Source organism: Prosthecobacter sp. SYSU 5D2 (genome assembly GCF_039655865.1).
In the GTDB taxonomy this organism is placed as follows: domain Bacteria; phylum Verrucomicrobiota; class Verrucomicrobiia; order Verrucomicrobiales; family Verrucomicrobiaceae; genus Prosthecobacter.
This window is the reverse complement of sequence record NZ_JBBYXL010000006.1, coordinates 287,524-344,641: the sequence shown is the minus strand read 5'-3', so window position 1 is coordinate 344,641 and position 57,118 is coordinate 287,524. Positions and strand designations below refer to the sequence as shown.

At 57.3% G+C, this 57,118-nt stretch carries 52 protein-coding genes and 1 tRNA gene (1 of these 53 cut by a window edge); 20 read left to right on the top strand and 33 right to left on the bottom strand.

All coding sequences use genetic code 11. From position 1 onward, the window contains the following. The 4 genes from WJU23_RS12455 to WJU23_RS12440 all read left to right on the top strand — a co-directional run. A protein-coding gene (locus WJU23_RS12455) for a tetratricopeptide repeat protein (RefSeq protein WP_346332902.1) crosses the window boundary here: on the top strand, positions 1-150 show its end. It extends 1,107 nt beyond the left edge of the window; the window shows 150 of its 1,257 coding nt (coding positions 1,108-1,257); its start codon lies off the left edge, out of view; it ends in the stop codon at positions 148-150. Positions 151-179: 29 nt separating this feature from the next. Further along, the gene (gene lptE / locus WJU23_RS12450; RefSeq protein ID WP_346332901.1) at positions 180-692 is read left to right on the top strand and encodes an LPS assembly lipoprotein LptE; all 513 of its coding nucleotides are present in this window, start codon (positions 180-182) and stop codon (positions 690-692) included. After that, a complete protein-coding gene (gene rsmI / locus WJU23_RS12445) occupies positions 692-1,486 on the top strand; it encodes a 16S rRNA (cytidine(1402)-2'-O)-methyltransferase (protein WP_346332900.1) in 795 nt (264 codons plus the stop codon). Before lptE ends, rsmI begins: the two co-directional genes overlap by 1 nt. A gap of 173 nt (positions 1,487-1,659) precedes the next feature. Beyond that, complete coding sequence (locus tag WJU23_RS12440) at positions 1,660-4,125, top strand: glycogen/starch/alpha-glucan phosphorylase (RefSeq protein ID WP_346332899.1); 2,466 nt, start codon at positions 1,660-1,662, stop codon at positions 4,123-4,125. Positions 4,126-4,187: 62 nt separating this feature from the next. Here WJU23_RS12440 and WJU23_RS12435 read toward each other — a convergent pair whose 3' ends face one another. Genes WJU23_RS12435 through WJU23_RS12400 form a run of 8 tightly spaced genes read right to left on the bottom strand, consistent with a single transcriptional unit; the run spans position 4,188 to position 11,007 of the window. After that, a complete protein-coding gene (locus WJU23_RS12435; RefSeq protein WP_346332898.1) occupies positions 4,188-4,931 on the bottom strand; it encodes a hypothetical protein in 744 nt (247 codons plus the stop codon). A 3-nt stretch (positions 4,932-4,934) separates the two neighbouring features. Next, the gene (locus WJU23_RS12430; protein ID WP_346332897.1) at positions 4,935-5,975 is read right to left on the bottom strand and encodes a cyclopropane-fatty-acyl-phospholipid synthase family protein; all 1,041 of its coding nucleotides are present in this window, start codon (positions 5,973-5,975) and stop codon (positions 4,935-4,937) included. Between the two features lie 41 nt (positions 5,976-6,016). Next, positions 6,017-6,790 (bottom strand): DUF1295 domain-containing protein, encoded by a 774-nt coding sequence (locus WJU23_RS12425; RefSeq protein WP_346332896.1) that lies wholly within the window; start codon positions 6,788-6,790, stop codon positions 6,017-6,019. After that, positions 6,787-7,281 (bottom strand): DUF2062 domain-containing protein, encoded by a 495-nt coding sequence (locus tag WJU23_RS12420; RefSeq protein ID WP_346332895.1) that lies wholly within the window; start codon positions 7,279-7,281, stop codon positions 6,787-6,789. Before WJU23_RS12420 ends, WJU23_RS12425 begins: the two co-directional genes overlap by 4 nt. Beyond that, positions 7,278-7,613, bottom strand: a complete 336-nt coding sequence (locus tag WJU23_RS12415; RefSeq protein ID WP_346332894.1) for a DUF1475 family protein — start codon at positions 7,611-7,613, stop codon at positions 7,278-7,280. Before WJU23_RS12415 ends, WJU23_RS12420 begins: the two co-directional genes overlap by 4 nt. Positions 7,614-7,643: 30 nt before the next feature. Next, positions 7,644-8,939, bottom strand: coding sequence for a cyclopropane-fatty-acyl-phospholipid synthase family protein (locus WJU23_RS12410; RefSeq protein WP_346332893.1), 1,296 nt, complete (start codon positions 8,937-8,939; stop codon positions 7,644-7,646). Further along, complete coding sequence (locus WJU23_RS12405) at positions 8,936-9,733, bottom strand: DUF1365 domain-containing protein (protein ID WP_346332892.1); 798 nt, start codon at positions 9,731-9,733, stop codon at positions 8,936-8,938. Before WJU23_RS12405 ends, WJU23_RS12410 begins: the two co-directional genes overlap by 4 nt. Beyond that, complete coding sequence (locus WJU23_RS12400; protein WP_346332891.1) at positions 9,730-11,007, bottom strand: FAD-dependent oxidoreductase; 1,278 nt, start codon at positions 11,005-11,007, stop codon at positions 9,730-9,732. Before WJU23_RS12400 ends, WJU23_RS12405 begins: the two co-directional genes overlap by 4 nt. Before the next feature lie 157 nt (positions 11,008-11,164). Here WJU23_RS12400 and WJU23_RS12395 point away from each other — a divergent pair, with 157 nt between their 5' ends. From WJU23_RS12395 to WJU23_RS12385, 3 genes are all read left to right on the top strand, one after another. Beyond that, positions 11,165-14,209 (top strand): PVC-type heme-binding CxxCH protein, encoded by a 3,045-nt coding sequence (locus tag WJU23_RS12395; protein WP_346332890.1) that lies wholly within the window; start codon positions 11,165-11,167, stop codon positions 14,207-14,209. A gap of 65 nt (positions 14,210-14,274) precedes the next feature. Beyond that, positions 14,275-15,246, top strand: a complete 972-nt coding sequence (gene hemB / locus WJU23_RS12390; RefSeq protein ID WP_346332889.1) for a porphobilinogen synthase — start codon at positions 14,275-14,277, stop codon at positions 15,244-15,246. Between the two features lie 4 nt (positions 15,247-15,250). Then, positions 15,251-15,982, top strand: coding sequence for a uracil-DNA glycosylase family protein (locus WJU23_RS12385; protein ID WP_346332888.1), 732 nt, complete (start codon positions 15,251-15,253; stop codon positions 15,980-15,982). 13 nt (positions 15,983-15,995) lie between these two features. On the opposite strand, the gene WJU23_RS12380 is transcribed toward WJU23_RS12385, so the two are convergent. Then, positions 15,996-16,718: a metallophosphoesterase gene (locus tag WJU23_RS12380; RefSeq protein WP_346332887.1), complete on the bottom strand. Its 723-nt coding sequence runs from the start codon at positions 16,716-16,718 to the stop codon at positions 15,996-15,998. Positions 16,719-16,755: 37 nt separating this feature from the next. Next, positions 16,756-19,002, bottom strand: coding sequence for a hypothetical protein (locus tag WJU23_RS12375; protein ID WP_346332886.1), 2,247 nt, complete (start codon positions 19,000-19,002; stop codon positions 16,756-16,758). Positions 19,003-19,161: 159 nt separating this feature from the next. Here WJU23_RS12375 and WJU23_RS12370 point away from each other — a divergent pair, with 159 nt between their 5' ends. The 4 genes from WJU23_RS12370 to WJU23_RS12355 all read left to right on the top strand — a co-directional run bounded on the left by WJU23_RS12370 (position 19,162) and on the right by WJU23_RS12355 (position 21,924). Then, positions 19,162-19,620 carry a transcription elongation factor GreAB gene (locus WJU23_RS12370; protein WP_346332885.1) on the top strand — a complete coding sequence of 153 codons (459 nt, stop codon included), beginning with the start codon at positions 19,162-19,164 and terminating at the stop codon, positions 19,618-19,620. A gap of 69 nt (positions 19,621-19,689) precedes the next feature. Continuing rightward, positions 19,690-20,445, top strand: a complete 756-nt coding sequence (locus tag WJU23_RS12365) for an ABC transporter permease (RefSeq protein ID WP_346332884.1) — start codon at positions 19,690-19,692, stop codon at positions 20,443-20,445. 82 nt (positions 20,446-20,527) lie between these two features. Further along, positions 20,528-21,055: a DUF5069 domain-containing protein gene (locus WJU23_RS12360; protein ID WP_346332883.1), complete on the top strand. Its 528-nt coding sequence runs from the start codon at positions 20,528-20,530 to the stop codon at positions 21,053-21,055. Between the two features lie 23 nt (positions 21,056-21,078). Next, positions 21,079-21,924 (top strand): sterol desaturase family protein, encoded by an 846-nt coding sequence (locus WJU23_RS12355; protein WP_346332882.1) that lies wholly within the window; start codon positions 21,079-21,081, stop codon positions 21,922-21,924. A 13-nt stretch (positions 21,925-21,937) separates the two neighbouring features. Here WJU23_RS12355 and WJU23_RS12350 read toward each other — a convergent pair whose 3' ends face one another. Then, complete coding sequence (locus WJU23_RS12350) at positions 21,938-22,126, bottom strand: hypothetical protein (protein ID WP_346332881.1); 189 nt, start codon at positions 22,124-22,126, stop codon at positions 21,938-21,940. A gap of 18 nt (positions 22,127-22,144) precedes the next feature. Further along, positions 22,145-23,278, bottom strand: coding sequence for a molybdopterin-synthase adenylyltransferase MoeB (gene moeB / locus WJU23_RS12345; RefSeq protein WP_346332880.1), 1,134 nt, complete (start codon positions 23,276-23,278; stop codon positions 22,145-22,147). Between the two features lie 187 nt (positions 23,279-23,465). Here moeB and WJU23_RS12340 point away from each other — a divergent pair, with 187 nt between their 5' ends. Then, positions 23,466-25,586: a S8 family serine peptidase gene (locus WJU23_RS12340; RefSeq protein ID WP_346332879.1), complete on the top strand. Its 2,121-nt coding sequence runs from the start codon at positions 23,466-23,468 to the stop codon at positions 25,584-25,586. A 20-nt stretch (positions 25,587-25,606) separates the two neighbouring features. On the opposite strand, the gene WJU23_RS12335 is transcribed toward WJU23_RS12340, so the two are convergent. The 4 genes from WJU23_RS12335 to WJU23_RS12320 all read right to left on the bottom strand — a co-directional run bounded on the left by WJU23_RS12335 (position 25,607) and on the right by WJU23_RS12320 (position 32,576). Next, positions 25,607-27,583 carry an amidophosphoribosyltransferase gene (locus WJU23_RS12335; protein ID WP_346332878.1) on the bottom strand — a complete coding sequence of 659 codons (1,977 nt, stop codon included), beginning with the start codon at positions 27,581-27,583 and terminating at the stop codon, positions 25,607-25,609. A 70-nt stretch (positions 27,584-27,653) separates the two neighbouring features. After that, the gene (locus WJU23_RS12330; protein WP_346332877.1) at positions 27,654-28,565 is read right to left on the bottom strand and encodes a DUF502 domain-containing protein; all 912 of its coding nucleotides are present in this window, start codon (positions 28,563-28,565) and stop codon (positions 27,654-27,656) included. A gap of 99 nt (positions 28,566-28,664) precedes the next feature. Further along, entirely contained in the window at positions 28,665-29,768 is a 1,104-nt protein-coding gene (gene sucB, locus WJU23_RS12325; RefSeq protein ID WP_346332876.1) for a dihydrolipoyllysine-residue succinyltransferase, read from the bottom strand. Positions 29,769-29,804: 36 nt separating this feature from the next. Beyond that, positions 29,805-32,576 carry a 2-oxoglutarate dehydrogenase E1 component gene (locus WJU23_RS12320; protein WP_346332875.1) on the bottom strand — a complete coding sequence of 924 codons (2,772 nt, stop codon included), beginning with the start codon at positions 32,574-32,576 and terminating at the stop codon, positions 29,805-29,807. A 183-nt stretch (positions 32,577-32,759) separates the two neighbouring features. Here WJU23_RS12320 and WJU23_RS12315 point away from each other — a divergent pair, with 183 nt between their 5' ends. Beyond that, positions 32,760-34,016, top strand: a complete 1,257-nt coding sequence (locus WJU23_RS12315; RefSeq protein ID WP_346332874.1) for a competence/damage-inducible protein A — start codon at positions 32,760-32,762, stop codon at positions 34,014-34,016. A gap of 24 nt (positions 34,017-34,040) precedes the next feature. On the opposite strand, the gene sugE is transcribed toward WJU23_RS12315, so the two are convergent. After that, positions 34,041-34,361, bottom strand: coding sequence for a quaternary ammonium compound efflux SMR transporter SugE (sugE, locus tag WJU23_RS12310; RefSeq protein WP_346332873.1), 321 nt, complete (start codon positions 34,359-34,361; stop codon positions 34,041-34,043). Positions 34,362-34,488: 127 nt separating this feature from the next. On the opposite strand from sugE, the gene WJU23_RS12305 reads away from it, so the two are divergent. Then, positions 34,489-35,454 carry a ThuA domain-containing protein gene (locus WJU23_RS12305; protein ID WP_346332872.1) on the top strand — a complete coding sequence of 322 codons (966 nt, stop codon included), beginning with the start codon at positions 34,489-34,491 and terminating at the stop codon, positions 35,452-35,454. An 84-nt stretch (positions 35,455-35,538) separates the two neighbouring features. On the opposite strand, the gene trxA is transcribed toward WJU23_RS12305, so the two are convergent. After that, on the bottom strand, positions 35,539-35,868 hold the full coding sequence (trxA, locus tag WJU23_RS12300) for a thioredoxin (protein ID WP_346332871.1): 330 nt from the start codon (positions 35,866-35,868) through the stop codon (positions 35,539-35,541). Positions 35,869-35,997: 129 nt separating this feature from the next. Here trxA and mazG point away from each other — a divergent pair, with 129 nt between their 5' ends. Both mazG and WJU23_RS12290 read left to right on the top strand, forming a co-directional pair. Continuing rightward, complete coding sequence (gene mazG, locus WJU23_RS12295) at positions 35,998-36,786, top strand: nucleoside triphosphate pyrophosphohydrolase (protein ID WP_346332870.1); 789 nt, start codon at positions 35,998-36,000, stop codon at positions 36,784-36,786. Positions 36,787-36,793: 7 nt separating this feature from the next. Continuing rightward, on the top strand, positions 36,794-37,570 hold the full coding sequence (locus WJU23_RS12290) for a YdcF family protein (protein WP_346332869.1): 777 nt from the start codon (positions 36,794-36,796) through the stop codon (positions 37,568-37,570). A gap of 6 nt (positions 37,571-37,576) precedes the next feature. Here WJU23_RS12290 and WJU23_RS12285 read toward each other — a convergent pair whose 3' ends face one another. From WJU23_RS12285 to WJU23_RS12250, 8 genes are all read right to left on the bottom strand, one after another. Next, on the bottom strand, positions 37,577-37,837 hold the full coding sequence (locus WJU23_RS12285; RefSeq protein WP_346332868.1) for a phosphopantetheine-binding protein: 261 nt from the start codon (positions 37,835-37,837) through the stop codon (positions 37,577-37,579). An 11-nt stretch (positions 37,838-37,848) separates the two neighbouring features. Continuing rightward, positions 37,849-39,087 carry a type III PLP-dependent enzyme gene (locus WJU23_RS12280; protein ID WP_346332867.1) on the bottom strand — a complete coding sequence of 413 codons (1,239 nt, stop codon included), beginning with the start codon at positions 39,085-39,087 and terminating at the stop codon, positions 37,849-37,851. A gap of 9 nt (positions 39,088-39,096) precedes the next feature. Beyond that, complete coding sequence (locus WJU23_RS12275; RefSeq protein ID WP_346332866.1) at positions 39,097-40,611, bottom strand: class I adenylate-forming enzyme family protein; 1,515 nt, start codon at positions 40,609-40,611, stop codon at positions 39,097-39,099. 135 nt (positions 40,612-40,746) lie between these two features. Beyond that, positions 40,747-40,821: transfer RNA gene (locus WJU23_RS12270), tRNA-Val, on the bottom strand. A 142-nt stretch (positions 40,822-40,963) separates the two neighbouring features. Further along, complete coding sequence (locus tag WJU23_RS12265) at positions 40,964-41,650, bottom strand: AMP-binding protein (RefSeq protein WP_346332963.1); 687 nt, start codon at positions 41,648-41,650, stop codon at positions 40,964-40,966. A 196-nt stretch (positions 41,651-41,846) separates the two neighbouring features. Continuing rightward, positions 41,847-42,584, bottom strand: coding sequence for an amino acid ABC transporter ATP-binding protein (locus WJU23_RS12260; protein ID WP_346332865.1), 738 nt, complete (start codon positions 42,582-42,584; stop codon positions 41,847-41,849). Beyond that, complete coding sequence (locus WJU23_RS12255; protein WP_346332864.1) at positions 42,574-43,308, bottom strand: amino acid ABC transporter permease; 735 nt, start codon at positions 43,306-43,308, stop codon at positions 42,574-42,576. The genes WJU23_RS12260 and WJU23_RS12255 overlap by 11 nt, the downstream gene beginning before the upstream one ends. Before the next feature lie 92 nt (positions 43,309-43,400). Next, positions 43,401-44,252, bottom strand: coding sequence for an N-acetylmuramoyl-L-alanine amidase (locus tag WJU23_RS12250; RefSeq protein WP_346332863.1), 852 nt, complete (start codon positions 44,250-44,252; stop codon positions 43,401-43,403). Between the two features lie 63 nt (positions 44,253-44,315). Between WJU23_RS12250 and WJU23_RS12245 the strand changes: the two genes are divergently transcribed. Both WJU23_RS12245 and purT read left to right on the top strand, forming a co-directional pair. After that, positions 44,316-45,635: a LysM peptidoglycan-binding domain-containing protein gene (locus WJU23_RS12245; RefSeq protein ID WP_346332862.1), complete on the top strand. Its 1,320-nt coding sequence runs from the start codon at positions 44,316-44,318 to the stop codon at positions 45,633-45,635. A 31-nt stretch (positions 45,636-45,666) separates the two neighbouring features. Next, entirely contained in the window at positions 45,667-46,848 is a 1,182-nt protein-coding gene (gene purT / locus WJU23_RS12240) for a formate-dependent phosphoribosylglycinamide formyltransferase (RefSeq protein WP_346332861.1), read from the top strand. A gap of 14 nt (positions 46,849-46,862) precedes the next feature. Here purT and WJU23_RS12235 read toward each other — a convergent pair whose 3' ends face one another. From WJU23_RS12235 to WJU23_RS12205, 7 genes are all read right to left on the bottom strand, one after another. Then, positions 46,863-49,598: a DUF4350 domain-containing protein gene (locus WJU23_RS12235; protein ID WP_346332860.1), complete on the bottom strand. Its 2,736-nt coding sequence runs from the start codon at positions 49,596-49,598 to the stop codon at positions 46,863-46,865. Further along, positions 49,588-50,562, bottom strand: coding sequence for a stage II sporulation protein M (locus tag WJU23_RS12230; RefSeq protein ID WP_346332859.1), 975 nt, complete (start codon positions 50,560-50,562; stop codon positions 49,588-49,590). Before WJU23_RS12230 ends, WJU23_RS12235 begins: the two co-directional genes overlap by 11 nt. A gap of 20 nt (positions 50,563-50,582) precedes the next feature. Then, on the bottom strand, positions 50,583-51,305 hold the full coding sequence (locus WJU23_RS12225) for an RDD family protein (protein WP_346332858.1): 723 nt from the start codon (positions 51,303-51,305) through the stop codon (positions 50,583-50,585). 304 nt (positions 51,306-51,609) lie between these two features. Continuing rightward, the gene (gene mutM, locus WJU23_RS12220) at positions 51,610-52,425 is read right to left on the bottom strand and encodes a bifunctional DNA-formamidopyrimidine glycosylase/DNA-(apurinic or apyrimidinic site) lyase (protein WP_346332857.1); all 816 of its coding nucleotides are present in this window, start codon (positions 52,423-52,425) and stop codon (positions 51,610-51,612) included. 37 nt (positions 52,426-52,462) lie between these two features. Then, positions 52,463-53,347, bottom strand: a complete 885-nt coding sequence (locus tag WJU23_RS12215) for a hypothetical protein (protein WP_346332856.1) — start codon at positions 53,345-53,347, stop codon at positions 52,463-52,465. 100 nt (positions 53,348-53,447) lie between these two features. Then, positions 53,448-53,891: a Fe-S cluster assembly sulfur transfer protein SufU gene (gene sufU / locus WJU23_RS12210; RefSeq protein WP_346332855.1), complete on the bottom strand. Its 444-nt coding sequence runs from the start codon at positions 53,889-53,891 to the stop codon at positions 53,448-53,450. After that, complete coding sequence (locus WJU23_RS12205; RefSeq protein WP_346332854.1) at positions 53,891-55,105, bottom strand: cysteine desulfurase; 1,215 nt, start codon at positions 55,103-55,105, stop codon at positions 53,891-53,893. The genes sufU and WJU23_RS12205 overlap by 1 nt, the downstream gene beginning before the upstream one ends. A gap of 268 nt (positions 55,106-55,373) precedes the next feature. Here WJU23_RS12205 and WJU23_RS12200 point away from each other — a divergent pair, with 268 nt between their 5' ends. Beyond that, positions 55,374-56,273 carry a HEAT repeat domain-containing protein gene (locus tag WJU23_RS12200; RefSeq protein ID WP_346332853.1) on the top strand — a complete coding sequence of 300 codons (900 nt, stop codon included), beginning with the start codon at positions 55,374-55,376 and terminating at the stop codon, positions 56,271-56,273. A 120-nt stretch (positions 56,274-56,393) separates the two neighbouring features. Beyond that, on the top strand, positions 56,394-57,116 hold the full coding sequence (locus tag WJU23_RS12195) for a hypothetical protein (protein WP_346332852.1): 723 nt from the start codon (positions 56,394-56,396) through the stop codon (positions 57,114-57,116). Positions 57,117-57,118: the final 2 nt, after the last annotated feature.

Sequence of the window (57,118 nt, the reverse complement as noted above, 5' to 3'; positions counted from 1 at the left end):
ACTCCAGGGGAAGCCCCTACCGGAGGCAGCCTGCTTCCGCCCATGACAGAAGAAAAACCGGCGCTTTTGCCCGTCCCTGCTGTTCCCGATGCACCCGGCATCCCGCCTCAGTTGCCCGTGCCGCCCAAGCCGGTCACACCTGCACCTTGATTGCCCAGCACCGACCATCTTTCTCCCGGATGAAAACTTTTTTTTTCGCCAGTCTCCTTGGTGTGGTTGTCAGTCTTACGAGCTGTGCAGGCTATCGTCTGGGCAGCCAGAAACCTGCACACCTGAGTCACGTCACCAAGCTGGCGGTGCCCACCTTTGAGAATCTGACCCTGGAGCCCCGTCTGGGCTCCTTGGTGACCAATGCCATCATCAAGCAGATTCAAAACAGCGGAGGTTATGAGATTGTCTCGGCTGAGAATGCCGAGGCCATTTTGGAAGGACGGGTGACCAACGTGGAGCGCTCCCAGTTCCGTGCGGATCGTCGCAACGTTTTGCGCACCTCGCAGCTCCTCATGACCTTGCGTGTGGATTACAACATCAAGGATTCCGGACGCAGTGTCATCATCCATCGCGGACGTGCCTCGGCAGATTCCTACACGATTCTGGATACCAACATTCAGAATTCGGAAGCGCAGGCTCTTGAGGACGCTGCCCAGCGTCTGTCTGTAAACGTTGCATCTGATATCACCGAAGGCTGGTGATGGAAGATTTTGCAGATCCGGGTGCCGGGGAAGCTGAACCTTCCTCAGCAGTGGAATTGCCTGAGGAAGAGGAGATCGTGGATCTCCTGCCCAGTTCCCTGCCGCCAGCACTTTACCTGGTTGGCACGCCAATTGGCAATCTCGCCGACATCACCCTGAGGGCCTTGCACCTTCTCAAAACCGTCAGCGCCATTGCCTGTGAGGACACCCGGCACTCTGGCCGGCTGCTTTCCCATCATGGCATCCGTTCCCGGCTCATCAGTCTCAATGAGCACAATGAAGCGCGTCGCATTCCGGAGCTGATTGCCCAGCTCCATCAGGGCAGTAGCATCGCCCTCATCTCAGATGCCGGCATGCCCACGGTCTCAGATCCCGGCCAGCGCCTGGTGCAGGCCGTGGTTGCCGCAGGGCTTCGTGTGGAGGGCATTCCAGGTCCAAGCGCCGTGCTCACCGCCCTGGCGGCATCGGGATTGCCTACCACTCCTTTTTACTTTGGCGGCTTCCTGCCTCACAAAAAAGGCCAGCGAAATACGGAACTGTCCAGCGCCCTGCAGAGAGATTGCACCACGGTGTATTTCGAAAGCCCTTATCGCATCGTCGATACGCTGGCGATGATTGCTGAGCAGTCTCCAGAGCACCGGGTCGTCGTTGCGCGGGAGTTGACGAAGAAGTTTGAGGAATTCCAGCGCGGTCCGGCCCGAAATGTGCTTTCTCACTACCAAACCAAGACACCCAAAGGTGAGATCACCCTGGTCATTGCACCACGTGAGCTGCCCAAATGGATCACTTGGTGACAACCGCCCAACCATGAAAAAATCAGCAAGCCGCCCCCTGAACGCTCCACGAATAATCAAGGGTCCCGCTCTTGTTTGGGTCCTGCTGAAACCGTGTTAGTTTGCCGCCACCGGTGCCTTCGCAGTTTCCCTCCCGTTTGATTATATTTCCCCTTTCAACCAGCCTCAATCTCATGACTCCAGCCCCTTGCGACCTCGGCAATTCCACAGACAGCCTTAAAAACTCCATCATCAACCACCTGCGCTTCACCTTGGGCGCCTATGTGGAGTCCGCCAGCCCCAATGACTGGTGGGTGGCCACCTGTCTGGCTGTGCGTGACCGTGTCATGGAGCACGCCACCAAATCCCGCACGCTCCACCGCCAGTCTGGCGTGCGCCGGGTGCACTACCTGTCCCTGGAGTATCTCATGGGCCGCCTGCTGGAGAACAATCTGCGCAATTCCGGCCTGTATGATGCCACCAAGCAGGCCCTGGCAGACATGGGAAAAGACCTGGACGTGCTGCTGGAGAGCGAGCCTGACATGGGGCTCGGCAATGGTGGTCTGGGCCGTCTTGCCGCCTGTTTCATGGACAGTCTAAGCACGGTGAACCTGCCCGCCATCGGCTACGGCATCCACTATGAGTTCGGGCTTTTCCGGCAGGAGTTCGTCAATGGCAAGCAGGTGGAGCATCCGGATGCATGGATGCGTGATGGCAGCCCCTGGAAAATTGCCCGCCCCAGCTATCGCCAGACCATCCAGCTCTACGGTCGCGTTGTGCAGAAGTTTGACGACCTTGGCCACCCCCGCAGTGAGTGGATCGAGACCAAGAGCCTCCTGGGTCTCCCATGGGACATCCCCATTGTCGGTTATGACAGTCACACCGTCAATGTGCTCCGCCTCTGGCAGGCACAGGCGGATGAAGACTTTAACTTTCAGGTCTTCAATGAAGGCAGTTATGTCGAAGCCCTCCGCGACAAGGCCATCGCTGAAACGGTTTCCAAAGTTCTCTACCCCAACGATTCCACGGAGAACGGCAAAGAGCTCCGCCTTGTTCAGCAGTATTTCTTCGTTGCCTGCTCCCTGGCTGATATCGTCCGTCGTTTCAAAGTTGGTTATACTTTGCCTTGGAGCGAGTTTCCCTCCAAGGCCGCCATCCAGCTCAATGATACCCATCCGGCTGTCGCCATTCCTGAACTAATGCGCATCCTGGTGGACCTGGAGGGACTGCCTTGGGATGAAGCCTGGGCCATCTGCCAGGAAACCTTCTCCTACACCAATCATACGCTTCTTCCTGAAGCCCTGGAAATGTGGTCAGTGGGCCTGTTCGAACGCGTCCTGCCCCGGCATCTTCAGATCATCTACCGCATCAACCACAAGTTCCTCGAAACCGAAGTCGAGAACAAGTGGCCGGGCGATGCGGAGAAAAAACGCACCCTCTCCCTCATCGAAGAGCGCGGTGCCAAATACGTCCGCATGGCCAATCTGTCCGTGCTCGGCAGCCATGCCACCAATGGCGTCGCCGCCCTTCATACAAGGCTGCTTTGCGAGCGTCTGTTTGCTGACTTTTACGCGCTATTCCCGGAGCGCTTTCTCAACCTCACCAACGGCATCACCTTCCGCCGCTGGCTGGACGTTTGCAATCCCCAGCTCTCCGCCCTCATCACCGAGACCATCGGCGAGAAATGGAAAAAAGACGCCATGCTTCTTCGTGAGCTGGACCCCTATGCAGACGATCCGGCCTTCCGCGCCCGCTTTGCCAAGATCAAGCGCGACCACAAGGTCGTCCTGGCCCGGATCATTCAGGAGGATTGCGGGGTCACTGTCAGCCCGGATGCGCTCTTTGATGTGCAGATCAAACGTCTCCACGAGTACAAGCGCCAGCACCTGAACCTGCTGAACATCGTCACCCTGTATCGTGAAATTCTGGAAAATCCTGACGCTGATTTCCATCCACGTGTCTTCATTTTCGGTGCCAAGGCCGCTCCAGGTTATTATCTGGCCAAAAACATCATCCACGCCATCAATGCCGTGGCGGCCAAGGTCAATAATGACCCGCGCGTGGGTGACAAGCTGAAGGTCGTTTTCCTTCCGAACTATCGCGTCTCCCTGGCGGAGAAAATCATCCCCGCCTCCGACCTCTCGGAGCAGATCTCCACCGCCGGCAAGGAAGCCTCCGGTACCGGTAACATGAAGCTGGCCCTCAATGGCTCCCTCACCATCGGCACGCTTGACGGAGCCAATGTCGAAATTGAAGAGGAGGTCGGCTCAGAAAACATCTTCATCTTCGGGCTCACCGTTGAACAAGTCACCGAGCTGCGCACGAAAGGCTACAATCCGTGGGATTATTATTGGGCTAACGAGAAGTTGCGCAATACGATTGACATGCTCAGCAGCGACTACTTCACCGGCAATGCCGAGGAGTTCCAACCTCTGCGCAACAGCCTGCTGGATCATGGTGACCCCTACCTCTGTCTGGCCGACTACCAGATGTATGTGGACGCACAGGCCAAGGTGGATGCCACTTACAAGGACCAGGACAAGTGGGTCAAAATGGCCATCTTGAACACAGCCCGGGTCGGCAAATTCAGCAGCGACCGTACCATCCTCGAATACGCCGATAAAGTCTGGAATCTCCCCCAGGTGGTGATCGAAGGGTAAAATAAAATCACACAGTGAACAGGCCGCACCTTTTGTGCGGCCTGTTCTATTAATGTGTGACCTTAGAGTGCATCCAATGCCGCCCTTCCGCGGCGTTTCGTTTCCGGATCATCCTTTTCCTGGTCAGGCATGGCCAGACCTTTGTTGATTGCCTGGCGGGCCTCTTCAGTTCGTCCCATCTGCGCAAAGGTCCGGCCTAGCTCGATGTGATGGATCAGCCGTCTGGGGTTCAGTGAAAGGGCTTTTTCAAAACACTTTACGGCTTCTTCATTCGAGGCGGCAGGCAGCTCTCCATAGACCAGCCTTGCAATGCCGCGCGTCAGGCTGCCCATGCCGGCCAGTGCCTGGTGCCACCGGCCCAGCAGATGCCAGGCGTAGTCATCCCTGGGGTTCAGCTTCACCGCTTTCTCCGCAGCTTCTTTGATTTTCCTGGAAACTTCAATCTTCTCCTTGTTGCCCAGGAGCGGGGTCATCTTGCCATAGACGATGGCGATGGAGAGATGCGGGTCGCTTGTTGCCGGTGCTGCCTTCACCGCCTTCTCAGCATAGGACAGGGCCATTTTTGCAGAGGCCATTTTGTCCGCACTGGATGAAAGTTCATCCATCCGGAAGACATACTGCCGGGCGATTTTCACCATCAGGGCCGCATCGCCCGGACGTCGTTTTTCCGCAGGCAGGTAGTGTTTCAGCGCCTCATCAGGCTGGAACTTTGCGTCGTAGGTATCCCCCTGGCGGATGAGGTCGTCCACGTTGCCGTAAACATTCAGCGCAAGGAGGAGTGAGCCTAACAAAAGGTATGTTTTCATGGGTCATTCAGGTTTGGCAAACCGGTAGTGGGAGACGATCCATTCTTCGCCGTCGCGGTATCCCCACAGCTCCGCGCAGGCCATATAAAAGATGCGCCAGTAGGCCCACCACTTCACGGCCTGGTCCTTGCCATAGGTGGCAGCAAACAGCTGCATGATCTCCTCCTTGTTGGCATCCATCTTCCCCAGCCAGGCCTCGGAGGTCTTGCTGTAATGCATGCCGCTGACGCACCAGTGCTGCTCGATTTTCAGATGATCCTGGAAATACAGCAGCAGATCATCGGAAGGCATCTGCCCGCCGGTAAAGAAGTATTTGGCCATCCAGTCATCGTCGCTGGTGACCTCATAATGGTAGGCATATTCGCGGTGCGTGAAGATGTGGACAAAGAGTTTGCCGCCAGGTTTCAGCCAGGTGGAAATCCGCCGCAGCAGCTCCTGGTAGTTCTTCATGTGCTCAAACATTTCCACGGACACACAACGGTCGAAGACGCCTTCTCCCACACCCTCAAAGTGGATCATGTTGGCCGTGATGACGGTCAGGTTTTTCAGGCCGCGCTTTTCCGCTTCCGAATCAATGAACTCCTTTTGGGTGCGTGAATTGGAGACGCTGGTGATTTGGGCGCCTGGATAATGCTCCGCCATCCAGAGGGACAGGGAACCCCACCCGCAGCCCAGTTCCAGGATGCGCTGCCCATTGGCCAGCTCAGCCCGCTCACAGGTCATCCTCAGCATGATGGCTTCAGATTCATCAAAGGTGGTTCCTGGCTCCGGCCAGTAGCCGCTGCTGTACTTCAGGTGCCTGCCCAGGCAGAGCTGGTAAAAGCGGGTTGGCACCTCATAGTGCTGCTCATTGGCCTCATCTGTAGCGATGGCCACAGGGCTGTTTTTCAGGCTTTCGATGTGCTTTATCAGCGCGGCCTTTTGCGCTTCCACGGTGGGCTGCTTGTGCTTGCGCAGCGTATTGGCCAGCCGCTGGCGGATGCCGAAGCGGATGGCCGCATCCGGCAGGATGTCTTTGGCGAGGAGATCGTTAAGGTTGAGCATAACAGAAAGTGTACAATTGTGTGTGGCGTCACCGCCTGGATTCAGCGTTTCGGAAACCAGGGGACAAAGGCGCTGGTCGTGCGCTGATACTCCCGGTAAACATCCCCGCGTTTCTCGATGGAAAGCTTCTCGGTCAGCGGAATGCCCGTCACATTCAGCAGGAAATGCAGCATGGCCAGCGGGGCCACGATGGCCGTCCAGCCCCACGGTGCCGGCAGAGCCATCAGAAACAGGCCCCACCAGAGCAAAGACTGGAAAAAGTAATTCGGATGCCGGCTGTAGCGCCACAGTCCTGCCTGGCAGATGGCATTCGGATCTCTGTTGGTCTTTTTGAATTTGGCCAGTTGTGCATCCGCCAGTCCTTCGCCAGTCAGGGCCAGCAACCAAAGAGCAAGTCCGGCATATTCCAAAGGATGAAACTCCATCGCTTCTTGCTGGGCAATGAGATGCACAGGCAGCATCAGCAGCCACACCAGTGCGCCTTGCATCAGGAAGAACCAAAGGAAGGCCCGCTCGCGGTTGACCTTCCATTTTTCTCTCAGCACTGCGTAGCGCACGTCCTCCTTGGGATGATGGCTTGCCACACGTTTCCACAGGTGCAGGCCCAGTCGCAGGCTCCAGGCCGCCACCAACACGCCGATGACCGCCCGTCTTGGCATCCAGCCATCATGGGCCAGCGCATACCATAGAGCCACCGGCGCAAACGCCAGGGACCAGGTCACATCCACAAAGCTGTAATTGTCCAGCCGGATGCTCAGCCGCCAGGTTAGCAGAAACAGAGCCAGTAGAATGAGTGCGGCGACGGTCAGAATCATGGCGTGGAAGGGCGTAACGAAATCCTGGCAGCCAGGTGCTCGATGAGCGGTCGGGTGCTGTAATAAATGACGGCCAGCAGCAGCGGGGCCACAAGGCACCAGACGGCGATGCCATACAGGGCCGTCATTCCATAATCCCTGAAAAACGGCCCAGGCTCGGCAAAGAATCTTTCAATCATGCTGGGGACGTGGATGCTCACATGAGGTGCATTGAACAGCCATTCCCCGGCCCGGTAAAAGCCCAGGATCAGCGCCCATTGCAGAGGATAGGCCAGGGTTTTGAAGGCCTGTAAAATGGGCTGGTTCAGCTTCAGCGGAATACCGGCCAGCAGGGTCAGCAGCGTATTGGATCCAATGATGGGGAAGATGCCCAGCGCAATGCCATAGGCGATGGCCTGTGCGATCTTTGAGGGGCTCGTTCCCTGCGTCAGTTGCTGGATGATGGGATCTATCACCCAACGGCGCCAGAGGCTGGACTTCTTCTCCTTCATGGGTTTCTCCTAAGCAGCACATCTTCAGCCCTGCTATTCAGCGGTACTTTGAAGAGCTGGATCAGCGCATACACCGCCATGGCGATATTCCCCAGCAACAGCACCGCGATGAACCATGCTCCACGGGCAATCCAGGACACCTCTTTATAAACGATCCAGCAATAAAACGTCAGGAAGCCCCAATACGCATCAAACAGCGTTGCGATCCACCAGGGATGGGTCCACGTCTCATACGGTATCTTCCACAAGGGGATCTGCTTGCTGGCCCAGGTGGTGACCGCCAGCATGGAAAGCAGCACGATGATGAAGAAGATGCGCAGGGTAAGAATCATGGTTTTCCACTGTTTTAGGATATCTGTTCATTACCAGGTGCGGTGAAGCAGGACATTGTTAGGCCGGGTATAGACCGCCTGCACCACACTGATGTTTCGGGTGGCAAAGGCCGCTTCACAGTATTGCAGGTAGTAGTTCCACTTGCGAATGAAGGTCTCGTCAAATCCCAGCGCTTTCACCTCATCCAGGCGCTCGTTGAACCGCTCGAACCAAAGACGGAGCGTTTTGGCATAACCGGCTCCAAGGTCCTCCAGGCCGTGGAGAAACAGGTCGCCGGTTTTGTTGATGGCCTCATTCACCCGGGCCATGCTAAGCAGCAGCGAGCCAGGGAAGATGTGTTTCTGGATCCAGTCCACCCCCTGAACAAGGTTTTTGTAGCGGCAGTCGGGAACGGTGATGACCTGAAAGGCCAGCAATCCTTCCGGCTTCAGGAGCTCATGACACTTGGCAAAGTATCCGTTCACATAGGCTTCGCCCACAGCCTCCAGCATTTCAATGGAAGCGATCTTGTCAAACTGCCCGGTCACCAGCCGGTAATCCTGAAGCCGGATTTCCACCAGATGGTCAAGACCTTCCTTCTTCACCCGTTCCGTGGCATATTTGTGCTGTTCTTGGGAGATCGTTACAGCGGTGACCCGGCAGCCATATTCCCGTGCGGCATGGGTGCAAAATCCACCCCACCCGCAGCCAATCTCCAGCACGTGGTCCGTTGCTTTGAGTTCCAGCTTTTGGCAGAGCGCCTCATACTTGGAAAATTGTGCCTCTTCCAAAGGCTGCCCGGGATGCTCAAACCGGGCGGCAGAATACGTCATCGTCCTGTCCAGCCACAGGGAATAAAAGTCATTCCCCAGGTCATAATGTTCGGCGATGTTCCGTCGGCTTGTCTTCAGGCTGTTCGGCCGCAGCAGGTGCAGGGCACGGTTGTAGAACTTGAGCAGGTTCATTCCCCGCAACCGGGTGGAGGAAGCCCGGCTGCCTTGGGTGGCGTGAATGTTCTGGATGAACCAGGTGATCACGCCTGCCACATCTTCCGCATCCCAGTCTCCATGCACGTAGGATTCTCCAAAGCCGATGTTTCCAAACAGCGCGCACTGGCGGAAGAACTCCAGGTTGTGCACCCGCATCTCCAGTGGGGGCATTCCATCAGCATTTCCCAGGCGATGTTCACGCCCGTCCGGCAGGGCCATTCGCAGCCCGCCGACGGGAAAGCTTCTCAGCGTGCTCATCACCAGCTTTTCATAAAAACCTGCCCGCCGGGAGGTGGCGGTTGCGCTGAGTGTGGCGACGACGTCGGTATCTTCGAGGCTGAGCGTAGTGGGGTTCATGGCTTGATGGGAGAGATGGAGCGATGAGGGCGGAAGACCCCTTTTTGCAGGTCCGGATCGGCGGCCTTTTTGTACACGTGCAGGCCTTTCATCCAAAGGCGGAGGGCATGCCAGTGGATGAGAAAGATCACGCGGAGCGTCAGCAGCGGATACTTCAAGGCGCAGACCAGCAAAGCCGCATCAGTCAGTTCACGGCGGCTGCCTGTCAGACTTGTCAGCATCACCCGTTCGTCACCTTCGCGATCATCCACATGAATCTCAAGGTGCTCAGACGGCAGCCGAAGTTTGAAATCGAAATTCAGCTCCAACCCGAAAAAGGGGGAGACATAAAAATGCTTGGGCGTGATCAGGCGGAACCGGTCTCCTTCCTGCGTCTTCAGCACATAAGGCTTCTGCTCATGGAAGGTGTTGGTCACTTCAGCCACCGCGCACACAGGTGCGCCGCTTGCATCATAGCAGTAGTAAAAGCAGACCGGATTGAAGATGTATCCGAGCACGCGTGGAAAGGTCAGCAGCCGCACCATGGCGATGTGTGACGTGTCCACACCTGCCTCATGGATGATCTGCAAGACATTCGCCTTGGTCTCCTGGCTGTCCCGCAGGATGTGATCCGCATCATGGAAGGAGAACAGCGCGCGACGATTGCGCTTAAACAGACGCAGTTTGCCGTCCAGGCCGTCCAGTTCATCCAGGTCCAGCCAGAGATAAAACAACCGATAGATGAAACGGTGCGTCTTCGGCTTCAGCCGGTGGTGCATCACCTCGCATTCATAGATGGCGGATTGCGTATTCACCAAGGCTCCTCCCCCAGCAGATCGCGACACAGGTTGACCGCAGACATGAAGCCGTCTTCATGAAAGCCGTAGCGGAACCAGGCTCCGCAATAATACGTCGTCTGGTCTTTGGAGATCCGGTTCAGCTCAGGCAGCCGCTTTTGAGCTGCCGTGGCCTTCACATCAAACAGAGGATGCTCATACGAAATTCGCCGGATCACTTTGGCGGGATCAATGGCATCCTCTCCGTTGATGCTGACAAAGTAGTTTGTTTTCTCAGAGACCCCTTGCAGCAAATTCATCCAGTAATGAGTGCTCGGCTGGATGATTCCGTTCTTGTCGAATTCGATGTGATAATTCCATGAAGCCCAGCATTTGCGTGTTTTGGGCATGAACCGGTCATCCGTATGCAGCGTCGCCACATTGGCCTGGTATTTGAAAAGCGGCAGCAGCTCCTGCTCCAGCGGCGTTGGATCAGCCAGCATTTTTAAGGAGGTGGGGGCATGGGTGGCCAGGATCACCTTGTCAAAGATTTCCGGCTCACGGCCACGAGCATAAACAACGGCGCAGCCATCCCTGCGCTCGATCCTCTCCACCGGTGTGTTCAGATGAATGCGGTCACGGAAAGGGGCCACGATCTTGCGCACATACTGGCGCGAGCCATCCACTACCGTCCACCAGGGATGCCGGGTCTCCATGCCGAGAAACCCATGGTTGAACCAAAAGTGCATCAATGTGCGCGCAGGGAATTCCAGCATCAGTTCCGGCGGAGTTGACCACACCGCGCTGCCCATGGGAATGATGTAGAGGTCCAGAAAATCCTGCCCGTATCCGCGGGCCTGCGCATACTCACGCAGTGTCATGTGCTCAAAGCGGGGATCGTTCATGGCGGCCACCGTCTCCTCATTGAAACGTTTGATCTTCAGCAGGAACTTCCAAAAGCGCGGGCTCAGCAGGTTGCTGCGCTGTCCGAAAATCGTATCCAGATTTTTGCCATTATATTCATAGCCCGTGGGCAGATGCCGCAGGCTGAATGACATGTCCGTCCGCTTGGTTTCGACGCCCAATTCTTTAAACAGACGGCAGAGCAGGGGATAGGTCTGGTGGTTGAAGACCATGAACCCTGTATCCACGGGAAGTTCCTTGCCGTCTTCCGTCACGGTGACCGTGTTGGTATGGCCTCCTATGTAATCTCCAGCTTCGTACAATGTTATGTCGAATTTTTTGTCTAATAAATACGCGCATCCCAGTCCGGAAATACCGGTTCCGATAATGCATAATTTAAATTTTGGCATGACTGTGGAAAATTTGTCGAAGCTGCTGAGTTCTTCGCCTGCCGCGTCTTTGCGGATTCATCTTGTTTCAGATCTCTGCCATAAAAGTACCTGTACCTGTCATCCGCAGGCGAGACCCGGTCCTCCTCAGCGCGTTGGTTTAATGCAGTCTCCCCACATGAAGCATCTCCTCCCATTCTTCCTTGCTCTCACTGGTTTCATATGGGCAGAGCCCCCTCCGGCAGGCGGCATCAAATCCAAGACCACTTATGCCGCCGCGTATGGACCAACCAATAATGAGGCCATGGTGGATCCCGCCAAGGAACTGCCGCGTTATCCGGCGGTGGAGCCGAAGGATGCCGTCCAGACCTGGCAGGTGAAAAAAGGCTTCAAGCTGGAACTCGTCGCCAATGAGCCTCTTGTGCGTGATCCCATCGCTGTCTGTTTTGACGAGCGAGGTCGCATGTTTGTGTGTGAGATGATTGATTACTCGGAGATGCGCGATGTCACCCCGCATCTGGGCCGCATTTCCATGTTGGAGGACAAGGATGGCGATGGCTTTTTTGAAACCAGCCAGGTTTTTGCCGACAATCTTCCCTGGCCCACCGGTCTCACTTGGGCCAATGGCGGTCTCTATGTCGGTGCCACGCCTGATATCTGGCGCTTTGAGGACAAGGATGATGACGGCAAAGCCGAAGTCCGTGAAAAGATCTATACGGGCTTTGGCACCGGTTTGAAAATGCTCAACGTGCAGGGCCTCATGAACAGCTTCCAATGGGGGCAGGACAACCGCGTGCATATTCTCGCAGGCGGCGGCAACCGGGGGAAGATCAAATGCCTTGTGCGGCCTGATCTGCCTGAGCAGGAGCTGGGCGGCAAGGACTTCTGGTTTGATCCGCTCACTCATGAATTCGGCCTGGAAGGCGGCGGTGCCCAGTATGGCATGAGCTATGACAACTACGGTCGCAAGTTCGGCTGCTCAAACTCCGACCACCTTCAATACTGGGTCTATGATGACAAATATGCCGCCCGCAATCCCTACTACTCCATGCCGTCGGCCCGCAAGAGCATCGCGGTGGATGGCGGCGCGGCGGAAGTCTTCCGCCTCAGTCCGGATGAGCCCTGGCGCATCATCCGCACACGGTGGCGCATCGCCGGCGTTGTGAAGGGAGCTGTGGAAGGCGGCGGCCGCGTCAGCGGTTACTTCACCGGAGCCACCGGCACCACCATCTATCGTGGCGATGCGTACGGCCCTGAGTTTCTGAACAACAGCTTCACCGGCGATGCCGGCGGCCAGCTGGTTCATCGCAAAATCATCCGTTATGCCGAGAACGGCATTGATCTGATCGGAGAGCGTCCATCGGACGAACATGGTATCGAATTTGCCGCCAGTCATGATACCTGGACCCGTGTCGTCAACTTCGCCAATGCCCCCGACGGCCATCTCTACATCTGCGACATGTATCGCGAGATCATCGAGCACCCCTGGTCCGTGCCGGATGAAATCAAAAAACATCTGGACCTGAACAGCGGCAATGACCGTGGCCGCATCTGGCGCATCGTCAAAAACACTGATGACAAACCCGTCGGTTATCGCACCCGTCCAGCGCTGGACAAAGCCTCCACCGAGGAACTCGTCCAGACCCTCGCCCACCCGAATGGCTGGCATCGCGATACCGCCACCCGGCTACTGTATGAAAGGAAACCCATGGCTTCCATGCTGCCTCTTCAGGCGATGATGGAAGGTGACACGGATCCCGTGGCCAAGCTACATGTCCTGCAGGCCCTTCAGTCGATTGGCCAGCTTAATGAAGCCGTGCTTCTTACAGCGCTTAAAGACAAGGACACGTTCGTGAAAGAGCGAGCACTAGCACTGTTGGACACAGTTTACCCGGATGTGCAATACCCCGCTGAGGTGATCAAGGTGATCACCGATCGTTCATTCAAATCTTCTTCGCCGAGGCTCGCTTATCAACTGGCACTCACCTTGGCAGGTCTGCCATCGGGTCATAAAGCCGTGAGTTCCCTGCGGCGGTCTTCCCGAGAAGTAAGGATGGTTGAAGCGATTGCCAGCGGTCGGCCTGAACACGCCTTTAGACTGCAAAAGGAAATGGAGCAAAACCCACAAAAAGTAGGCGATCCCCATGAACTCCAGCTCGCTTTGATCAACATCATCGGCGCACGCAATGAAAGCGCAGAAATTCAGGAGCTTCTTCAATTGTGGACGCTTGAACACCGTCAGCTTCAGTCAGACAAACTCGCCGCTCTGGGCACTGGTCTCCGCCGTGCGGGTACCACTCTGGCAAAGGTGGACAAGGAAGGAAAACTCAATGCAGTTTTTACCCAAGCCTCCTTGACCGCTCAAGACAGCATCGCCGATGAACGAGCCAGGCTTGAAGCGCTCAGCCTGCTTTCCCTGGCCACCAAAGACCAGGCCCTGGCGGCGGTGGAAGCCTGTTTGAAACCCGACCAGTCCGAAGCCATTCAGGCTGCCGCCGTGAAGTCATTGAAGGACCTGGGGACAAAGGATCTCGCCAAGACCTGCCTCACGGTCTGGCCCGGCCTGAAGCCCAAGGCCCGTGAAACCGCGCTGGCCGCCCTGATGGCACGCGATGACAGCGTGCTTGCTCTTCTGGAATCCATGGGGGCGGATACGCCCGTCCTGAAACCGGCAGATCTGAGTGCCTCCCAGGTCCAGGCTTTGGCCAAGCATAAAAACGACAAGGTGGCCGCCTTGGCCAAGACTGTCCTCGCCTCCGTCATCCCGCCGTCTCGCGAGGAAGTGGTGAAGAAATTCCAGCCCGCCCTCAGCCTGAAAGGCGATGCTGCCGCAGGCAATCTGGTCTTCATGGCGCGTTGTTTTGCCTGCCATGTCGCCAACGGGCAGGGGATCGAAGTCGGTCCGAACATGACCACCGTCAAAACCCGGGGCAAAGACGGCCTCCTCACTGCCATTCTGGAGCCGCACAAGGAAGTGGCCTCGCAATACATCGCCTACACGGTCAATACCAAGGACGGCCAGACTCTCAGCGGAATCATTGCCAAGGACGATGCCAGCAGCATGACCCTCAAAATGATGGGCGGGGCCGAGGTCACCGTGCAGCGCTCCAACATCCAGGGCAGCAATTCCATTGGCCAGAGCCTCATGCCAGAGGGGCTGGAGCAGGGGATGAGCGTCCAGGAGATGGCGGATCTGATCAGCTTCATCGAAGCTGCAAACTAGGCTGTGCATCGCGATCTGCGGCATAACACATTTGATCTCGCTTCAGCCCCCGCCATCATGGGGGCATGAACCTGCCCATCCGTCCACGTCGCAACCGCCAGTCTCCCGCCATCCGCGATCTGGTGCGGGAGACGGTGCTCACTCCTGGCAATCTCATCTACCCGCTGTTCATTCAGGAAGGGGATGAAAACACTCCCATCGCTGCGATGCCAGGATGCCAGCGCTGGTGCCTGGCGGATCTGGTGAAGGAAGCAGGTGAGGCCCACGCCCTGGGCATTCCCGGCGTGGTTCTTTTCCCCCGTATCCCTGATGATCTCAAGACGCCAAGCGCTGAAGAATGTTATAACGACGACGGCCTTGTACCGCGTGCCATCCGTGCCCTCAAAGCCGCTCATCCGACACTGATGGTCATCACAGATGTGGCCTTGGATCCTTACAACAGCGACGGCCACGACGGCCTTGTCGCGGCGGATGGCCAAATCCTCAATGATGAAACAGTGGACGTGCTCTGCCAGCAGGCCCGCTGTCATGCCCGGGCCGGGGCGGACATCGTGGCACCAAGTGACATGATGGACGGTCGCGTGGCTGCCCTGCGGGCTGCATTGGACTACGACGGCTTTACGCAGGTCTCCATCATGAGCTACACGGCCAAATATGCCAGCGCCTACTATGGCCCTTTCCGCGGTGCGCTGGATTCCGCCCCCAAGTCCGGGGATAAAAAGACCTATCAAATGGACCCTGCGAATACCATCGAAGCTCTTCGCGAAGCCGCCCTGGATGAGTCTGAAGGGGCGGATATCCTCATGGTCAAACCTGCCGGTCCTTATCTGGACATCATCACCCGTATCCGCGATGCCAGCACCCTGCCTATCGCTGCGTATCAGGTCAGCGGGGAGTATCTCATGATCAAAGCCGGTGCTGCCGCCGGGTGGCTGGATGAGGACAAAGTGGCCATGGAATCCCTCCTCGGCATCCGTCGTGCCGGGGCCAATATGATCCTCACGTATTTTGCCAAAAAAGTCGCTTCCGTTCTCTGATCCCATGTCCACCTCCGCCCGCCTCATCCAGGCCGCCCGCACCCTGAGTGACGGTCTGCACTCACTGACCTTTGCCCCGCCGACAGCGTATGTTTATTGCCCGCTCGATTACGCACGGGTGCCGCATGAGCTTTACCTCAGCCGCTATGGCGAAGGTCAAAAGAAGGTCGTTTTTGTCGGCATGAACCCAGGTCCTTTTGGCATGACGCAAACCGGTGTTCCCTTTGGCGAGATCGCCTCCGTGCGCGACTGGATGAAGATTGAAACGCCCGTCGGCCATCCTGAAAAGGAGCATCCCAAGCGTCGCGTAACAGGCTTTGCCTGCAAAAACTCCGAGGTCAGCGGCCGCCGCCTCTGGGGGCTCTTTGCCCAGCGGTTTGGCACGGCTGAAAATTTCTTCAAAGACCACTTTGTGGCCAATTACTGCCCCCTTGTTTTTATGGAGGAAGGTGGTCGCAACCGCACGCCGGACAAACTTCCGGCCAACGAGACCGAAGCCATGGAAAAGCTCTGCGATGCCCATCTCTGCGAGGTCCTCTCCACATTGGATCCGGAGTGGGTCATCGGTGTCGGAGCCTTTGCAGAAGTGCGTGCCCAGCGTGCCAAGGACAGCCTCGGCGGTCATTTTAACGTGGGCCGCATCCTTCACCCCAGCCCTGCCAGCCCGCTGGCCAACCGGGACTGGCCCGGTGAGGCGACACGTCAAATGGTGAAGCAGGGCGTCTGGGCGGCCTGAGCCGCGCTCGGATTCAGGCCAAAGGAGTGAGCTGAAGATTCGTCGCAGTCGGCGGATCTTGCAGATCCTCCAGTGTCAGCTTCCTGACCTTTCCCGCCTGGTTTGTTTGCACAATCTGACCCGTTGTCACGTCCAGGCAGGTTAGCCAGCCTTCTCCGCAGGCCCAGGTGTCAATGCAGATCGCGTGGGGGCGGAGCGCTGGTATGCCGCTCTTTTGAGCCGTGTGGCCGCACACCATCGTCTTGCCGGACACATGCGGATAGCTGTCATCAAACCGGGTCCAGAACAGCCAGTCATCGCTCTGCTCACTCAGCGGAAAGACCGAGTTGGCATTCGCATGCACAAAAAAATGATGCTCACTTTCCCAATGCCGGAGGCAACGCTGGCTGAGAAATTCCAGATGCTCCGGTGGCACGTGCTGCCAGGACATCGGCGTGCCCTCGGGCACATAGGAAAGCATCGTCTCCCTGCCTCCCACCCGCAGCCAGGATTCCACATCCACCTGTTCCGCCATCGCATCCAAAAACAGCACTTCATGATTTCCCGTCAGCGGTTTAAGCTGCGTCGTCTTTTCCAGCCCCAGCATGATTTCGATGACGCCTTTGGAGTCAGGACCACGATCCACATAATCACCCAGGGGGACCACAATGTCATCACTCCCTGGCTGCACCACGTCCAGCAGTGTGCGGAGAGCGATTGAACAGCCGTGGATGTCTCCGATAGCCAGGATTCGCATCAGTTCACCTTTGCGCGTTCCGGTGCATGCGTAAACATTATTTTACGGGCAAACGAGACTTGGGGGCCAGCGTCTGCTCTTCGTTCATTTTCGCGAATTCCTCCGGCATCAGCAGCTCGGTATCGCTTCCCAGGCTTAGCGGACCCAAAAAATGCTGTTCCGTCAGTTCGGCAGATTCCGCCAGCCAGGCATAAGCCTTGTGATACAAATGGAGGAAGCGGTCCACAAAAGGAGCAATCACATCCGAGGCATCAGAAGCCATTTTGGCGGACATGGCTTTTGTGTCCGCTGCCGCTCCGGGGTTCATGGAGATGTTCACAGGCTCCGGCAGTTTCCCTTGCAGCAGGTGTTCATTTAGCGGTATCCGGCGTTTGGATTGCGTAAAGGGATACATGGCTCCGTCCAATGTGGACAGGATCTGCTTGAGCAGGTTCGTCATCTTGGGGACCACGGTTTGCAGGGCATTGAAAGAGCTGGCTGTGTCATCCTGGCTGGCGAACCTGGCTCCCAGTGTTTGAAAGGCAAAAAACGTCGTCAGCAGCTCGCGGAAGCTGGGCAGTGCGCCAGCCATGGCCTCATAAATGGAAACCCAGGCTGGCAGATCCTGGCGGCGATCCAGAAGCACATCATTGAGCTGTTCTTTTTCCACCCACCAAAGGAGGCCCAGGGCTGCGGCGAAGCGGCTCTCCAGCTTGGCTTCGTAAGCTGCCAGGGCCGTCTCCATGTGTTCCATCAGCATTCTTTGCCGCGCTGCCTCACTGCGAAGGGACTGCGGAGTGGTGTCATCTGTGCCAAACTGGATGCGGGAAATGGTGTAACCTGCCAGGCTCATCAGGGCCGCGGATTCCAGATCCCGACGCCTTTGCCAGGCCAGGTTCCATTCGTGCAGCGCCAGCTTGAGCCGCCCTCCCCATTCGCGGATCTCAGTACGCACTCGCAGGATCTCATCCTGGAGTTGCAGCCTGCCCGGGGAAACCAGGGGGGTGTTTCCCAGCCCGCACATGGCCCGTTCAGGATGGGCCAGCCCGCCAAAATAGCGCCGGATGATCACCAGTGATTCATCCTCCCGCCGGTTTTGATGGATGACCTCCTCGTCCGCGACCAGGCGGGTTTCATGCAGACCGATGCCCAGTTCGTGCTGATAATAAAAACAGGTCACCTGGCGCGACAGATCCACAAAACTGCGGATCAGGGCTGCAGCGGGGGCATCAGCCGTCAGGTCCTGCACAATCACCGAAGCCGGTCCCTCATGTGGTCGGGCAGAGGAGTGTGGAGCTGTGCCGGATTTTCGTTCTTCCCGGGCCACATGACGTGCCAGCAAAAGAGAGAGATTTTCTGGCAGACGATGCTGGGTCATTCCCCGTTTGATTTCCGTTTTTGAGGCGTCCCAGGCTCCCTGGAGCATCGCCAGCTTTTGCTCCAGCCGTTTCCACTCGTCTTTACCAATGACATTCATGGCCGCGCGGTCGGCTCCTTGACCCAGCCGCACCAGTGCCGCCACGCTGATCAGCTTGGCAGCGATGACAAACAGTCCAAACGGCAGCTTGGCCAGCCCCATCCAGAGCCATGTGATCACTCTGACCGCACGCTGGCCGCCTGTTTCTTTCCTCCGGCGGGTGCACAGCTCCATTTCCCATGGATCCCTTTCATGCAGCGCCCGGTAGAACCAAGTGTTCAGCTCCCGCACCAGGTGGGAAAAGGTGGTTCCCAGGCCGCCTGCATTCATCGCCAGCTCCCGTACCAGCATCCCGGCCAGTTCACGGGCATTGGCCACAGCGACAATCGGCAGCCCGATGTGCAAGATCAGCTCTCCGCCTGCCACACCCAGCACCCCGTCTTTGACTGAAGAACGGATGCCTGTGGTGGTGTCCAGCCAGATTTCCTGTGGCGGGTCCAGCCGCAGATGCCAGCAGATCTCATCCACCATCTCAAACAGCCGGGGCTGGCTCGACGGGGTGATTTGCAGGGCCACATGAATGGATCGTGGCCTGGGCATCAGCGGCCTGAGCATGAAGGTCCAGGTCACCGCTCCGGCGCTGATATAACCGAGCGGAAGAATATCCTGCCAATGCCATTTTTCCGCCAGTGCCAGGGACGTCACCCATTCGAACCCCAGCCACCCCACATAAAAACCCATGAGCACCACCACAAACACATAAAAAAGCGGCAGCATCAGCGTCAGACTGCTCGTCGTCAGCAGCAGCAGAAAATGAATGGGCCCGCGCCAGGGTGTCAGGCGCACACGCTTTTTGGGCTTGGCAGCGGGTGATTCGGGAGGAGCCATTCGATGTTGAGATCATGAAAATAGCATGAAATTATGGAAATTAAATAAACTTGAGGTGAAAAATTTAAACTTGTTTATTGGGAAGTCCCAACGTCCCCTGCAAATCTCCAGGGATTGCCCCTTTTCTATTGGGCCCGCCCTTCCTATGAATCCCGGTTCATGAAAAAAACTGCTGTCCTTGCCGCCATCCTGAAAACCCTGGAAGAGGAACTGAAGATGCTGACACGCGGTGCCCGTGCCTCTTATGCTGCGGCGACAGATCCCGACAGCAAGGCGGAAAATAAGTATGACACCCGCACTCTGGAGGCCTCTTATGTGGCCAGGGGCCAGGCGCAGCGTGTGGCGGAGGTGCAGCAGGCCGTCCACCTTTATCAAAATTTGGCCCAGGACCCGAAAGCCCAGGATGAAGTGAGGCCCGGCTCCCTGGTGACTCTCAACGGTGAGAACCATTACTTTGTCGGGCCCGCTGCCGGTGGCACCGAGATCGTTGTGGATGGGCAGGAAATTCTCGTCATCACCCCCGCTTCACCTTTGGGTGCAAAGCTGATGGGCAAAAAGGTTGGCGAGACGGCCGGGCTTGGCCAGAGCCGCACTTTTCGTATCACGGCAATTGCTTGAACAAACCCGTTTCATGCAGGCAAGTGCGGGATTGATCATTTATAAAGCCTGCCTCATTTTCCTGCCCGGATGCCCGCCCGTGTCGTCACTTTCACCGTCATTCTTTTCCTGCACGCTCCCCTGGTCGTGCTGATGGTGAATTCATTCAATGATTCCAGGTTCGGCGGCGAATGGGAGGGCTTCACCTGGAAATGGTACCAGCGTCTTTGGGACGCGGACGAGGTCTGGGACTCTCTCTTCCTCACCTTAAAAATTGCCTGTCTTGCCAGTCTCGCGGCCATGGTCCTGGGCACGATGGCCGCCTGGGTACTGCATCAGTTCCGCTCCCGCTTGCAATCGGTGCATCACAGCCTCGTCACCCTGCCGCTGGCGCTGCCGGACCTCCTGATGGGCATGTCCCTGCTGGCCTTGTTTGTAGCCTTGGGAGTGGAGACCGGTTTTTTGACCATCTGGATCGCCCATGTGACTTTCTGCGTCAGTTACGTGACCCTGGTCGTCATGGGGCGGTTGCAAGACTTTGACATGACGCTTCTGGATGCAGCACGGGACCTGGGGGCCACGCGCTTGCAGACACTGCGGCGGGTGCTGCTTCCCATGCTACTCCCAGGCATCCTGGCCGGGGGCCTGCTGGCCTTCACGCTTTCCATGGATGATTACGTCATCACCTTTTTTGTCTCAGGCCCAGGAAACACGACGCTGCCCCTGCGGGTGGCCAGCATGATGAAAACCAGCCGAAACCTGCCTGTGATCAATGCCCTGAGCACTCTGATGATCCTGGCCACTTTTTTCCTGGCGGCTTTAAGCTTCAGATTGCAGCGCCGGTAGCAGTCGTGGCGGTGCGCCTGCAGCCATCTTCCAAACTTTTCGCGTGCCCTGAGGCCGGGTCGTGTTTATGCATGTGCCACTTATGAAGCATTACATCTGGGACTCGTATTTTGTGGAACTCTTCGACGCCTGCGTGGACGAATACGATGAGGGCAACAAGGACTTCGAAAGCTGGTTCAGCGACGAGGACCAGGATTTCCTCAAGGCCATCGGCTGCCGGGAAAGGGAGTTTTTCGACTTCGTTGAAGATAACGTCAGCTCCGGTGGCGAGGATCCCACTGCAATCACCGCGCTGCTCATCGCCGCCGTGCGCCGGGATTATTTCCTGACCATTCAAAAAGGCGTGCCAAGCACAAAGGTCATCGTCCCTTCGGAGCTTCCGGCAAAAACGGCGGACATGGATGGCTATGTCTGGCTGCCACGCATCATCGCCAAGGCTCGTGCCAAACTGAAGGGGGAAATGGACCCGGACACCATGTTCTGCTGCGGCGGAGACCGGGCTTTTTTATCCAAACATGACATCCATCCGGCCGATTTCCTGCGCGTGGTCTGGGCGGCGGATGGCGATGACCAAAAAATCCTCGACTACGTCAAATCCCGCAAGGCCTGATCCTGGCCGGCGCATGACCAGCCATGGAACTGTTTCGTGAACAACTGCTGTTGCTCATCACCGTGCCGGTGATCCTGGGGGCCATTCTCCTGGAGATCATCGTCACCCATTTCCATGGTATCCGGGCTTACACCCGGCGGGAGACGCTGACCAATTTTTACATGGCCGCCCTGAACGGCAGCCTGGATCTCCTGCTGCGGGCCGTTTTGGTGCTGCCGCTGCTGCTCTGGTTTTGGAACCGGCGGGTGATGGACCTGGAGCAGGGCTGGCTGTATTGGGCGGCCCTGTTCCTGCTGCAGGACCTGGCCTATTACGTTTTGCATTTCGTGGATCATCACTGCCGCCTGTTTTGGGCGGTGCATGTGACGCATCATTCGTCGGAAGAGTTTAATCTGACCACAGGATTCCGGTCCTCTGTTTTTCAGCCAGTTTATCGCACCCTCTACTTTCTCCCCATCGCCTGGTTGGGGTTTGAGCCGTTAGACATCCTTTTCATGTATGCTGCCACGCAGATCTACGGCAGCCTCATTCACACGGAGCGTATCCGCTCCATGGGCTGGCTGGAGCATGTGCTGGTCACACCCAGCCATCACCGGGTGCATCATGCCTCCAATGGCCGTTATCTGGACAAAAACATGGGCATGTGCCTCATTCTGTGGGACAAGCTTTTCGGCACCTTTCAGGCCGAGCTTCCGGAAGAACCCGTGCGCTACGGTCTAACCAAAAGGATCGAAGATCGCGGGCCGGTGAACATCGTTCTGCATGAATGGCGGGACATGTGGGCGGATGTGCGGCGCAGTTCTTTGCCCTGGCGAAAGCGCCTGGGTTATGTCTTGCGCGGCCCTGGCTGGAAAGCCGGCGAGGAGTAGGCCCGCCCCGCCGCTACGGCAGCAGCACCGGGATGCCCTCCTCTATGGGAAAGAGGCGTGAGCCGTCTTCACTGACCAGCGCCTGTTTCTCGGCGGGATGCTGATGGTGCAGCAAGTCTTCAGCCGTGGCCCAGCGCAGTGTCTGATGCGTGTGCGGGCAACGAAACGTGGGCAGGAAATCGTCAATCCAGGAAAGGTCCATGAGGGGGGGGAAGGGGGATCAGGCTGCGGGAACGGAAGGATCTATCTCTCTGGCCCAGGCCAGGATGCCGCCCGCGACATTCCAGACATCTGTGAAGCCCTGTTCTTGAAGAGCGGCCACCGCCTTGGCGCTGCGCATGCCGGAGCGGCAATGAACCAGCACGGTCCGGTCACGCGGAATCTCAGCGGATCGTGAGGCCACCTCGCCCAGAGGGATCAACGTGGAGCCTTCAATGCGGGCAGTTGCGTACTCATCCGGCTCACGTACATCCAGGAGGAAGTGGTCCTCCCCCTTTTGGCGTTTTTCATGCAGTTGCTGGACGGTCAGGGTGGGGACATTGGGGGGAGGGGTCATGCCGCAGAAGCCTTGGTAATCAATGGGTTCAGTGATGGTGGGATGGTCGCCGCAGACCGGGCAGTCAGGATCGCTCCGCAGGTTAAACGTGCGAAACCTCAGGCTGAGCGTGTCCACATGCAGCAGGCGGCCTAACAAAGGTTGCCCAATGCCGGTGATGAGCTTGATGGCCTCCAGCGCCTGCAGTGTGCCCACCAGGCCGGGAAGCACGCCCAGCACACCGCCCTCGGCACACGAAGGCACCAGGCCGGGCTTCGGCGGGGCAGGGGACATGCAGCGGTAGCAGGGGGCATCCAGATGCGGGGCAAACACGGCCACCTGTCCTTCAAAACGCAGGATGCTGCCATACACGTTCGGTTTGCCCAGCCAGACAGCCGTGTCATTGGACAGGTAGCGTGTTGGAAAATTATCCGTTCCGTCAATAATGACATCATAGTCCGCCGCAATCTCACGGGCATTGGCGGCGGTAAACATTTCCCGGTGCAGGCGCACTTCCAGGTGGGGATTGATGTCCATCAGACGGTCCCGTGCCGCCTCCAGCTTGGGCCGCCCGATGTCACTCTGGCCAAAAAGAAGCTGTCTTTGCAAGTTCGATACCTCCACCACATCCGGGTCCACCAAGCCCAGGCAGCCCACGCCAGCGGCCGCCAGATACATGGTGATGGGAGAGCCCAGCCCCCCAGCACCAATGCACAAAACTTTTGCCGCCTTCAGCTTCCGCTGCCCAGCCAGGCCGAATTCCGGCATGGCCAGGTGCCGGGCATAACGTTGAAGCTCATCAGGGGTGAGATCGGACATGGGAGGGAAGGGCAGAGGAGCATTTGCCGGGCATAAAGGCAACAGGCTTATGTGAATTCCGTGTCACGAAATCAGGGGCCTCAAATTATTAAACCCGCCGGTTCAGGCTGTTGTGATTTTCGCTCAATTTAGAAATACATTTCACTTTCATCGTGACATGGGATGTTTAAATTAAGAGCCTACCTGGATGAATTTTCGACGAGCTTCACTTTGGCTGCTATTTTTATTGGCTGTTGCTGTAGCTTTTATTCTTAACTGGAAGTCTAATCATGGGGACGGTGGCGCTTTCGTGCCCCGTATTGATCAGGCGGACACGCTGGCTCCCAAAAATGACGCTCCGAGGCCGCCACCAACAGAAGTTGATGCGCGAACAGCATTACTTTTGAGGACGAAATCCGGTGAAAATGATGTGGCTGAAAAACGGGTTATCATCAGATCATCACCGATGATGTCTGCAGAAGAGGCGGCCTTTTTGAAATCTCTAAAGCCTCGTGTCATCCCGCCCAAGGAGCCCTTGCATGTGCCTGAAGGCCAGGATCTCAAACTGACAGTCAAACTTGCTGATCCATTAATCGCGCGTGCTGATCAGAATGGAAGATTGCTGCTGCACGCAAAGGAATCAAAATCCTTGAACGGGCTGACGGAGCTGGCTGACTCCCATAGGCTTAATTTTCATCGGCTGCATACGGCAAGTGATGAACAAATTGCCGCACTCACCCGAAGGGCGGCTGAAATGACGGGGGAAGCCCAGGCTGATCTTGCCGCTATGATCGAAGTAAAACTGCCTTTGCCGACACGGCAAAAGGTGGTCAGTCTGGCTCAAGACTTCCACGCCATGGATGAGGTGGAGTGGGTGGAACTAGAAGCGATGGATCTTTTGCCGCCTCCTCCTGCGGAGGATATTGCTCCGCCCACTCCTCTCCTTGTCAGCCACCAAAGGTACCGATGGGCCGATATCGGGGTGGATATTGACCACGTGTGGAACGAATACGGAATCCGTGGTGATGCCAGAATCCGCATCAGCGATTGTGAATACGATCTCAATATGGATCACGAAGATCTTTCCGGCCTGGTAAAGATGCAGCCGGAAGTCGTTTCCAGATATACCGGCTTTGGCATGGGACATGGGACATCAGTGTTGGGAATCATGGCCTCAGGCGATAATGGTTATGGAACCAGTGGAGGTGCACCAGATTGTGATTATTGGTTTTATCCCGAATACTCGACCCTGACCACAGGTGCTCAATACCGGGCAGCCTGCGTTCTGGCTGCCATTGTTGCTTCTGGTCCCGGGGACATTGTCGTTTTAGAAATGCAGACAGGCGGCCCTGGACCTGATTCAGATTATGTACCTGCTGAATACAATCAAAGTGTTTGGACTTCTGTCAGGACAGGCACCAATGCCGGAGTTCTGACCATCGCTGCTGCTGGCAATGGAAACCAAAATCTGGACGATGCCATGTTTGATCCTTACCACGCCCGGGGGGATAGCGGTGCCATCATTGTAGGAGCCGGGGATCAATATCGGGTGAAGCGTTCATTCAGCACCTATGGCCGCAGGGTGGACATGCAAGCCTGGGGAGGAAGCGTTTTTACCACATCGAGCAGCAGCTCTGGCACTTATGTTTACGGCGCGGACCCGAGACAGTCATACACTGCGGGATTTAGCGGCACCAGTTCAGCGACCCCCATCGTCGTGTCTGCAGCAGCTTTGTTGCAGGCAGTCGCTCTTAACATATCGGAGGTTCAACTGTCTCCCGGAGAAATCCGCCAAATATTGAAGGAGACAGGTCAGGAACAAGCGGGAGACACGTCAACGGCCATCGGCCCGCTGCCGGATTTGAAAGCGGCAACAGCGCTCTTGTTTGAGCAATACCCTCCCGACTTGGACGATCTGCCAATTTGGGGATATTATTATCTGGCGGCTTCGGCACCGGATCTTACCGCGGACAGTGATGGAGATGGCCTGGCAAATATGCTGGAATACCTTTTTGGTACAGATCCTTCCCAGGATTTGTCTGAAGATGAAGTTCGTAAACCGCATCTCTCAACGGTCACTACTCCCGAAAACGGTACCACGACCCTGCTCGAATTTCATCAGCCAGCGGTGCGCACGGACGTGAGCTGGATGATAGAGAAATCCACCACCCTCCTGCCGGATTCCTGGCAGGAGGTGGTCCATGAGACGGATGGAGCGACGATCATCCGCAACGGAGACCGTATCATTGCAACCCTTCCGCCCGAAATGGCCGCAGACCGAACCTTTCTGCGAGTGAAAGCCTGGCTTACCTCTCCTGCTTTGGAGTGAACCAATGGATCACGGTTTGCTCACAGAAGGGTGTCGTAAGCCCGGCCGCCCTTGCCGTCGAAGAAGTTGATGAATGCCCGGTTCACTGTGGAGAAACCGCCAGGAGTCGGGTAGTCGCCGCTGAAATACCAGTCGCCATATTCAGGTCCGAGTGCTTTGTGCAGGCCTTCGATGGACTGGAAAATGACGCGCACCTCACCCTTCCAGGCCGTGTGTTGCGGATAGACCAGTTCGCTGATCTTGGCAGAGAGTTCAATATCCGTGAAGGGTGCGTAGATGGCCTTCACCGCATTTCGCATCTCAGACTTGGGCTTCTTCAATTCTTCTTTGCAGGCCAGGTAGGTGTCTTTCACCACATGGCGCATGCCCCGTTCATCGAGCAGCGCAATCGCGGCCTGGAAGGCAATGAATTTGCCCAGTTCCGACATGTCAATGCCGTAGCAGTCCGGGTAGCGGATCTGCGGGGCGGTGGAGCAGACAATGATGCGCTGCGGATCGGTGCGGGCCAGGATGCGCAACAGGCTCTTTTTCAGCGTCGTACCGCGCACGATGGAATCGTCAATAACGACCAGGTTGTCATTGGGAGTCACCACCCCATAGGTGATGTCATAGACACTGGAGACAAGCTGGTCACGCCCGCTTTCCTGGGCGATGAAGGTGCGCATCTTGATGTCCTTGTGGGCGATCTTTTCAGACCGCGGCCAGTTGCGCAGGATTAGGTCATCCAGGGCCGGTTCATCCAGCGTGCCGCTGCGTACCATCTCCAGGATGGCGTCCTTGACTTCTTGCCGGCGTTTGTAACGCAAGCCGTCGAGAAAGCCGTGGTAGGCCGTTTCAGCCGTGTTCGGAATGAAACTGGTGACGGTGTGCTCCCAGTCGTTGCCAATGGCCTCGATAAGCTGCGGCACCATCTGCTCTCCCAGCGCCTTGCGCTGACGGTAGATGACGGAGTCATTGCTGCGTGAAAAGTAGATGCGCTCAAACGAGCAGGGGCGCAGTGGCAGGTCAGAATTCATGAAGGGAGTGATGGACTGCTCCCCGGAGGATTTGATCACGCACACATGCGCGGGCGGCAGCTCCCGGATATCATTTTCCCCCACTTCAAACACCGTCATCAAAGCCACACGCTCAGAGGCGAAAGCCACGACTTCATCGTCCTCATACATGTGGCAGGGACGGATGCCCTGCGGGTCACGCATGATGAAAAAATCACCGTTGCCGATGGTTCCGGCGATGGTGTAGCCTCCATCCCACAGTTCGGCGGATTTGCGGATTATCTGCGCCACATCCAGCTGCTGGCTGATGTGCTGCGTAATGTTTTCCGGTGGGATACCGGTGTCCCGCATCTTGTGGTAGAGATCCGTGTGAGCTTCATCCAGCTGGAAGCCGATTTCTTCCAAAACGGTCTGCGTATCCGTATCGAAAACGGGATGCTGTCCCCGTTTCATCATGAGGCTGTTCAGCTCGCCTGAGTTGGTGAGATTAAAATTCCCCATCACCATCAGGCTGCGCGTCGGCCAGGTGCTGCGGCGGATGTAGGGATGCAGGCTGCCTTTGCCAAAAGCGCCGCTCGTGCCATAGCGCAAATGGCCCATATTGACTTCACCGGCGAGTTCAAACTCCCTTTTGATGGCCTCCGGATCGTCTTCAAATTTGACGTATTCGATGCCCAGTTCGTCTCTCTGCTCCTTGCGCTCGGCATTCACCCGGCGGGCGATCCTGCCAAACTCCTTCATTTCATCGGCCAGCACTTCACCAATAGCCTCGGCGGATTTGGTAGAGCGGACGCGAAACATGTACGGGGCACCTGGAGGCATGTCCAGTTTGCAGCAGCCGATGCCGATGCCGTCCTGGCCACGGTTACGCTGCTTGGCCATCAGACCGAACAGGCGCTCCAGTCCATAAAGGGCTGTGCCGTACTTGTCCTGGTAATAGGCCAAAGGTTTTTTCAACCGGACTACGGCAATGCCGCACTCGTGTCGGATGGGGTCGCTCATGTGTTGGGAGCGCTTATCCTTGGCAGACAATGTGTCGAGTGCAAGGCGTGGCAGCAGCTTTTTATAAACACTATTTTTTCTTCCATGAAAGGGCGCTCAAAATGCGGCGTCCAGGGGAGCGTGCTCCGGTCAGTTCCGCAGCCTCCAGCTCGCTGTCGCTGAGGATGTCAGGATCCCCGGAATCAAAATCTTCGGCCCTGGGCAGGCCCATGGGTAGCTCAGGTGCGGTCTCCTCCTCTTCGGCATCCTCCGCCACTGGCAGGGGGGCTGGGTTGATGTCCGGTTTGGAAGCCGGGGCCGCCAGCCGGGGGGGCACAATCAGGCCACCTGAGAAAATCAGCTTCATGGCATCTTCCACCGTCAGCGGAGCATCGGTCACCTGCTCAATCGGCACCACCAAAAGCAGACCTGTCATCGGGCTGAGTGCACCGGGGATAAAAACAGCGGCCAGCACTTTGTTCTGTTCAGGATCCAGATATTGGCCGGTCACAAAACCAAGCATCTTCATGTCGCCTGATGGGTAGTCCACATACACCACCCGCTTGAAATTCTGTCTTCCCCCCAGCCCCTTGAAGCCGTCAATCACCTGCTTGAGCGATTTGTAGATGAAGGAAACCAGAGGAACGCTTAGCAAAAGCTTGTCCATGGCCGTGACCACGCGCACGCCAAGAACATTGGTGGCCATGACACCGAGTGCCAGAAAAACGATCAGCGGGATCAGGAACCCCACAAAGGTAAGAACATGCTGATAGGTGGGAGAACTCGGATCCACGATGACACGGCCTACCAGTTCATTGATAAATCGGGCCATGAAATCCACCAAGGTGACGCTCCATCCGTGCAGAAGATGATACGCGCTCTGGAGAATCCAGAACGTGATCAGCAGTGGCAATGCCACAGCCAGTCCCGCCAGAAACTTGTTACGCAGCCACACAAACGGGCTGCGCGGGTTAGGCGGAGGTATGGGGGGGAGCGGGGACATGGAGAAGTGCAGGCCCTGGGCCAACAAAGGAAGCAGCTTCCTTGTTATAGAGCACCTGACACCTATAATTGTTCAACGAACGTGAAAGTTCGTATCAATTTATGCACCTACAAGCATCCGGGCCGGATTCTCAATGCAGTCTTTGATACGAATGAGGAAAGTCACGGCTTCTTTGCCATCCACCACGCGGTGGTCATAGCTGAGGGCCAGATACATCATCGGACGGATCACCACCTGGCCGTCCACGGCCACCGGGCGCTGCTGGATGGTGTGCATGCCCAGGATGGCACTCTGAGGGGGATTGATGATGGGTGTGCTGAGCAGGGAACCATAGACACCTCCATTGGAGATGGTGAAAATGCCGCCCGTCAGATCTGGAATGGAGATTTTGCCTTCCTTGGCCTTGGCTGCGTAAGCAAGGATGTCTTTCTCGATCTCAGCAAAGGACTTCTGGTCTGTGTCACGCAGGACAGGCACGATCAGGCCCTTTTCAGTGCCTACGGCCACGCCAATGTCATAGAAGTGGTTTTGGACGATCTCATCGCCATCCACCCGCACATTGATGGCTGGCACTGCTTTCAATGCTTCCACCACAGCCTTCACAAAAAAGGACATGAAGCCCAGCTTCACTCCGTGGGTTTTGACGAAGCTGTCCTGCAGCTTGGAGCGCATGGCCATGATGTTGCTCATGTCGCACTCGTTAAAGGTGGTCAGGATGGCTGCCGTCTGCTGGGCGCTGACAAGCTGCTCAGCAATCTTCTTGCGCAGCGGGCTCATTTTCTTGCGGGTCGTCCGGCCCTCAGGCTTTGCAGGGGCCGCAGCAGGTTTCGGAGCGGGGGCCTGTTCTGCCTTCGGCGCGGGCGCAGGTTTGGCCTCCGGTGCAGGAGCCGTTTTGGGTTCTTCTACCTTGGCTGCGGGTTTATCTTCGGCTGGTGCTGGCTTGGGCTCTTCCTTGGCAGCGGGTGCGGCTGCGCCTTCAGCGATGCTGCCGACGACAGCTCCTACTTCCACATCGTCACCGGCCTGGCTGCCAATGGTCAAAACGCCGGAAGTTTCGGCGGTGACCTCGGCGGCCACTTTGTCGGTTTCCAGGGTCAGCAGGACGTCGCCCACTTTGACGGCATCTCCATTGTTGAAGTGCCATTTGGCGATTTGACCTCCGGCGACGGATTCGCCAAGAGCAGGGATTTTGATGTCAGGCATAGCTAAAGAGTAATAAAGGGTCTTGGGTTCCGGCGATCAAACGGAGAAGGCATCTTCCACCAATTTCTCCTGCTCCAGGACGTGGATGGCTTTGGAGCCTGCGGCGGGGCTGGAACTGCGTTCGCGGCCTGCATAACGCACGCGGTGGCCGGAGATCTCGGAGAGGCGGTTGCGGATGTAGTTGAAGGCACCCATGTTGCGGGGCTCCTCCTGGCACCAGACCCACTTTTTCTGCGCACGCGGGTAGCGGGCCACCAGTTCTTTAAGCAGATCTTCATGCAGCGGATAAAGCTGCTCAATGCGGATGATGGCCGCATTCTTGATCTTGTTCTGCTCGCGGAACTCCATCAGGTCATAATAGACTTTGCCTGTGCACAGAATCAGACGGGTCACGCGCTCGGCGGGCCCCAGCAGGTTTTCATCATCAATGATCTCCCGGAAACTGGTGCCTTCGCCCATATCGCTGAGCTTGGAAACGCACTTGGGATGGCGCAGCAGGCTCTTCGGCGTCATGACGATGAGCGGCTTACGGAATTCACGCTTCATCTGGCGGCGCAGCGCGTGGAAATACTGGGCAGGCGTGGTGAAGTTGCAGACGGCCCAGTTACGGCCGGCCGAAAGCTGGAGGAACCGCTCCAGACGGGCGCTGGAGTGTTCCGGTCCCTGGCCTTCATAGCCATGAGGCAGCAGCAGCGTGATCTGGCTCGGGCGCTGCCACTTGCTTTCGGCACTGGCGATGAACTGGTCAATAATGACCTGGGCACCATTGACGAAATCGCCAAACTGCGCTTCCCAGCAGATCAGGACATTCGGTGCCAGAAGCGTATAACCATAGTCAAAGCCCAGAACCGCAGCTTCGGACAAAAGGCTGTTATAGACGCAGAAACGTCCCTGATCTTCAGCCAGGTTGTTCAGCGGAATGTGGCGTTCGCGGGTTTCGGTGTCGTAAAATACACAGTGCCGCTGGCTGAATGTGCCACGACGTACGTCCTGCCCGCTGAGGCGGACTCCCAGCCCGTCTGTCAGCAGGGAGCCAAAGGCCAGGGATTCAGCATAGGCCCAGTCAATGCCCTCACCGGCTTCCACAGCCTTTTTGCGGGCAGCAAGGAAGCGCTTGGCGATAGTCGGGTGCAGGCGGAAGCTTTCAGGCGTCTGGAGCAGCTTTTCACCCAGGGACTTGAGCTGGCTTTCTTCAATGCCGGTTGCAGGAGAGCCAAAAGAAAACGGCGGCTGCGGTTCGGTCATGCTGCCCTCGTAGGGATTGTCTCCCATGGTGGCTTCGCGTTCAGCAAGGGTTTTCACCCCATCCTCCAGTTCGTCTTCAAGCTCCTTTTGCAGAGCGTTGGCACCGTCTTCATCCAGCACGCCGTTTTGCAGCAGCGTGCCACGATAGATGGCCGCAGTCGAAGGATGCGCAGCGATGGATCGCGCCATGTTCGGCTGGGTGAAAGCCGGCTCATCCGTCTCGTTGTGGCCGTAGCGGCGATAGCAGACGATATCAATGACCACATCCCGTCCGAAAGTCTGGCGGAATTCGATCGCCATTTTGGCTGCATGCGCGACTTCCAGCGGGCAGTCTCCATTTACATGGATGATCGGAGCATCAATCATCTTGGCCACATCCGTGCAATACCGGGTGGAACGTGCATCCGCAGGCAGGGTGGTAAAGCCGATCTGGTTGTTCACCACCACATGGATGGTACCGCCCGTGCTGTAACCTGGAAGCTGGGAAAGGTTGAGCACCTCCGTCACAATGCCCTGGCCGGCAAAGGCCGCATCACCGTGAATGAGCACCGGGATCACCTGTTTGCGTTGAGCCGTGTCACCCAGCATCCGCTGGCGCGCGCGGGCCATGCCTTCCACCACAGGGTCCACCGCTTCCAGATGGCTCGGGTTCGGGGCCAGCATCACGGCAATGTCATCGCCGCTGCGCGTCTTGCGTACCGTTTCAAAACCGAGGTGGTATTTCACATCCCCGTCACCGGCCACCATGTTGGGCACGTAGTTTTCGCTGAACTCGTAAAACAGAGATTCCAGCGGCTTGCGCAGGAAATTCGCCAGCACGCTCAGACGGCCGCGGTGGGCCATGCCCATGATGATTTCTTTGGCTCCCAGTCGGGGCAGGTTTTCCAGGATGGTCTCCAGAGCGACGAGGAGAGACTCGCCCCCTTCCACTGAAAAGCGTTTCTGGCCCACATAACGACGGTGCAGGAAGCGCTCAAAAGTCTCCGCTTCCAGCAGCCAGCGCAGCGCGTCAATTTGCAGTTCAGCAGCCGGGGCGGGTTCAAAGGGGCGGTTTTCAATGCGCTCCATCAGCCAGTTTTGAATCTCCGGCGTGTGGATGTGCATGAACTCATAGCCCGTCTTGCCACAATAAATCCGGCGCAGCTCTTCCAGCATCGCCTGCAGTTTCATGGGCTGGCCATTGCGGAACATGTGCGTCTGCACTTCCTCGTTCAGCTCTTCCTTACTAAAGCCCAGTCCTTCCACCGACAGGGTGGCTGAATCCGGTGCTGAGGGAGAAAGCGGATCCACGTGCGCTGCGATATGGCCGAGAGAGCGGAAGACCAGAATGGCGTTGGTCACCCGCATGCGGAAGTTCAGCGTCTTCTCCGAAAGCGTCTCACAGTAGCTGGCATCGGGTTTTGCGCCGCCTGCCTGCCTTTTGGAGAGCTCGGCCATGCCGAGTTCGAATCCTTCAAAGAAAGACGCCCAGGTCGTATCTACGGAACCAGGATCTTTTTTCCAGTCTGTGTATTGGGCGTCGAGGAGGTCTGAATTTGCCCGGAAGGGCACGGAGGCTGTCATGGCTATGGGGTGTGGCAGAATGGGACGCTTTTGCTACGCTTGCAACTTGGTAAAGGTTGGAATTTGACGATTCTTCTTGCACCAAGGCCAGAAGATCATTCGAAGACGCAAAAGCATCATCAAACCATCACCTGATCTGGCCCCTTGATGTCCTCCCTCTTCACCGCTATCTGCTCCCACTCCATGCGCCTTGAACTCGTCAATACCGGCACCGAACTCTGCCTCGGTGATACCATCAACACCAATGCCGCCTGGATCGGCCAGCGCATGGCCGCTCTGGGAATCGAGGTTGCCCGGCAGACCGTTGTCCCCGATGGCGGTGCCGTGCGTGAAGCCATCGCGGAAGCTGCCTCTCGCGCTGATGTCGTCCTCGTTTCCGGCGGTCTTGGTCCCACCAATGACGACGTCACCCGCGAATCTACCGCTGAACTCCTCGGCCTGCCCATGGTGCAGAATCCTGAGGTCACCGCGCACCTGGAGGCCTATTTTATCAAGCGCAATAAGCCCGTCTCTCCCGCCACCCTGCGCCAGGCCATGGTTCCTGTGGGGGCAGAGGTGCTGGAAAATGCCTTTGGTACCGCTCCGGGGCTTTATTTTCCCGCACAACTCGGGGCTGCACGTGGATGGCACAGTCACATTTTCCTGCTCCCAGGCCCGCCCCGCGAGATCAAGCCCATGGTCGAAAATTGTGTCGAGCCCCGCCTCCGCGCCCTATCCCCGGATGGCCTGTCCCGCCTCGTCCTCTATTTAAAACTCACCGGTATTGGAGAATCCGACATTGTCGAAAAAGCCGAAAAGGAGCTGGAAGCTGTTGCGGGGCTGGAATTGGGTTACTGCATCGGCAAGGGCGATGTGGATGTGCGGCTGGCCGGACAGCCGGAGCCGGTACTGCGCGGCGCGCAGATCGTCCGAGACCGCCTCGGTGAATTCATCATCTCAGAAGACCGCCGCGTGCTGGAGGAGGTCATCATTCATAGCCTCGCAGAACGGGGCCAGTGGCTGGCCACGGCGGAATCCTGCACCGGCGGTTACCTTTCCAGCCGGCTAACCGATGTCAGCGGCTCTTCCAAAGTCTTTGGCCACGGCTTTGTCACCTACGCCAATGAAGCCAAACAAAAGCACCTCGGCGTGCCAGCCAGCCTTCTGGACCTTCACGGCGCTGTGAGTGAACCCGTCGCCCGTGCCATGGCGGATGGCTGTCTGGCCACCTCGGGTGCGGATCACGCCCTCTCCATCACCGGCATCGCCGGTCCCACCGGCGGCACGCAGGAAAAACCCGCAGGAACTGTCTTTATCGGTCTCGCCACCAAGGGGCAGGAAACCCTGGTCCGTCGCTTCTTCTTTCCCATCAGCCGGGACCGTTTCAAATTGCTCACCTCCCAGGCCGCCATGGACATGCTTCGCCGCCGCCTTCTGGGGCTTCCCCAGGTGGGTCTTTAAAGCCACAGTACCTCTCCGGCTTGTTCACGCCTCCGCACTCATCTTCAGTCCAATGATACCCGCCATGATCAGCCCGATGCAGATCAGCCTGATGGCCGTACGCGGTTCATCGAAAAAGACGATACCCACGATTGCCGTGCCCACAGCCCCAATGCCCGTCCAGACCGCATAAGCTGTCCCGATTGGAAGCGTCTTCAGAGCCTGGGAAAGAAAGCCAAAGCTCACCACCATCAAAGCAGCGGTAACGATGCTAGGGCCAAGCCGGGTCCACCCGTGTGTATGTTTCAGGCCGATGGCCCATGCGATTTCAGTAATGCCTGCGAGAACAAGATAGATCCAAGCCATTTTAAACAAGTGTTGCCAGGGCCGTCCCTGATGTGAAAAATGGAGCGGCGGGGTCGTCCCCGCTTCCGTGTTGGCAAGGGAGATACCTTAGCCCGCGTTGTGTCCCTGTCAAACCAACCCCACCCTTATGCTCCGCCGTTCCTTTTTCACCTTGCTGGCCGTCCTGGCCACCGTCACCGCCCAGGCGGCTGATGCGCCTAAAAAACTCCTCGTCGTCACCGTCACAACCGGCTTCCGGCACTCTTCCATTGAGACCGCCGAAAAAGTCCTGGCTGAAATCGGCAAATCCTCCGGTGCCTTCACCGTGGACTTTGTCCAGCAGCCTCCCGGCCAGCCCAAAAACCCAGGCCGCGCACCTGAAAAGAAACTCAAAGAAACCGACGAAGCCTTCAAGACCCGCCAGGAAAACTACAGCCAGGCACTGGCCGGCTACAATGCGGCCAATGCCGTGTGGACTGAGCAGGTAAAAGCTTACATGGCGGATAAAATGGCCCTGGACAAAATCAAGGACTACGACGGTTTCATCTTCGCCAACACCACCGGCGACCTCCAGTTCCCGGACCGCGAAGGTTTCGTGGAATTGATCAAAGGCGGCAAGGCCTTCATCGCCATGCATTCCGGTGGCGATACCTACCATCCCTTCCGTGGTTACGTGGACATGCTCGGCGGCGAGTTTCTCACCCATAAGGCCCAGGTGGAAGTCCAGCCCATCCTTCACAATCCCGCTCATCCCGCCACCAAGCCCATCCCCGCCGGCTGGCGGGTGTTTGATGAAATTTACATCTTCAAAAACTACGATCCCGCTACCGTTCATGCTCTCATGGGCCTGAATGCGCACCCGAATGAAGGCACTCCAGGTTATTACCCCGTCTCCTGGTGCAAAGACTTTGGCAAAGGCAAAGTCTTCTACACTTCGCTGGGCCACCGTGAAGACGTCTGGGATCCGACCTGGAAAGCCGATACTAAAGATCGCAAAAACACCCCCGAGATCGCCCGCACCTATCAGGAGCACATCCTCGGCGGCATCAAATGGGCTCTCGGTCTCGTCGAATGTGAAGCCGAACTGGGCAATGTGAAAGCTGTCGCAGAATAAACTTCACACGCCCTTCTTTATCCAAGAAAAAAGCCAATCCCCTCACGGAGACTGGCTTTTAAATTCAATAAGATCCGCGGCGGCTTATGCCAGCGCATCCAGCTTCTTGGACAGGGCATCCTTGGACTGCACGCCCACCACAGTATCCTTCACTTCGCCGTTCTTGATGAACAGCAGCATCGGGATAGACCGCACATTGTACTGGGCGGCCAGATTCGGGTTTTCATCCACATTCACCTTGGCCACTTTCACGGCATCACCTTTTTCAGCGGCCAGCTGTTCCAGGATCGGGGTCAGCATCCGGCAGGGACCGCACCATTCAGCCCAGAAGTCCACAATCACAGGGACCGTGCTGCTGGAGATTTCCGTCTGGAAGTTGGATTCGTTCAGATTGAGGACTGCTTCGGAGGCCATAGGTATAAAGTTGGGTGAGGAAAAGTTACGCTGCTGTCAGGTGTAACGATGCATGAGGTAGGCGCGGCTGACGGTGAATCAATCATTTTCACGTTTCATCTGCCGCTTTTCCAGCTATCCCGTGCTGGCATGAGTCTTGATCATCCCGATCCCATCACCCGTTTGCGCTATGTCGTCCACCGCCTGCGTGCTCCGGGTGGCTGTCCCTGGGATCAGGAGCAGACCCATGAAACCCTCATCCCGCATGTGCTGGAAGAGGCTTACGAAGTGGTAGATGCCATCCGCAGCGGCGATTCCGCCCAAATCTGTGACGAGTTGGGTGATCTGCTCCTCCAGCCAGTCCTCCATGCAGAAATCGCAGCGGAAGCAGGCGCTTTTGATCTGGATGCAGTCGCCACCGGCCTGACGGAAAAACTGATCCGCCGGCATCCCCATGTTTTTGGCGAGGGCAGCGCGGAAACCTCCGCCGCAGTTCTCACTCAGTGGGACGCCATCAAGCGCCAGGAAAAAGGCACCCAAAAGGAAGGCCATCTGCATGGGGTTGGCAACGGGCTCCCATCCCTCATGCGGGCTCAAAAACTGCAAAAGAAGGCCGCGCGGGTGGGCTTCGACTGGCCTGATTCAGCACCCGTGTATGACAAAATCCGCGAGGAAACGGCTGAGCTGGAAGAGGCTGTCAAAGCGGGCCGTCCCATCGCCATTGAGGAAGAGCTCGGCGACCTGCTGTTCAGCGTGGTCAATCTGGCCCGCAAGCTGGGCGTGGAATCGGAAGCCGCCCTGGCCGCCGCCAATGAAAAGTTTGTCCGCCGTTTTCACGCCGTGGAAGAAGCCCTGGCAGGGCAGGGGAAAAAGCTTGGCGATGCCACTTTGGAGGAAATGGACGCTGCCTGGGAGCAAATTAAAAAGAGGCTTGATTAACGCTTTTATGGAAACTCTCCTCCGATGGTTTTTCACCCTCATTCAGCCGCTTACCCTCGTCTGGCTTTTGCTCGGCATCTGGGTGGCCCGCATGGTTTGGATGCGCCTTTGGCGTTGGGCCGCACTGCCCACTCTTGCCTGGCTCCTTCTTACAGTCATCACTTGTACCTCTCTGGCTTCATGGCTGCTGGCTGGATTGGAGAACCGCTACGCCCTGCCCGCACCGGCGGATGTGGAGGGCGCAGACGTCATTGTCTGCCTGGGCGGTGGCATCCAGCCTTCACTCACTGAGCCCATGGGTTTGCACCTCGTGCGGGGCGCAGACCGTCTGGCCACCGCCCTCTCCATGGCAGCTTCCGGCATGGCACCCATTTTGGTCATCGGTGGGGGAGGATATAAACAGGACGGCCAGATGCACTCCGAGGCAGATGCCATTCTAGACTTCTTAAAGCGCTTTCCCGATCAGTCCTTTGAGTCCATCAGCCTTGGCACTTGTGCCAATACGCGAGACGAAGCCCTCAAAGTGGCCAAACTGGCCCGGGACCGCGAGTGGAAAAAAGTCGTCCTCGTCACCTCGGCAAGTCATATGCCGCGGTCCGTCGCCACCTTCGCCAAAGCTGGCGTCCCTGTCGTTCCTGTTCCCTGCCATTACATGAGCAGCTACAATCAGATCGGCGAAGGAAGCTGGCTGCACCTGCCTTATCGCGGCTCATTCGACCTGTTTGATTCCTGGTTTCACGAAACCATTGGCACCTGGATCTACCGTTGGCGTGGGTGGCTGTGACCCCTGTCAGGCCTGGGGAATCAAAGCCAGTTGCTCTTCCAGGACACGCAGCAGATTGCCCGGTGTGGCCAGGGTCTCTACGGTGATGAGATCGTCCGGTATCGGAATGCCGAATTCCGTTTCAATTTCCATCAGCACCTCGATGGACTCCAAGGAATCCAGCCCCAGCCTGCCCAGATCATCATCCAATTGAATGGGCGCATCTGGCGGGACCAGGCGCAGGTGCGGGCGGAGCAGGGCGATCAGGCGGGAGGCGGTATCGGACATGGCGGATCAAATCAATAGGGAATCTCGGCAGGATAAATCGTCTGGTGGCCGGTACGCCAGCAGGACACCTGGACGACCTCCCCCTCGCGGTAGGAAATCTCGGCAGGCGCCCCATGACTGAGGAAACCGATCAAACTGGCGGTCAGTCCATACGCGCCAACATTGGGCACGGCAAGCAAATCACCGGGTTCAACTGCAGGCAGTTTCACTCCTCTGGCCAGACTGTCCAGCGGTGTGCAGAGCGGACCTACGATATCGGCCGTCATTTCGGCCCCCTCTTCGCTGCTCAGATTCTGAAATGTCACCGCTCCCCGTGGAATGCGACCCAGGCCCGCCATGCCGCCCAGATGGTGAATCCCAGTGTCCAGCACCACAAACGTCCGCGTGCGGGATTGCTTCACATCCAGGACTCGCGTCACCAGGCTGCCGGCACCGGCGCAAAGATACCTTCCGGCTTCAAACCACAACTCAGCCTTATTGTGCATAGGAGAAGCTTCCCAGACGGCGGTCAAAGCCGCACACAGGCCAGTCAGATCGGGATAGGAGGCATGGTTGGCATACGGCCATGGAAATCCCCCGCCTGCATTTACCACCGTACATTGAAGCCCCAGCGTTTCCTCCAGCCGGCTGGCCGTTTCCAGCGCCCTGCGTGTGTTGTCCGCCAATGCCTGCACGGAGGCCACCTGGGTGCCAAAATAGACATGCACTCCGCGCAGGCAGATGCCGGGCTGGCGCACCCTTTCAGCCGCATCCGGAGCATGGAAAAGTGTCTCATCAAAGCCAAACTGGCTTTCCACTCCTGTCATGGCCAGCCGTGCATTGGGGGCTTCTGCCGGATTCACCCGCAGCAAGATTTGCAGTTCCACCGAATTCGCCACAGCCGACTCTGACAGGCGCTTGAGATCCAGCCAGGACTCGCAGGAAAACCACCGCACTCCCGCAGTGATGGCAGACTGGATTTCTGCGGCCGTTTTACCAGGACCACCATACAGTGCCTGGCTCAAATCATGTCCTGCTTCGATTGCTGCTTTCTGCTCGCCTTCGGAGGTAATCTCAGCCTGCGCCCCGCCTTTGCGGATTTCTTCAGCAATGCGGGGCAGGGGATTGGCCTTGAAGGAATGATACAGCCGGGCACCTTCAGGCAGAGACGCCCGCAATTCCTTCGTGCGCTCTTCCACCTGTGCCAGATCATAGGCATAAAAGGGCGTGCTATATTCGTCGGCCAGGCGGTTGGCAAAAGCGGGGTTCATAAGCTTGCTTTAGACAGTGGTGAGCAGATTGCGCAGCGCTTTGCGGTCCAGTTTTTGATTCCCGGTTCGCGGCAGTTCGGCCAGAAAGATTACCCGGTCTGGCAGCTTGCCACGCTCCAGCCGCGCAGACAGCCCGGTCAGAACTCCGGCTTCGGTCATCCCTTCCTCCGTGCTGGCCACAAACAGAAATAGCAGATCTCTGGTGTCATCCTTCACGCAGCCTGCAGCGATGACCTGCGGAATCGCACACGCCGCCTCTTCCACCTCAGCGGGGCTCAGCCGCGTGCCGCGATGTTTGATGACAAAATCGCTGCGCGAATGAAACGTGATGTATCCCAGGGAGTCCACGCTCCCCTGGTCTCCGCTGAAAAGCGTCCGTACTCCTTCCAGGTCCCGGTACCGGCGTACCGTTTCTTCCGGCGCCAGCCAGTAACCTGCGGCCAGATGCGGTCCCTGGATCACCAGTTCACCCGCCACTCCCGGCGGGTGGCGGGTCCCGGCTTCATCCACCGTGAAAACTTCCGTTCCATCCAGCGGCCTGCCCACGCTCTCCGGATGTTCCTCGAGTTCCTCCGGCAGCAGGATGGAAACGCGCTTGCACTCTGTCAGCCCGAACATCGGATATACTTGGATCTGCGGCAGCAGCGACTGGATCTGTTCGATATACGCAAGGGGCAGATGATCTCCCGTATTGGTGATCATTCGCAGTTTAGGCAGATCCACCGGCCGGTAGCGTTGCATCTTGATCAGCGCTGCAAAAACAGAAGGCACTCCAGGCAGCACTGTCACCTCTTCACGGGCCAGGATTTTAGGCAGCTCCGGACCTACCATCTCTGGCCTTCCGAGAAAAAGGCTGGCACCCGTGAGGCAGGCATAAAAGGCCTGATAGAAACTGTAATCAAAGGCCAGGGGCAGAAAGATGCCGATGCAATCCTCCATCCTGTAGCCCAGTCTTTGCAGAATAGCCGGGCAGACAAAGGCCACATTCCCCTGGGTCAGCATCACTCCGCGCGGTGTTCCCGTACTGCCGGAGGTAAACACCAGAAAGGCAATGTCCTCAGACGACACCGAGACAGGCAGCGGCTGTGTGGCAGAGTCCGGAACAAAGAGCGAGGCCCACTCTGGACCGTCCACGCAGAACGTCTTGCTCCCCGCAGCATCTTCACCAAGCTTTGCCGTGCCCGCATCGGTAAACAGTACCTTTGGCTCACATTGGGACAGAATGCGGGTCAGTCCTTCCGGCTGGATTTGATGGCTGAGAACAGAAAAGATCACCCCTGCCTGCAAAGCAGCAAAACTGATCAGCAGCACCTCGGTGCGGTTGGGCATCACCACGACCACCCTGTCACCCTTGACGATCCCTTGCTTTTGCATCCAGGCTGCCAGGGCATTCACACGACGTTGGGCTTCGCCGTAGGTCAGCGGGGCAGACCCTGAAATGAACAACTTGTCCGGCCACTGGTTTGCAGTCGCAGCCAGCCAGTGGCAAGGCAGATTTAAATGGGAGGACAGTTCATCGGTCATGCGGTCAACTGATTACTTTATGCGGAAATCCATACATGCCGAAATTTTTTTCATCATCCTGCAATTTCCATAAACAGATTAAGGGATGTCCGTTGCAGCTTCCAGTTGTGGCGGTTTGCCTTGACAGCCTCTGAATGGTACACGGAGAGGGATTCGAACCCCCGACCAACTCGGTGTAAACGAGCCGCTCTACCACTGAGCTATCCGTGCCTCGGTGCGGTGATATATTCAGGAAGCTTGCTTCGCTTGCAAGAGATCATTTGCAGATACTGACGGCCTGTGACAGCCCAGCCGCCAGCTTCTGCAAAACAGATTCATCATGTGGCTGATGGCCGTTTCCGCGAAACGGATATCACGCTTCCATTGCGGTCGTTTCCAGCTTCAACGGACTGCCCACATCTTCAAACAGGGCGAATATCCCCCCTTGGCGAGGCTGCTCTGAAAGCATGTTGCGCACATTTTCGTGGGAAAGGAGCACTCCATGCTTACGATCCGCACCGGCCGTCTCAGAGAAAACAAGAAAGGCTGGATCTTCGGATTTGCCTGGGAAGCGCATGCCCCATGCTGGTCGCGTATTCATCACCTCGGTGAAATCCGCCTCATCCCAGTTGCCGCCATTGAGCCCCTCACCCAGCCAGACGGTCAGGATATTGTCCGCCACCGCCTTCAAATGACGGCTCGTCTTTTCCAAAAAGAGACAGACCGGTTCAGCTTCCTCAAGAATTTCTTGAAATGCTTCTGCGCGGATCTGAGGAGATACGATGGAAAAGACGGCTCCGATGTGGGCCACTGCCAGCGTGATAAGATGTAGGTCCGGGCTATGCCGCAATACAGCGACCACTTTTTCTCCGCGATGTACCCCATTCTCCTGCAGCCAGGTGGCGATTCGCAGCACTTTCATCCATGCCTGCTCACACGTGAATTCCATCCCGTCCACTGTCAGCGTGGTTTCCGGCGTCCTTTCAGCCGCATCAGCAAGAAAAGCGGAGAGATGAAACGGCCCCCGGCGGGTTGGGTCTTGCCAGGGTGAGAGGCCCATTGGGTTTTCTGGAACGGTTAACATCATATGGATTTTATAGTCGCTCTGAAAGTTAGCAAGTGAATGTTCTCAGAGTTCTCATTCTATCGTGAGCAATACCCATTCTGAGTGGGGCTGTTACTGGATTTGACGATTAATTCGGTGAGGAACAGGCATCGGATTTTCCGAAAACCCTACAAAGTGGATAATACACTATTCAACGGTATTTTGTGACCGCCGTCAAATATTCCTTCGCTTGGGATGACAATGGATCATCAAAAAACTTAACTGCGGGGCAGGACTCCAATACGACTCCTTGAGCCAGGAAAACGACCCAGTCAGCTATCTGACGGGCAAAGCTCAGCTCATGAGTCGCCAGTACAATCTGCTGGCCGGAAGCGGCCAGTTCACGGATCACGTCCAGCACCTCTCCTGTCATGACCGGATCCAGGGCAGAAGTGGGTTCATCCAGCAACAGCAGTCTGGGCCTGGATGCAAGTGCCCTTGCGATGGCTGCCCGCTGCTGCTGCCCACCTGAAAGTTCCGCCGGTCGTTTGTGCAAATGGTCGGCCAGGTCCAGCCGTATCAGCAATTCTTCCGCCCGCTGCACAGCTTCCAGGCTGCTTTTCCCATGCACGGCAGTCAGCGGCAGTGTCACATTTTGCAGGGCAGTCAGGTGAGGGAACAGATTATAACCCTGGAAGACAAATCCGTTCTGCCGAAGCACTTTTAAAGCCTCCGACGGGTTATGGGGAATTTCTTCATCATTGACGAGAACTGAGCCTTCTTCAGGCACCAGCAACCCGCCAAGAACGCGTAGCATGGTGGACTTTCCACCACCGCTGGGCCCCAAAAGGACGACCACTCGCGCATCATTGCCGGTTTGAAAGCTGGCACTGTTCAGCGCGGTGAATTTGCCGTAGCGTTTCACCACGTCCCGCGTTTCAAGTTTCATACGCGAACCTCCTTTCCAGCCGTCCGGCATACCAGGACAGCGGCAGTGTCACGACAAGATAAGCCGCTGCCAGAGGCAGGTAACCTTCCAATGCGGTGTAGCTGCTGCTGTTCAGAATCTTGACCTTCTGCACAAGTTCTTCAATGCCGATCACCGATAGCAAAGAAGAGTCCTTGATGAGGGAGACCAGCTGTCCTGTTGTGCCAGGCAGCGCCCTGCGGATGGCCTGGGGGATGATGACATACCGGTACATTTGTACTTTGTCGAATCCGACAGCCCTGGCAGCCTCCCTCTGTGATGCCCCGATGCTCTCCACCGCGCCACGGAATATTTCTGCCAGATAAGCCCCTTCAAACAGCCCCAGCAGGATCATCCCCACAAACAGTGGATCACGGATATGAAGAGCTGTTGCGATGATGTAATACCCTATTAACAATTGCACTAAAAGAGGGGATCCTCGCAGCAGTTCCACAAAACCGCTGCACAAAAGACGTGCAGGCGTGATTGCGGACCGCCTACCAGCCATCAATATAAAGCCTACTAATATGCTCAATACCATTGCTCCCAGCGAAATGGACATGGTTGTCAGCCAGCCATAAAGAATTTGCTCGCGATATTCCCACATTCCCTGCCAGTTCCATTGATAATGCACTCTGGCAAAAGTACCGTACATCGCCAGTGCAGCACCTGCGATGAGGATCACAGTCCACATCAGAGGTCGCATGGATGGAATCGGCATAATGGAGACAGATGAAGCGAAGCGGACTGTTTTTAGCAGCTAGCAGAAGCATTGCCAAGCAGTCTTGGCTTCTGCTGTCATCGGGCTGCTTGTTCTCTTTCCTCTGCCGGAGCTGTGGCAGGTCCGGCAAGCAGGTGGATGCCTCTTCGTGAGTCGCGGGGATGTGCTTTGAGAAAGAGCATGATTCCCTTCGAGATGCCTTCAGTCAGTTTGTTTTGATACTCTTCCGTTTTAAGCCGCTCCGCTTCTGCCGCATTCGTCAGGAAACCGCATTCGATCAAGACAGCAGGCATCAGGGTCTGGCTCACCACTGCGTAGTTGCGCTCCTTGATCCCCCGGCTGGCCGCCCGGGTGCTCAAGCAGGCTTGGTTTTGCAGGTTTTCCGCCAGCCAGCGGCCGCGCTCATCCTTCACTGCAGCCGAATCCAGCGCCCACCTTGCCTGTAGAGCACGCTGTGCGGCCAGGGACTTCCGCTCCGTGAAATAAGTCTCGATGCCGTTTACTTCACTGGAAGAGCTGGTATTCAGATGCAGACTTACAAAAATTGTGGCCTCTGATTCGTTTGCGACTGCCGCTCTCTCTTCCAACGGCAAAAAAACATCTTCGCTACGTGTCAATTTTACCCGCAGTCCTTTGAGCAGGAGTTTTTCCCGAAGCTGCAGGGTCAGTTCCAGCGCCAGTTTTTTTTCAAGCGTTCCCCCCGCCACGGCTCCACCATCATGACCGCCATGCCCCGCATCCAGCACTACCAGCGGCACAGCACTGGCATCCCAGGCTTCCAGCCTCACACTGGGCACAGCCTCAAGTTCAACTGAATGCCAGGCCAATGAAACAAGCCCTGCCATCAAGGCGCCGTACGAACCCATGCTGCGAGCCACGAAGCCAATTTTCGCCCAAGGGCGGACAGAGCTGGAGACAGATTTTTTCAAAAATTGTTCAGTTTTTTTAAAATATTACTTGGCCTTAACTATTATAATCACTAAAATACAATCATGAAAGCGCAGCCTGCCGACTTTTTCACGATGTATCCCCGTCTGGTCATCACGGCCCTCTGCTTATACAGCGGCATTGCCCAGGGGCAAAATTATGCACCCGGAGCCGTGCAGGCACCGGCATACAGGCAGGCTGGTTCCGCTTACAGCCCGCAGCCGCCTTCTCAGCAGCAGCGTTACGTTTCCACTGCTCCTCAGGCTCCGAAGGGATATCAAGCCGGTTATGGCACCCCGCCTACGGGCTACAAGCCCCCGACTCCAAAAGCCAGCACGGCCCCGAAATCCTACTCCAAGCCGGTCACTTTGGAGACCAAGGTAGCCCGGCTGGAAAAGAATGACGCCCAGCAGGATCGGCGTCTTTCCAGCCTGGAGCGCGGGACCGGCACAGGCAGCAGTCATCACAGTTCCGCCCCGGCGGAAGGAAAGCTCTACACGGTCCGTCCCGGCGACACCCTCTGGCGCATCGCCGACAGGCACAGCACCAGCATCAACGCGCTCAAAGCCGCCAACCGTATTTCGGGAGAGACCATCACCATCGGCCAGACTCTGGTCATCCCCGGCCATGGCCCGGTCTCTGCCCCCCCGGCTTCCGGCTCAAGCCCGGCAGGTGTCCACATCGTCCGCCCAGGGGATACTTTTTCTGAAATCGCCCACGCCAATGGCATCTCCCAGGATGCACTCGCCCGTGCGAATCCCTCGGCTTATCCAGACAGGCTCCTGGTCGGTGAGCGTCTGGTCATCCCTGGAAAAAAATCCACCTCATCTCCCTCCTGGTCGCCCCCTCCTGCCAGTAACCCGGCCACGGCTTCTTCCCTTGCCCACATTGTCAAAAAAGGCGAAAGCCTGGGTGCCATCGCCAAGGGCTACGGCATTCCCACCGCCACCCTCGCTTCGGCGAACAAGCTCAAAAACGCCAATCTCATCGAGCCTGGGCAGCGTCTGATCATCCCTGGCGGCTCGCCCCCCCGCAGTCCCGCTCCTGCCTATCCGTCCTTTGACTCTGATACCGATACCCAGCCCCTGCCTGGTGCAGCTCTGGAGTCCTATGTCACTTCAACGCCTGAGCCAGCCCCGGCACCTTCCTTTGCCCCGGCTCCCGAACCCGCACCCGTTTCCAAACCCGCTGCCCCCGTCAGCAGCAACCGTCGCGGCATTGTCGCCTACCGTCTGGAGCGTGGTGATGACATCAACACTGTGTCCAATCTCTTCAACACCACCCCGGATAAAATTCGCGAGCTCAACAAACTCAGCCCCGACAGCAAGCTGAAAGAGGGTGATGAAGTCGTGGTTCCTTCCATCGGAGCCGTGTCCCTGAATTGACGTGGCGCAATGTCCGGCCAAAGATAGAGGCATGTCCCGCATCGGCACCCCTCTTTCCTCCACCGCTACCAAAGTCATGCTCCTCGGCTCAGGCGAGCTGGGCAAAGAAGTCGTCATCGAGCTCCAGCGCCTCGGCTGCGAAGTCATCGCCGTGGACCGCTACGCCAATGCCCCCGCCATGCAGGTGGCCCACCGCAGCCACGTCATCTCCATGCTGGATGGCGAAGCTCTCCGCCGCTTGGTGGAGGTCGAGCAGCCGAATTTCATCGTCCCGGAGATCGAGGCTATCGCCACAGATACCCTCGTCGAACTTGAAAACGAAGGCTTCACCGTTGTCCCCACCGCCCGCGCGGCCAAGCTGACCATGAACCGCGAAGGCATCCGCCGCCTCGCTGCCGAGGAGCTTGGCCTCAAATGCTCCCCCTATATCTTTGCCGGGACTGAGGAGGAATTTCGCGCCGCCATCGCCCAGATCGGCATGCCCTGCGTGGTCAAGCCCATCATGTCCTCCTCCGGCAAAGGTCAGAGCGTCGTGAAAATCGAATCCGACATCTCCCACTCCTGGCAGTATGCCCAGGAAGGCGGCCGCGCCGGGAAGGGGAAGGTCATCGTGGAAGGCTTTGTGGACTTTGACTATGAGATCACCATGCTCACCGTCCGCCATGCTAGTGGCACCGCCTTCTGCGCCCCTGTAGGCCATACGCAGATTAAAGGCGACTACCGCGAATCCTGGCAGCCTCACGCCATGAGCGAAAAAGCTCTCGCCGCCGCCGAGCACATGGCCGGAGCCATCACGGAAGCTCTCGGGGGCAGGGGACTCTTCGGTGTCGAGCTCTTCATCAAAGGTGATGAGGTCATCTTCAGCGAAGTCTCCCCCCGGCCGCACGATACCGGCCTTGTCACCCTCATTTCCCAGGACCTCTCCGAGTTCGCCCTGCACGTCCGTGCCATCCTCGGCCTGCCTATCCCCAACATCCGCCAGCACGGCCCCAGTGCCAGTTGCGCCGTACTGGTGGAGGGAGATTCCTCCCAGGTTCAGTTCGGGTCTCTGGACCAAGTCCTTGCCGAGCCGGACACCCAGCTTCGCCTCTTTGGCAAACCCACCGTCAGCGGCCAGCGCCGCATGGCCGTCACCCTCGCCCGGGCTGAAACGGTGGAAGAAGCCCGCGCCAAAGCCCACCGCGCCGCCCAGTCCATGGAAATCCGGCTGTAAGTCCGTCCGCAGGATCATAGCGCCGCCTTCAGCTTCTGCAGATCCTGCAGGCGGCGCAGCATCTCATGCGCTGGCACCTTGGCCTCAGGAACAAAAGCCGCCTGGATGCGCGCCGCCGGCATGGTGGATGCCTCCGCCAAAAGCTGCACCAGCGCTTCATCATTCATCTGCGCCAGATACGGATGTTTCCGGATGGCTCGCGCCCTTACCGCATCCGCCGCCGCATTCAGCAGTACATCCCCCCGCTTCAGCCGGTAGAAAAACTGTCCCAGCGCACTGATGTGCTCGGTGAAGTGTTTGGTATCATGCAGCTCCACCTGCCTCATCGGGCCAAACCGGGGCATGTTCAGCCACAGCCAGACCACCGTCACCAGGGCCAGGCCCATCAGAGGCATCCATGCGCGTGTCCATAGCAGGCTCAAGAAGCTGCTTTGCAAACTGACGATGAAATGGACCTCCCGGCTGTCTCCTTCCAGCAGGGCCAGCAGCCAGCGCGCATGGTCGTTTTCATCCAGATACCGGTTTCTCAAGGGCCTTGCGTGGCTGATCACCGTCACCCGGCCCAGGCCATGCCAGAGGTCCAGCAGCGTGGCCTTTTCCAGAGTGCCCGTATGAGATTCACCAGCGGTCAGCAGCCGGTCAATGGACAGCGTATGCACAGCCGGAAACTCCACCTGGTACGTGTCCTCATCCAGCGCCACCTCGCTGATGATCGTGAGCACATCCTCCGGCGTTTTGATCTTCTTGGACTCTTCATTTTCCTTCACATCTTCGTCAGCTTCCTTGTTTGTGCCCTTGCCGCTCATCTGGTCTTTGACCGCCTTTTTAAAAGCATCCAGCCCGGCTCCGCCTTCCACCTGGATGCCGAGTTTTTCCAGCACAGGATCAGGCCGTTCCTCATTGCCGGTATAACCAAAAGTACTCATCCCGCCGAACAGGCCCCAGTCGTTATACGGTGCGCAGCCTGCCAGCGCATACACCAGATGGCCACCGTCCTCCACCCACTCCAGGAGCTGCCTAGCCCTTGCTTCCGGGATGCCGGCTTCGCCGGATAAAATAACCACCCCGTTGTCGCTTTCAGGCAGACTGTTAAAAGCCGGCTTGCGCATGGCTTCATGGCCGTATTCCTCCAGCAGCCTTTGCGCTGCCAGAAAAGGATCCGTCCGCGCCTTGCCCTTGTAACCCAGGGGAAGGGTCACGTCCTCCCAGTGACCTTTGCAACCGGCAAGCGCCGGTATCAGCACCAGCAAAAACAATCCGGCACCTCGCATTCCTGCCAGTTTGCGACCTTGGGAAGCCGGGTGTTGCTGGAACGGCCATTGCAGGCAGAGCCGGTCAAACTCACTTTCCTGCGCCTCTTCACCCGCATACGCCGCCCGGACCCAGATCATCGTCAGCCTGCGGAAGAAATCCGTCACCGGCACATCTCCCATCTCTGCCACTTTCATCAGACAGTCGTCCTCCGTGTCACTGTCACGGATCCGCAGCCGCCGCTGCTCCACCAGCCGGGAAAGCGCCCCCCGGTAAAGCAGGCTCAAAGCCTCCCGCACCTGCCCCGCCGCCCAGGCCGTACGTGCAGCGGCGATGAGGTCATCTGGCAGGTTTTCTTTGGCAATATCCAGCCCCATCACGACCCGTGGCCCTGATTCCTCCGTCTGATTCTTTTTCCCCGGCAGCCCCAGGCCAAACAGATGCTTGTTCAGAATCAGCCAGCGCACTGCCAGGGCAACGAGCCACGCCACCAGTGCTATCATCACTCCGTAAAAAATCATCCCCAACCAGTGAAAGGCATCCTCATCCATGTTGACGTCTTTCAACTCCAGGTCGTCAGGGACCCACATTTTTTGCGTCCGGGTGTGCTCCTTAAATTCTTCCTGGGCCAGGATCTCCTCCAGCACCGTCTTCACTTCTTTCTCATCCGGCGGCTCCTGCGCCATCGCCATTCCTCCGGCTGTCAGCAGCCCCGTCAATAACATTACAACCGCTGTCACCACCGGCCGCAGCCTTGCCGCCAGCCTCCGGAAAGACAGCTCCACATCCCAGCCTTCGATCTTCGTCCTTGAGTTCAGATACAGCCCAAAGCCGGCTCCCACATAGAAGGGCTCCATCATCGTCATGGCTACCAGATAGACAATGTTACTGCGCCAGGTCTGCGCATCGGATGACTCCATAAACCCTTCCGGATTTGCTATAATCTCTCCCCACTCCATTTCATCCCCTGTGGGCCCAAAGCTGCTCGCCAGCGCCATCAGGCCCAGCCACGCAGCGATCTCCAGTTTTAGAAAAACCCACGTTACAATCGCTCCGCTGCCGCCCCCGTCTGCCGCCAGCGCCGCCAGTCTTTTTCCCACGGATCGCCCCCGCTGCCCCTCCAGCATCCACACCGGCAGTGCAAAGCTGCGGATAAATGACAGCCTCCTCAGGAGCAGCGCGGATAACAAAAAGCGCGACCATAACCGGGGCCATTCCCTTAGCGTCTCCTTCAGTGTCGGCCTGGCCCCAAAGGCCGCCCGGCTCAGGTGAAACAGCGGCAGCCGGTCATACAGCGGTTTCAGCCACCATGCCGCCAGGCCAAACCAGACCGGGTGATCCCGCAGCAGCCCTGCCAGCATCAGCCACACCGGCACCGCCGTGATCAGCCAGAGCAGAAGAATGCGCCCATAGTCCCGCCGCACCAGCGTGCAGCCCAGGTCCGCCGCTTCCCAGCCCATGCGGGGACGCAGCACAATGGTCAGATCCTCAAGCCTCATGGCTTTTCTCCCTCCCGCATAAAAACAGATAGCCCAGGGTCAAAGTCCACATGATCACGCCCACCCCATACCGTACCATCGGGGGAAACGGATTCGCCGACCAAAAGCCCTCGATCACTGCTGCAAAGGCCGTCATCAGCGCCGCACCCGTGATTAGCACCAGCGCCTTCCTTCCTCCCAGTACCAGCGCTGTCCGCCGGTCATACTGCCCCGGTTTCACCAGGGAAAGCCCCAGCCGCATCCCCGCCATCCCGGAGATCACCACCCCCATGAGTTCCGGTGCCGAATGACCCGCCACAAAGGAGTAAAACGTCTCTGGGTTGCATGCATGATGTACATACCCCACCGCCGCCCCCAGGTGCGCGCCGTTAAACACCATGATCAAAATGGACCCCACCCCGCCCAGCAGACCACCCGCAAAAGCCCGGAGGTCAATGCTCACATTGTTGTATATGTAAAAGCCGAACATCGCAAAATTCGATCCGAACTCCTCACGCATGTAATCCAGCGGTGAAGTGTTCTTTCCATACATCATTTCCATCTGGATCATGCCCTGAGGTCCCAGAATGGACATCGCCCATTCCGGGTCAAACGGCGACCATGCCGCCAGGAACAAAAATGGCAGCCAGAACATCGCCATGCAAAACCAGAACAGCCCACGCTCATTCCGCACTGCCCGGGGAAAGTCTTTGAAAACCATCATCACCAGCTTCTCCCACCCGCCGCTGATGCGGCGCTCAATCGCCCGGTAGCCGTCAATGGCCAGCGTGTTCAGCCTTCCCACCAGGCGCGAACCATACATGCGGTGCTGTGCCACACTCAGGTCATGGCACACCTGGCGGAACAGTTGCGGCAGTTCCTCCACATTCGCATTCGTCTTGCCGGCATCCACCTCGTTCAGCAGCACTTCCAGCCGCTGCCAGCGGGCCTCATTCTCTTTTTCAAACTGCGTCGGGCTCATCATGGGATGTTCAGATCAGAGAATTACTCCTGCCCTCCCTTTTGCAGCCAAAGGCCTATGCCGCAGGCCTGCCTCAAGCCCTTCACCCCCGTGCTGCCTGTCAGCGGTTCTAGCAGGTCCGTCAGTTCTGTGCGCCGTTCCTCAGACCACTGCGGTGCCCTCTCCAAAAACTGTAGCAGCGCCGCCTGCTCCGTGCGTGAAAGCGGCACCGGCGGGGGTAGCGCATCCGCATTTACCTGGTGAGTCATCACTTTCACTTTCTCCGGCTCCGCATACACCACCACCGTGTCCGCCACCAGATCCCCCAACCGCTGAAAACGCCGGGTAAAGAGGCAGCAGGTGAGGCCAAACAGATAAAAACCCGGCATAAAATCAATGACCCGCAGCAGATTCCGGATCAGCGACTGCGGCAGCCTCACTGGTGCTCCCGAAACGCTCGCCACCTTCAGCTTCATCATCCGCTGTCCCGGTGTCGCCGCTTTCTTGCTCATCTCAAAAACCACATTGTAGAACCACGCCATCACGAACAGGCATAGCAGCAAAATGCCTTGCACCGTTTTGTCTCCCAACGCGGAAGTCAGCATCACCATCCCGATCAGCAGGACAACCAGCACTGCTAAAAAAATCATCAGATCCACCAGCCACGCCACGCTCCGAACGGCCGGACCAGCCACCTTCAGGTGGATCTCCACACCGTCGGCAAGCTCCACAGGTTGAAGGGTGTCAGCGGGGGGAAGGGCAGCCATGCAAATAAGAACGCCTACGAATCAAGCCGTGCCCGCCTCTTTTGACAACCTAAAGTCATCCTGCCCGCTTTTTCATCACCCTCATTTCGCTAAAACGGCATCGCGAAGGGATGGGCAACATCGTGTTTAAGACTTTATGTCCCTTAAAACCAATCATGTTATGAGCCTGCCACTTCATGACTTCCTCCAGGCAGGGAAAAAGCCAGTGCCCGTCATTAGCCGAGTCTCACAGCGAAAAACGTCACCCGATTCACAGAAGTTTAAAACGTCGAAATGTGCGCCGCTCAATGAAAAAGATACAAAATTACTTCTGGCACTTCGGGCAGTAGAAGGTGGAGCGGTTGCTCATGACTGCCCGCTTGACCAGTGTTCCACAGGTGCGGCAGGGCTCTCCTTCCCGGTCATAGACGCGGAGGGTCTGGTAGAAGTAACCCGGCTCACCCTTTTCATTGAGGAAGTCCCGCAAGGTGGTGCCACCCATTTCGATGGAGGCAGCCAGGACTTCCCGGATGGCAGCGACCAGCTTCTGCAATCGCGGTCCGCTGACCTTGCCTGCCGCTTTCATCGGGGGAATGCCCGCCATAAAAAGAGCCTCGCAGGCATAAATGTTACCCACGCCGACGACCACATGGCTGTCCATGATGACGGCTTTGATGGGAGCGCTGCGGCCCTGGCAGGCTGCTTTTAAAACCGCTGCGGTGAAGGCATCAGACAGCGGCTCCGGCCCCAGTTCGGCTAACAAAGGATGTGACAGAGGGGCTTCCCCCTGGATGAAAAGGGCGGCACCAAAACGGCGCGGATCGTGAAGGCGTATCTGCATGCCCCGGTCCGTGGTCAGAGCCAGGTGGTCATGCTTCCGCCAGGGCGTGGCCGGGTCCGTCACGCGCAGGCTCCCCGACATGCCCAAATGCAGCAGCAGCGTTCCTTTGGCGGATGTGAACAGCAAATACTTTCCCCGCCTGGTGCCCTCTGAGATGCGCTGCCCCTCCAGTTCATGCACCGTCTCCGGCACCGGCCAGCGCAGCCTGCGGTCCCGCACCACCACCTCCCGCACCAACCGACCCACCAGGTAAGGTGAGACGCCGCGCAAGGTGGTTTCAACTTCGGGGAGTTCAGGCATGGTTTTGGAACGAGCCGCTGATAAAGCCAAAGCCAGCTCACGGCTTCAAAGCCGCAGCGGTTTCGCGGGCTGAGGTTGACCATTCAGCGACGGAGACTGCGCCAAAGGCGGTGGTCATTTTCCAGGTGCCGGTGAAGTTGGCGGGGACGGTGTCTTTACTGAAGCATTTGAGATAGTACTTCCGGTAGGTGGGCGGGACGTTCCAGATCATGGAGATGTGGCTGCCTTTCGCCGGGACCTGAGTGAGCCGGGAGACGGCATACTGGCTGCTTTTGGCGTCATAGACGGAGATCCAGTCCACGCGTTTGTTGATGTAAAACTGGCGCAGGGTTTCCGGGGTATCCAGAAGCTCGCCGGAGATGGAGCCATCAGGCGCGGCATCCTGCCCGGCGAGGTAGGCGGTGACGGTGGGCACCCAGGCGTGCATGAAGTGATAGACCAAGTTCAAGGGTTGTTCCTCGTCAGTATGGACGGTGGTGGTCTCATAGAGGCGGTTGTCGCGAATCTCAATGATGCAGGTGAGGTCAAAGTTGCGGATGCGGGAGGTGCGCTCGAAACGGAAGGTCTGCCCTTTCATCTCGGCGGTGGGTACGGCCACGGGCTGACCATCCAGGATGAAGGTGAGGGATTTTAAGGGCTCAGGTTCGTTTTCCAGATGACCGGTACCGATAAAACCGACCTCATTGAAGGAGAAGACAGTGCCGTAGGCGCTGCGCTCGGTGGTCATGGGCGAGCCGCGATAGTCAATGCGCGAAGGTGTCCATTGGGAGGCCTGCCGTAGCACCAGGGTGACATCTCCGCAGATGACTGTGATGGTGGGCAGGTCCGGGCCGAGGTTGGGCTTAAACGGTTCCTTGGCAAAGGAGGCGTCCATGAAGAGTCCAAGGATGGCGATGACACAAAGGCGAAGAACAGGAGACATGGGCACATTCAACGTTTTGCAGAAGCGGTCACCTTGCGCTCGGATGGGCTGTTTTGACACCCTATTGTGATGCGGACCGTTTTTTCGAGGACTGAGTCCGTCACTTCTGCTCGCCCATGGCCTGCTCGAGGGCACGCCAGCCGAGCATGGCACATTTAACGCGCTGGGGGAATTTCTGCACACCTTCAAGAAGGATGAGTTCGCCGAGGGCGTCTTCATCTTTGACGGGGGCATCGCCCAGGACGACGTGGCGGAAGTCCTCCAGCATGGCCCTGGCCTTGGCACCTTCGGCACCTTTGATTTTGACGGTCATCATGGAGGCACTGGCCTGGCTGATGGCGCAGCCCTGGCCGGTGAATTTGATGTCTTCCACCTGGCCTTCAGGGCCGAACCTGACCCACATGTCAATCTCGTCCCCACAGGTGGGATTGTCGCCATGGACATGAACGCAGTCTCCGGTGAGTTCGCCGTGGTTGCGTGGATTTTTGGAGTGATCGAGGATCACTTGCTGGTAGAGGTCGCGGAGTTCGTCGGAGAGGGCCATCAGGAGAAAAATTTTACGGCCTGGTTGAGGATGTTCATCATCTGGTCCACCTCGGCCTGGGTGTTGTAAAAGTAAAAACTGGCGCGGCTGGTGCCAGGGAGCTTGAAGCGCTTCATCAGCGGCTGCGTGCAGTGATGGCCGCCGCGAAGAGCCAGGCCATAGGTGTTGGCAAATTCCACCAGGTCATGGGGATGCGCACAGTCCAGGGCAAAGGCGATGAGGGAGGCCCGGGGCTGCTCCGGGCCGAGGATGCGGATGCCGGGCAGGGTCTGCATCTGCGCATAGGCATAGGCGGTCAGTTCCAGACCGTGAGCCTGGATGTTTTCCATCCCGATGCTTTCCAGATAATCAATGGCTGCACCGAGGCCGATGACATCGGCAATGTTTGGCGTGCCGGCTTCAAACTTGGCGGGTGGTGCCTTATAAGCGGCGGTTTCCATCGTGACGGTGGTGATCATTTCGCCACCGCCATGCCAGGGGTCCATTTTTTCTAGCAGTTCATAGCGGCCGTAAAGAGCGCCGATGCCGGTGGGGGCGCACATTTTGTGACCGGAGAAGGCGTAAAAATCACAGCCTATGTCCTGGACGTTCACCGGCACATGTCCGACTGCCTGAGCACCGTCCACCAGGGTCATGGCGCCGAGGGCGCGCGCTTTGCCACACAGCTCCTTCACCGGATTGATCGTGCCGAGGGAATTGGAAATGTGGACGCAGGCGAAGACTTTCACCTGCTCATTGAGGAGGGATTCAGCCGCCTCAAGGTCCAGGGTTCCGTTCTCCAAAACAGGGATGTGTTTTACAACGGCCCCGCTGCGTTTGGCCGCAAGCTGCCAGGGAACAAGGTTGCTGTGATGCTCCATGCCGGTGAGCAGGATGACATCCCCTGGCTTCAGATACTGGGAGGACCAGACCTGGGCGACGAGGTTGATGCCCTCCGTGGTGCCGCGTGTGTAGATGATCTCTTCCTCACGGGCGGCCCCGATAAAACGGGCGACTTTTTTCCGAGTGGCTTCGAAAGCGTCGGTGGCGCGCATGCTCAGTTCATGCAGGCCGCGATGCACGTTGGCATGGTCGTGCTGGTAATAATGAACCAGGGCGTCAATCACCTGGCGCGGCTTCTGGCTGCTGGCGGCATTGTCAAAGTACACAAGCGGATGACCATGCACCTCCTGGTTGAGGATGGGAAAATCAGCGCGCAGTTGTGGCCAGTCCATGGAAGTGTAATCGGGAAAGCTTGAAGTAACATTGGAGTTTACGCAGCGCAAGAGGGCGAGGGCTACGCAGTCTGAATACTTTTCCCATCAAACGGGGGTTCATTCATACCGGACAAAATCCTATGTCAGGCGCGAGTGTGGAAACGCCAGACAGCTTGATTGAGCTTTGAAAATTTGTCGCACATACAATTTCTGCAATTCCGCTGATGAGACGTGCGTCATACATCAGGGCTGCACACGGAGAAACCTCTTCACCTTTCAATGCGTTATGAAAGCCGTTCCTCACACTGTTTCGGCTCTGGCCGCCGGCATTATGCTTGGCGTGCTGGCCTGCCTGCTAATGCTGCGTGTTCTGGATGACGAGGCAAAACCGGAAAATGTGCCTGGCGGCCCAACCTTGGCAAAGGAGATAAAAAATCATGTCCCTCCATCCCCCAAGGCATCTGCCTTCTTCCCATCGGCTCCCGAAATTCCACGGGAGTTCAGGGAGTCCAATGAAACCGACCAGGCTGCTTGGGAACAAATGGAAAAGGAGTTTTGGGAAACGGGGGACGAGACGTTCAGGCTTGAAATGCTGGATCAAATCGAAATCCGTTTCTACACCGTCATGATCCTGCCTTTTCTGAAAAAAATCATTGAATCGCCCCAGGAGCAAATGAGCAGCCTTGTGCGTGACCGGGCGCTGGAATTGCTGTCGGGCAATACTTCACCTGAAATCCTTCCGCTGCTCCGATCCGCCATCCGCGCAGGGGATGAGGACTTTCGCACAAGGGCGCTTTTGGCTTCCTCGCAGGTGCGCAGCCCGGATGTCATTGACTTCATCGGCAGCTCGCTCATGGATCCAGATTCCCTGGTCCGGTTAAGCGTCTTTGATGCTGTTGAACACCAGACAGAGCACGTCCGTCATCGCATCTACGGAAAAGCTCTCATGGCAGCCCATCCTGATGTCGCTCTCCAAGCCATTGGGGAATTGCAGGTCAGTTCCAGCCATGCCGGCATTCCGGTGCTGATCTCCGGAATGAACGCACCACTGGCCGAGGTGCGCCAGGAGGCCGCAGCAGCCTTGGAGTTTTTATTTGGCAAGTCCTTTGAACACCCGGCAGAAGCTGCCGCCTGGTGGGAGGCTAACCAAAAGCGTTACGATAGCGAGCTGGTTGAAAAAGACTGACCTGCCGAACCAATTATGTTGACATAGGAGGCCTGTCCGGTTTTTATCCGTCACAGGACGACAGGCTGTAAAGCCTGCCGGAGGGCATGACAGTGAAGTCTAACATAAAGCTCGTAAACTATGAAAACGTCCTTCATCACCAGCGCCTGTGCGGCATTTATTGCTTTCAGCGCCTCAGTTCATGCCGACTCCGGCATCTATCGCGGCACCACCGTGAACAAAATTATGCAGTATTCCTTTGACGGCAGCGCCAGCCAGATCACCAAAATGAGCCGGACTGATACGCAGATTGGCATCAGTTCCACCTTGGGCAACGACTTCTATGCGCTTTACACCCTGGACAAGAAACTCAAGATTGCCTACCAATATCAGGGTGAATACCTTGGCTGCGGCCCCTCCCATTATGTAAATATTGCAGGCAAAGGGAAGAGCCTCGAAATCCATCCGCAGTTCAATGCATGGTGGGCTGATGATCTGGCTGATGTGGGTGATGAAGAAGACATCTTGAATTCCAAGTCAGGTTATCTGGTGGGCAATCGGAAAGGCATCAAACTGAAAGAGGCTGGATTCACGATTAATGCCGCCCCCAGCCTCAAAGGCTTTCATACGCACACCCGCTGGTCCAAAGACTTCCGCCCTGACCCCCTCAATCTGGGGGAATATCTGGCGGGCAATTTTTTTGAAATCAACAGTTCCAAAAGCAGTTTCCGTTTTGACACCAAGCTTTCAGACAAGGCCAACGCTCTCGGCGGCAGTCTGCTCGATGCCGTGTCCATCGTGAACCTTGATCTCGAGGACAAAGGCTACACCATTGTCCCCCTGGGAGGCTTTCCGCAGTTTTAGCA

Coding starts and splice junctions, on each gene's coding strand:
- WJU23_RS12340 (WP_346332879.1), top strand. CDS start 23,466: ATGAATTTTCGACGAGCTTCACTTTGGCTGCTATTTTTATTGGCTGTT.
- WJU23_RS12350 (WP_346332881.1), bottom strand. CDS start 22,126: ATGGACCTTTCCTGGATTGACGATTTCCTGCCCACGTTTCGTTGCCCG.
- WJU23_RS12195 (WP_346332852.1), top strand. CDS start 56,394: ATGAAAACGTCCTTCATCACCAGCGCCTGTGCGGCATTTATTGCTTTC.
- WJU23_RS12245 (WP_346332862.1), top strand. CDS start 44,316: ATGAAAGCGCAGCCTGCCGACTTTTTCACGATGTATCCCCGTCTGGTC.
- WJU23_RS12385 (WP_346332888.1), top strand. CDS start 15,251: ATGTCCACCTCCGCCCGCCTCATCCAGGCCGCCCGCACCCTGAGTGAC.
- WJU23_RS12365 (WP_346332884.1), top strand. CDS start 19,690: ATGCCCGCCCGTGTCGTCACTTTCACCGTCATTCTTTTCCTGCACGCT.
- WJU23_RS12235 (WP_346332860.1), bottom strand. CDS start 49,598: ATGAGGCTTGAGGATCTGACCATTGTGCTGCGTCCCCGCATGGGCTGG.
- WJU23_RS12370 (WP_346332885.1), top strand. CDS start 19,162: ATGAAAAAAACTGCTGTCCTTGCCGCCATCCTGAAAACCCTGGAAGAG.
- WJU23_RS12225 (WP_346332858.1), bottom strand. CDS start 51,305: ATGGCTGCCCTTCCCCCCGCTGACACCCTTCAACCTGTGGAGCTTGCC.
- WJU23_RS12440 (WP_346332899.1), top strand. CDS start 1,660: ATGACTCCAGCCCCTTGCGACCTCGGCAATTCCACAGACAGCCTTAAA.
- WJU23_RS12230 (WP_346332859.1), bottom strand. CDS start 50,562: ATGATGAGCCCGACGCAGTTTGAAAAAGAGAATGAGGCCCGCTGGCAG.
- WJU23_RS12355 (WP_346332882.1), top strand. CDS start 21,079: ATGGAACTGTTTCGTGAACAACTGCTGTTGCTCATCACCGTGCCGGTG.
- WJU23_RS12275 (WP_346332866.1), bottom strand. CDS start 40,611: ATGACCGATGAACTGTCCTCCCATTTAAATCTGCCTTGCCACTGGCTG.
- WJU23_RS12280 (WP_346332867.1), bottom strand. CDS start 39,087: ATGAACCCCGCTTTTGCCAACCGCCTGGCCGACGAATATAGCACGCCC.
- trxA (WP_346332871.1), bottom strand. CDS start 35,868: ATGGCCTCCGAAGCAGTCCTCAATCTGAACGAATCCAACTTCCAGACG.
- mazG (WP_346332870.1), top strand. CDS start 35,998: ATGAGTCTTGATCATCCCGATCCCATCACCCGTTTGCGCTATGTCGTC.
- sufU (WP_346332855.1), bottom strand. CDS start 53,891: ATGGCCCTCTCCGACGAACTCCGCGACCTCTACCAGCAAGTGATCCTC.
- WJU23_RS12430 (WP_346332897.1), bottom strand. CDS start 5,975: ATGCTCAACCTTAACGATCTCCTCGCCAAAGACATCCTGCCGGATGCG.
- WJU23_RS12435 (WP_346332898.1), bottom strand. CDS start 4,931: ATGAAAACATACCTTTTGTTAGGCTCACTCCTCCTTGCGCTGAATGTT.
- WJU23_RS12410 (WP_346332893.1), bottom strand. CDS start 8,939: ATGAACCCCACTACGCTCAGCCTCGAAGATACCGACGTCGTCGCCACA.
- WJU23_RS12395 (WP_346332890.1), top strand. CDS start 11,165: ATGAAGCATCTCCTCCCATTCTTCCTTGCTCTCACTGGTTTCATATGG.
- WJU23_RS12200 (WP_346332853.1), top strand. CDS start 55,374: ATGAAAGCCGTTCCTCACACTGTTTCGGCTCTGGCCGCCGGCATTATG.
- WJU23_RS12335 (WP_346332878.1), bottom strand. CDS start 27,583: ATGAGCGACCCCATCCGACACGAGTGCGGCATTGCCGTAGTCCGGTTG.
- WJU23_RS12260 (WP_346332865.1), bottom strand. CDS start 42,584: ATGAAACTTGAAACGCGGGACGTGGTGAAACGCTACGGCAAATTCACC.
- sucB (WP_346332876.1), bottom strand. CDS start 29,768: ATGCCTGACATCAAAATCCCTGCTCTTGGCGAATCCGTCGCCGGAGGT.
- WJU23_RS12285 (WP_346332868.1), bottom strand. CDS start 37,837: ATGTCCGATACCGCCTCCCGCCTGATCGCCCTGCTCCGCCCGCACCTG.
- WJU23_RS12360 (WP_346332883.1), top strand. CDS start 20,528: ATGAAGCATTACATCTGGGACTCGTATTTTGTGGAACTCTTCGACGCC.
- mutM (WP_346332857.1), bottom strand. CDS start 52,425: ATGCCTGAACTCCCCGAAGTTGAAACCACCTTGCGCGGCGTCTCACCT.
- purT (WP_346332861.1), top strand. CDS start 45,667: ATGTCCCGCATCGGCACCCCTCTTTCCTCCACCGCTACCAAAGTCATG.
- rsmI (WP_346332900.1), top strand. CDS start 692: ATGGAAGATTTTGCAGATCCGGGTGCCGGGGAAGCTGAACCTTCCTCA.
- WJU23_RS12290 (WP_346332869.1), top strand. CDS start 36,794: ATGGAAACTCTCCTCCGATGGTTTTTCACCCTCATTCAGCCGCTTACC.
- WJU23_RS12420 (WP_346332895.1), bottom strand. CDS start 7,281: ATGAAGGAGAAGAAGTCCAGCCTCTGGCGCCGTTGGGTGATAGATCCC.
- WJU23_RS12375 (WP_346332886.1), bottom strand. CDS start 19,002: ATGGCTCCTCCCGAATCACCCGCTGCCAAGCCCAAAAAGCGTGTGCGC.
- WJU23_RS12320 (WP_346332875.1), bottom strand. CDS start 32,576: ATGACAGCCTCCGTGCCCTTCCGGGCAAATTCAGACCTCCTCGACGCC.
- WJU23_RS12265 (WP_346332963.1), bottom strand. CDS start 41,650: ATGGGCCTCTCACCCTGGCAAGACCCAACCCGCCGGGGGCCGTTTCAT.
- lptE (WP_346332901.1), top strand. CDS start 180: ATGAAAACTTTTTTTTTCGCCAGTCTCCTTGGTGTGGTTGTCAGTCTT.
- WJU23_RS12400 (WP_346332891.1), bottom strand. CDS start 11,007: ATGCCAAAATTTAAATTATGCATTATCGGAACCGGTATTTCCGGACTG.
- sugE (WP_346332873.1), bottom strand. CDS start 34,361: ATGGCTTGGATCTATCTTGTTCTCGCAGGCATTACTGAAATCGCATGG.
- WJU23_RS12380 (WP_346332887.1), bottom strand. CDS start 16,718: ATGCGAATCCTGGCTATCGGAGACATCCACGGCTGTTCAATCGCTCTC.
- WJU23_RS12215 (WP_346332856.1), bottom strand. CDS start 53,347: ATGTCTCCTGTTCTTCGCCTTTGTGTCATCGCCATCCTTGGACTCTTC.
- WJU23_RS12255 (WP_346332864.1), bottom strand. CDS start 43,308: ATGCGACCTCTGATGTGGACTGTGATCCTCATCGCAGGTGCTGCACTG.
- moeB (WP_346332880.1), bottom strand. CDS start 23,278: ATGTCCGATCTCACCCCTGATGAGCTTCAACGTTATGCCCGGCACCTG.
- WJU23_RS12305 (WP_346332872.1), top strand. CDS start 34,489: ATGCTCCGCCGTTCCTTTTTCACCTTGCTGGCCGTCCTGGCCACCGTC.
- WJU23_RS12415 (WP_346332894.1), bottom strand. CDS start 7,613: ATGATTCTTACCCTGCGCATCTTCTTCATCATCGTGCTGCTTTCCATG.
- WJU23_RS12315 (WP_346332874.1), top strand. CDS start 32,760: ATGCGCCTTGAACTCGTCAATACCGGCACCGAACTCTGCCTCGGTGAT.
- WJU23_RS12425 (WP_346332896.1), bottom strand. CDS start 6,790: ATGATTCTGACCGTCGCCGCACTCATTCTACTGGCTCTGTTTCTGCTA.
- WJU23_RS12205 (WP_346332854.1), bottom strand. CDS start 55,105: ATGGACTGGCCACAACTGCGCGCTGATTTTCCCATCCTCAACCAGGAG.
- hemB (WP_346332889.1), top strand. CDS start 14,275: ATGAACCTGCCCATCCGTCCACGTCGCAACCGCCAGTCTCCCGCCATC.
- WJU23_RS12330 (WP_346332877.1), bottom strand. CDS start 28,565: ATGTCCCCGCTCCCCCCCATACCTCCGCCTAACCCGCGCAGCCCGTTT.